Genomic DNA, 48,095 nt, shown 5'->3' with positions numbered 1-48,095 from the left:
GCAGCTGTCTCCAGTAGAGTATGAGAAACGCTATTTCCTGAGCTTGGAGAGTGTCTAGAAAACCAGGGGCGATTCAAAGCGCCAGCGCAAGTCTGCTGATGCCGAACGGCTTCAGGGTATGCACGGCGTGTAACAGCCTTATCCAGGAGCGTGCGCGCGCAAGGCGGGCACGCTCAGTGCGTTAGCTCAAACGCTTCAGGAAGTGATGGCAGGCAATCTGATAGTGGCGCTGCATGTAGAGCCGATGAGCTGCGCCCCGGTCAGTTCCAACACCGGAGTCAAGGTGAACGGCTGAACAGCCCAGGCGTTCTGCTTCTGCCTCTACCCAGGCAAGCAGCGCTGAACCGAAACCGTTTCCGCGCCATTGCGGGAGTGTTGCAATGTCGACGACGTAAAGCGACTTTCCTAACCAGAGGGAGTGTTGGATGCGATAACCCAATGCACAGACTGCATTGGGTGATTCATCTGTCCAAAGGCCGATCAGGTTGTAGCCATTCGGACGAAGAAACTCATCAACCTGAGTAACAATTTCAGTCGCAGAGTATCGCGGCCATAACTCGCATAGTGCCGCCGCAGCCATCGCTGTTTCACCGGCACTTACGGTTTTGATTGTGAAGGACATGAGTGTCTCCGTGGCTGTCCATGCAATTTGACGGTTATTTCCCAATCGGCCTGATTGCTAACATTTGTAGTTTGCTTCAATCAGTCTCCCCTTGGCGGCGTGAACATGCTTGATCAGCAACTTCTCCAGTTGCTCCCACAGTGCCGGTTCAGTACTGAATGCTACGTTGAAGCGCATCCAGCCCGTGGCTTGTGAGTCGACCATGAACAACTGCCCGGGGCCGAGCATGATGCCGTGTTTGAGGGCTTCGTCAACCAGCGCGGCACTGTCGGGGATGGCCGGGTGACGGGTCCAGATGTACATGCCTTCATCTGAATCGACAAACAACTCGAAGCCCAGCCGGGTGAGCTGGCGGCTGACTTCCTGTTGCGCTTCCGACAGGCGTTGGCGCATGCGCTTGAGGTGTTTGCGCCATCGGCCATCGGTGATAGCCGCATACACCACGCGTTCCATGACCTGCGAGGTGGTCAGGCCCGAGCGCATCTTCAGGTGCAGCAATTGCTGCATCAGCGAGGGGTTGGCCAGCATGTAGCCGACGCGCACGTTGGGGGAGATGCTTTTGGAATAGCTGCCGACGTACACCACCTGTTGCAGGTGATCGAGGCTGGTCAGGCAGGGCAGGGGCTCGGCGATCATGTCGGCGTAGAGGTTGTTTTCCACAATGCGAAAGCCGTGCTGCGAGGCGAGTTGCAGCAGGCGGTGCAATTGCACGAGGGGCGTGCGCGAGCAGGTCGGGCTGTGCAGGTGCGGCTGGGTGAAAAACACCGTTGGGCGGTGGTGCGCGAGCAGCCGTTCGAGGTGGTCCAGGTCGTAGCCGGCCGGGGTGCGCGGCACACCGATCAGGGTGGCCCCCTGGAAGCGCAGGATGCTCATCAGGTTGGGGTAGCCGGGGTCGTCCACCAGCACCACGTCGCCCGGTTGCACCAGCGTGCGCACAGCCAGGTCCAGCGCCTGGCTGCCGCCATGGGTGAGCATCAACTGGGTAGGCGGCACGACGATGCGCAGGTCCTGCTGCAAGTTCTGGGCGGTGAGCGTGCGCAACTCCAGCAGCCCCATGGGGTCGCCATAGCCACTGAGCTCCATCACGCTGCTGGCAACCTGACGCAAGCCGCGACGCAGTCCGTCTTCGAACATCCAGTCGTTTGGCAGCCAGCCGCAGCCAGGTTTGAAGGCCAGTTGTCGGCTTTCAAAAATCTGCTGCAAGTACCACTCGGAGTTGAACGTGGGTTTGACCGGGCGCGGTTTGCTGGTTTGTGCGTTGATCCGCTCGTTTGCCGAGCGGTTGACGAAGAAGCCTGCATTGCCCCGACTGATCAGCAAGCCTTGGGCGACCAGACGGTCGTAGGCTTCAACTACGGTAAACGTGCTGACCGAATAGGTGGCGGCGAAGGCGCGAATCGACGGTACTTTTGCGCCGGGTTTGAGGGTGTTGTTCTCGATCAACTCACGCAGCCCATTGATGATCTGGTTGACCAATGGGGGCGATGCGTCGGGTCGTAATTCAAACATGGGGAAGCTGTGCCTTCAAATGAGCGTACCACCAAGCACCTGCAGGAAAACGGAGTGTGCTGCATCGGCGACCTGTACAGTGCAGTGACGATTTGTGCGCGCTGTGCATGGCTCTTGGCGTCAGACATTTTTACATTAGGTGTCAGTTATCGCCAGACCAAAGCCGTTGAAGCTTCATGAACAATCACAATCTATCCGATGCTTTTCCGACGGAGAGTGCTCCGTTCACGTCTTTTCCGCTGATGTCGTCGCCTATTGGTGCCGTTCATCCGTCCCTTGCACCACATCTCAGGCCCACCGGACGAGCCTGAGCACGATAGAAACCCTGCCCAACGCGGCCGTTTGTCGGCTCGGGCACACCATCGTGCACACAATCAGACAGCTGATGCAGAGGTGAACGCGACGACCGTCGTGCTTTCACGAGTTTCCTTAGATAAAAAGAACACGAGGTAGACTACTGATGGACGCAACATCCACATCCACATCCACTTCCACAGCGAAGGCGGAGCATGAGAGCAAGCTCAGTGCTTCGCTCAAATCGCGCCACCTGACCATGATGTCGATTGCCGGGGTCATCGGCGGCGCATTGTTCGTCGGCTCTGGCAGTGTGATCCACAGCGCTGGCCCGGCTGCCGTACTCGCCTATCTGGCCGGTGGCATCCTGGTGGTGCTGATCATGCGCATGCTTGGCGAAATGGCCACGTCATCGCCTGATACGGGTTCGTTTTCCACCTATGCCGAACGCGCTATTGGCCGTTGGGCCGGTTTCACCATCGGTTGGCTGTATTGGTGGTTCTGGGTCATCTTGATGGCGTGGGAAGCCTACGTCGCAGGCAAGATTCTGCACGGCTGGTTCCCCTCGGTCAGCATCAACACCTTCACGTTGATCGCTACCCTGACGCTGATTGGCGTCAACTTCTTCAACGTCAAGCACTACGGTGAGTTCGAGTTCTGGTTCGCCCTGATCAAGGTGGTGGCCATTGTCTGCTTCCTTGTGGTCTGTGGCATGGCCGTGGTCAATTTGTGGCCGACCGGTGAAGTGCATGGCATCAGCAACCTGACGGCGGTGGAAGGCTTCATGCCCAATGGCATTGAGTCGGTCGTTGTAGCCATGCTTGGGGTGATGTTCGCGTTCCTCGGTGCTGAAATCGTTACCATCGCTGCGGCCGAATCGAAAAACCCTTCCGAGCAGATCGTCAAGGCGACCAACTCGGTGGTTTGGCGTGTATGCCTGTTCTACGTGGGTTCGATCTTCCTGATCGTAGCCCTGGTGCCGTGGAACGATCCGCTGCTGGGCCAGTCGGGCTATGGTTCTTACCGTCGTACGCTGGAGCTGTTGGGCATCCCTGGCGCTGAGATGGTGATGAACTTCGTGGTTCTGACCTCGGTGAGCAGCTGCATGATTTCGGCGCACTACACGGCCTCGCGCATGCTGTTCTCCCTGGCGACCCGTGGCGATGCGCCGGCGATCTTCAAGATGACCCGCGCCGGCAGCGGCGTACCGGTATTCTCGATTCTCGGTTCATGCTCGGTAGCGGTGTTTGTTGCCCTGATCAACTTCAGCGACACTCTGCGGCCCAAGGATGTACTGGACGTACTGATGAACACCACCGGCATGATTGCCATGCTGGTTTACCTGGTGATCGCATTCTCGCAACTGAAAATGCGTCGCAAGCTGGAAGCCGAAGGTAAGCAGATTCGTCTGAAGATGTGGCTGTTCCCTTGGCTGACCTACCTGGTGATTGCGTTCATCATCGCGTGCCTTGTGACCATGGCTTTCGTTGATGAGTACCAGGTGCTGGTGATCTCTACCGGTATCGCGTCCATCGTCGTGGCGCTCATGGGTGTAGTGGTTCACCGTCGTGCCCTGAAAAACAAGGCTGCCTGAAGCAGCCTCCCTTCCTGGGCGACTTCGGTTCGCCCGGATCCGCGCCTGGCGTCCTGCCAGGCGCTGCGCGTAACCGGTGCCTGTCAGCTATTCAGGCGCCGGTAAACGTCGATTTCGCGCTTTTCTCAAGGCCCTGCCGGTAAAGACGCCGGACACTGCCCCAGCCAACCGCCCAGTACGTGCTGACAGATGACGATCTGTACTGCTTGTTTGCAGTACGTTGGTCATGCTGAAAGGTCACTGCACTTTAACGTTAATGGTTGAACAGCTTGGTTGGTTAACAGGCATTGGCGAGATATTGATTTGAAATAGTCGTCTGTCTCGTTAATTTCAAGAACGTATACACCGCCTGTGGGTACTTGGGGGTATCAATTAATCTGTCAAGAATGTGACGACATGATGTTGCGCTTTATTGGATCCAATAAAGGTGGTTGATTATCAAGAAGAATGAGATTTATTGCCATCACGGTTGTCGCGGCGGCTGTATACCTCGGGCATAGACTAAGATGTGAGCTCGGCAGTTCATGGGTTGTGTTTAAACATCATGACAATGAGTTGCCGTTGGTCGGGTGCCGTTAAAAGAGAGACCTCCAGAAACTCAGCGCTACTATATTGATATCAGGCTTGGTGTTTCTTTTTACTGAGAAAATGCTTGGTATATAGGGGTTTCTATCCCTTGCGTTTGCAAGGGAGGGGGAATGAAGTGGAGCCGGTCACTCTAGCTATTCGACATCTGCGCGATGAGCAAATGCTGCTGCGGCAAGGGGGGCTTTACTGGCTGTCCATTGACCATGTGAGCGACGCCAAAATATTGGCATTTCAGTTTCTGGAAGGGCTAGGGCACATTCAAGCGGCCACTTTGGTGTGCTTCAACCAGGACCCCCAAGAGGTTGTTGCCCCGTTGGGACGGCACGCAGGCCCCGCCACGTTGAGGCTGTTTGAAGTGCCTGAGGCTTCAATCAGATCGGCGCTCGAATCGTTGAACCATGAATTGAGCCGAGCCGCGGTCAAAAAGGGCAGCCCAATCGTTTTGATGCTGCCTGCAGCCACTTGGCAGGGGTTCGGCAGCCAGAATTTGCAACGCTGGTGTGAGAGCCTGGCAACCTGGTTGGATAGGCACGGCTGCACATTGCTGGTGCTGTGTCATGGCCAGGCTCCGAAGCTTCATGCACATTTGATAAGCCTGAATGAGCGGCTGTCCGGGCTGGCGCGGCTCTATCGTCGTGACGGTGTTACCCGCTATCAACTGAGTTATTGGCACAGTCCGCTGGGCGTTTGCAGTGAGCAGGAGTTTGAGCTGGAGGCACATCCTGAGGGATTCGCGCTGGCTGTGTTCGAGCGTACCAATCCGCAACCCGCACAGAGCGAAGACCAACGGCTCTACCTGGCGCTACGCTCGGTGCTGGAAGGTATATCACCCTTGTCTCATCAGTGGAGGCAGTTCGATAACTATGACGACCTTTTTCTTCAGGCAAGCCGGGCAAAAGCTGCAAGCGTCATAGTGGGGGTAACGAACAATCTGCAAGTCGAGGAACTCGCCCAGCGATTGTATGAGTTGCGCGAGCGCTGCGGCATTTCGCTGAAAATCATCGTAAGGGAATTGGCCGCTTGCTTACGCTATCGGGATGAGCGTCTTTTGGTGTCCTGTGGGGCGAATATCATCGTGCCCTATGGGGTTTCGCCAGCCTGTTTTTTCAGTTTGGTTGACAGTGTTCAGGGGCAGGTTTGGCGGCATAGCCTGAATATCAAGTTAAACGAGTTGTTTGAGCGGCTTCGGCCACCGACGGTGTGTGGTGTGGTGTCGCCGCACCAATTCATCTCGATACTGGACCCGATCTATGAGCGTGACGCCGGGGAAGTCAGCCATCAATTGTTGAGGTTGCAGCCGCGCAATGACATGGCGGCTGAGCAATACCTCGACCAGATCGATCTACGTCGTCTTGGCGATATTGCATGCGTGCTCGACGGTGTGTTGTACCTGTTTCTGTTTGCGTGCAGGGCCGATGGCGTGGCCAATGCACTGGCGCGGATTTTCCGATTGCCTTGGTACGATCTGTTCAGTGAGTGCCAGTTTTTGTTTGGTATTGAAGGTTTACCACGCAAAGCCTTATTGGATACAGCGGTTCCCCAGGTGAGCGCCCGGCTGGCTTCGGTTGATGCCGATACAGGGGCGGTAGTGGATACGCAGCGCAGTAATACCTACACGCCGCGGCCTATGGTCTTGCCCGTCACGGAGTATCGCCCATGAGCACCTCCGATCTACTGCAGGTCATTGCGCTCAGCAGTGTACTGACATTGGCACTGGTTGTTTTTTTCAAGAGTTTCTGGCGTTTGCTTACGGCGTTGTTGCGAGGTTGCATGCGGCCTCGTTACCTGAAGTCAAAAGGCCTGCGTCGTCGCGTGGCGGCCACCACGGTAAAGGGTGAGTCCGATGAGCCAGCTTAAAGTCATTCCGTCTCAGCCTGTACGACGCAACACCGGTTTGGGGGTGTGGAACGTTTATTTTCTGATCAAGTTCGTCATGCTCTGGATGGGGTACCTCAACCTGCAGATACTGCCCAACCTGGTCTTTGCCGCCTTTTTGTTGGTGCCTCTGAACAGTCGAAAGCTGGAGATCCTGCGCGCTATGATCGCGCTGCCAGTGGGGGTGATGCTGTTCTATCAGGACACCTGGTTACCGCCTTTGGCTAACGTGTTAAATCACCCGGGGCTGATGTCCTTCTCCACAGCGTATTTTCTCGAACTGGCGGGACGCTTTATCAATTGGAGTCTCTGTGGCTGGTTGCTCCTGGTGATGGTGCTGTACCGTCTTGTGCATCAGTGGTTACGGGTAACAACGTTTACCCTGATCGGTTTGGCCTGGTTGGGTGCTACAAGCTTGCTGGCCTTGCAGGCCCCCTCTGAGCAAGCCGTTGCGATGGTTGCCTCGCCAGGGGTTGCTACCAAGAAAGTAATGGTTGCCGATCCCGACAATGAAACCCTTAACCGCTACTTGCAGGATTTCTATACCACCGAAGCAACACGTCGTGTCGAGTTCAAACCGCCGATTACAGACTCACCGCCGTTTGACCTGCTGTTGATTAACGTGTGCTCGTTGGCCTGGGACGATATCGACTCGGTGGGCCTGCGTGACAACCCGCTGTTCCAGCAGATGGATGTGGTATTCGACAACTTCAACTCTGTCACCTCTTACAGTGGGCCGGCAGCCATTCGCTTGTTGCGTGCCAGTTGCGGCCAAGCAAGCCATACCGCCTTGTACAAGACACCGCCAGAACAGTGCCTGTTGTTCGACGAGCTGAGCAAGCTGGGTTTTGCCAGTGAAGTGATGCTTAACCACTCCGGTGAATTCGAAGGGTTCATTGACAGGGTCCGCACTCAGGGTTCACTCCCGGCGCCTGCCGTTGATATCCATATGCTGAAGAACCCGATAATCAGTTTTGAGGGGCTGCCTATCTGGCGTGATGGTGAGGTCTTGGATAAGTGGTGGCAGCACCGTGAAAGCGAGAGCCAGTCGCGTGTGGCGCTTTTTTACAACACCATTACCTTGCATGACGGTAATCGCATGCTCGCCGCCGACGGAAGCTCAAAGAGCGCGGACTATAAAGTGCGTGCACAGATGCTGCTCAGTGACTTGAGCGGCTTCATCAAGCAACTGGAGCAAAGTGGCCGGCGCGTGGTGGTGGTGATTGTGCCGGAGCATGGTGCCGCCCTGCACGGTGACCGCATGCAGATTCCTGGCATGCGCGAAATTCCAAGCCCATCAATCACCCATGTACCCGTCGGTATCAAGCTGGTAGGGATGGGCGTCAGTCCACGCACCGGCCCCTTGCATATCAGTGAACCGAGCAGCTTTCTGGCCCTCTCGGAAATCATCAGCCGTCTCTATGTCGCGCAGGCCCAGCCGCAGGGCCTTGACCTGACTACCTTGCTGACTGGCCTTCCGCAAACACCGGTGGTTTCAGAGAACGCTGGGACCGTAGTGCTTGAGTATGCCGGCCGACCTTATGTTCGAATCAAGGAGAATGGCGCATGGCTGCCTTACCCGCAGAAACTCAATTGAATTCGAAGGTGTTGTTGCGCTACGAGCACACTACCGACATTGCTCAGCTCAAGGTTTGCCTGCAATTACCTGATCTGGAGTATGTCGATGTTTCCGCTCAGCTTGAACTCAAGGGTGCATTGCAACGTTGGCCGTTGCTGGCGGCTGTCAGCGAGGTAGCGCAGCACGAGGAACGGGTGTTGCCGCTCGAACGCCAGGAGGCGAAATGATTTCCCTGAGCGTACGCGGCGTACGCGGCGGGGTTGGCAACAGCTCGCTGCTGGCTGCCCTTGGCCATGCATTGCACCACCTCGGCCAGTCCGTCTTGTTGGTGGACATGTGTCCTGAGAATCTCCTGGGCTTGCATTTCAACCTGTCAGTTGGCGAGCGCGGTGGTTGGGCGCGTGCGCTGCTCGATGAGCAGAACTGGGAGGATCAGGCCTGGACGCTGCAACCGCAATTGTGCCTGCTGCCTTATGGACAGTTGGATCATCCAGAGCAACAGCAGGTTGAGCATCGTTTGTCTAAGGACCCTGACGTTTGGGCACGACGCCAGGCGGCCTTGGCCAAACATTTTGACTGGATGCTGTTCGACTTGCCTCAGCGTTTGCCCGGGCATGCGGAGGTCGGTAGTTGTGCATTACAGATTCAGGTCGCCGAAGCTGACGCGGCGTGCCACGTGCTGTTGCATCGCGCTGAAGCACTGGATGGCTATTTGTTGGTTAATCGATTCGAGCCCGCCAGTTTGCTTCAACGCGACATGCTACTGATTTGGCGAAGGCTTTTTGGCGCACGAATGCTGCCATTGGCGGTCCACAATGATGAAGCCATGCGCGAGGCATTGGCGCTCCAGAAGCCGCTTGGGCAACATTCGCCTGCCAGCCTTGCGGCTCAGGATGTGCTCAGCCTTGCCACCTGGTGCCTGGCTCAACGCCAGGAACGACCATGATCACCCGTTGGTTTCCCTACGCTCATCTGCGCCAACGGCATGGTTGCAACCCGTTGGTGGCATTTCTGTTGGCGACAATGAACGCACTGGCCTGGCTGGTGCTGCCGCTTGAGTCGCCCGCCTGGCGAAGCGTGCTTGATCAGCCTATGCGCTGGTATCCGCACCTGGCCCGCAAGACGCCGAGCCTGGGTGACCCGATACGCTACACCATACAAAGCCTCTGGCTGCTACTGATTCGTCCGTTAGGGAGGGTGCCCCGTAAAGCCCGTGAGCCGGGGTTGCTGCAACGCCTGGCTGGGCTCTGCCGGCAGGTATGGGCGCGTGTCGTCGAGGTTCTGGAGCAGTTGCCCGAGCGTGTTGTACAGCGCACGCACCTACATCAGGGGACACATTGGTGGGGCGGGCTAGGGCGCCCTGTTCGATACCTGCTTGATGGTGTGATTGCCGTGATTGCGCTTGGCTTGGCGCTGCTGTGCATCACCGAACCGTTTGGCCTGCTCAATCAGACGATTTTCGTCATTCTGCTCTGGGGATTGGCCATGCTGATTCGGCGCATCCCGGGACGCCTCCCTACATTGATGCTGATCATGTTGTCGGTCATCGTCTCCTGTCGTTACCTGTGGTGGCGCTACACCGCGACGCTGAACTGGGATAAACCATTCGACCTGGGCTGTGGTGTACTGCTACTGATGGCTGAAACCTACTCGTGGGTAGTGTTGATCCTGGGCTATATCCAGACCAGTTGGCCGCTTGAGCGCAAGCCGGTACAACTGCCCAGCGATGTGCGCTTGTGGCCGACAGTTGACCTGCTGATTCCCACCTACAACGAAGACCTTGCCGTGGTTCGAGGCACCGTTTACGCAGCACTGGGCATCGACTGGCCACGTGACAAACTCAAGATCTATATCCTGGATGATGGTCGGCGCGAGGTGTTTCGACAGTTCGCCGAGGAAGTGGGTGTCGGTTACATCGTTCGTGACGATAATACCCATGCCAAGGCTGGTAATCTCAATAATGCGTTGGGTCATATAAACGGCGAGCTGGTAACGATCTTCGACTGCGATCATTTGCCGGTGCGCTCATTTTTGCAGCTGACCGTGGGGTGGTTCCTGCGTGACCCGAAGCTGGCGTTGGTACAAACCCCGCATCACTTTCTTTCGCCCGATCCATTTGAACGCAACCTGAACCTGTTCCGTCGCAGCCCTAATGAAGGCGAGCTGTTTTATGGGCTGGTCCAGGATGGCAATGACCTGTGGAATGCTGCATTTTTCTGCGGTTCGTGTGCCGTGCTACGGCGCTCTGCACTGGATGAAATTGGCGGTTTTGCCGTGGAGACGGTAACCGAAGATGCCCACACGTCGCTGCGTCTGCATCGACATGGCTGGAACTCCGCTTACATACGTGTACCGCAAGCGGCCGGCCTGGCCACGGAAAGCCTGTCGGCGCATATTGGCCAGCGTATTCGCTGGGCGAGGGGCATGGCGCAGATTTTCCGCACCGACAACCCGTTGCTCGGGAAAGGCCTGACGCTCCTTCAGCGTATCTGTTACGCCAACGCAATGCTGCACTTTCTGGCCGGTCTGCCACGGTTGATTTTCCTCACTGCGCCACTGGCGTTCCTGCTCCTGCATGCCTACATCATTTATGCGCCGGCGTTGATGATCCTGTTGTACGTATTGCCGCACATGGTTCACGCCAGCTTGACCACTTCCAGGATGCAGGGGGCCTATCGTCGGACATTCTGGGGCGAAGTCTACGAAACGGTGTTGTCGTGGTACATCGCCCGCCCGACCACCGTGGCACTGTTCAGCCCCAAGAAGGGCAAATTCAATGTCACGGCCAAGGGTGGCCTGATGGAAAACAATCAGTTTGACTGGCGCATTGCCAAACCGTACCTGATCCTTGCACTGCTCAACCTGGCAGGCCTGGTTTTCGCGGTCTGGCGTTTCATCTATGGCCCGGCAAACGAGTACAGCACGGTACTGATCAGTGGCACCTGGGTGGTCTATAACTTGCTCATTATTGGCGTGGCGGTCGCTGTGGCCGCCGAAGTGCGTCAGGTGCGCAGTACCCATCGGGTCCAGTCGAAACTGCCTGCGGCGGTGCGCCTGGACAGCGGTCATTGCTATCCGGGGATCCTGCATGACTACTCCGATGGCGGGGCATGCATCAACGTCAATGCCGACCTTTCCCTGTCGCCAGGCGCGCGTATCTCGGTGCTGATGCAGCGTGGTGTTCGAGAGTTCCTGTTTCCGGGCACCGTGACGCGTAGCCAGAAAGGCGCCATCAGTATCCGTTTTGCCGAGATGTCGGTGCAGCAGAAAATTGACTTCGTGCAGTGCACATTCGCCCGCGCCGATGCCTGGTTGGGCTGGCGCGAGGCGTTCAAACCCGAGCAACCGTTGTACAGCTTTATCGGGATTCTAAAAATGGGTGGGCGCGGCTACAGGCGGCTGTTCAGCTATTTGCCTTCGTGGGCCTCGCGCTTGATCAATCCGGTCTTGCGTGTGTTGCGCTGGCTGGCAAGCTATCTGCCGCGCGTGCCGACCCATTCCCCCAGCACTTCTAGCGAACCGGTGACCACGCAATGAGCCGAACTCTCAGGACATTCTGCTTTACCAGCTTTCTGCTCCCGGCCCTCGGCTTCTGCCTGGCGCAGGCTGAACCTCTGACGCCACAGGCCTCGACACCGAATGAGGTGAGGTCATCACTGAACGGGCTTCCAAGTTGGAGCAAAACGCTCAGCTTCGAAAAGTTGGGGCGAAGTTCCGACAGCTTGTTGCTGGGTATTCACAACAGCGATCAGATTGTGTTCAGCATGCGTCATGACCGGATCGCCAGTGATGTTCGCTTGCAATTGGAGTACACGCCTTCACCGGCGCTGCTACCACTGGTCTCACACCTTCGGGTTTACCTCAATGATGTCCTGATGAGTGTGGTCCCCATCGCGAAAGACCAGCTAGGGCACAAGACAACTCAAGAGCTCATCCTTGATCCTCGCCTGGTCAGCGACTTCAATCGGGTGCGCCTGGAGTTCGTCGGGCACTATTCAGAGCTTTGCGAAGATCCCGCAAACAGTGCGTTATGGCTGAACGTCAGCCGTACCAGTCACTTGCTCATCCAGGAGCAGGCGCTGTCGCTGCAGAACGATCTGGCCTATTTTCCGATGCCGTTCTTTGATACGCGAGGGCAGGACCAGGCGATGGTAAACATGGTGTTCGCTGAGTCACCCACGTTGGGTGAACAGCGTGCAGCGGGCATATTGGCGTCTTATTTCGGTAGTTTGGCCGGTTGGCGTGGCACACAGTTTCCGGTGTTGTTTGACCAGTTACCGGCGGTGGGCGAGCACAACAGGGCAATGCCCTCGATCGTCTTTGCCAGCAACGAACATCGGCCAAAAATGCTGGCAGACCTGCAAAAGTTCCCGCTGGTCCAGGCGCCATCCATTCAGATAATTGATAACCCCGCTGACGCTTACAGCAAGTTGCTGCTTGTGCTGGGGCGTAACGAAGACGACCTGGTCACTGCCGCGCAGACCCTCGCACTAGGGGGGGGATTGTTGAGTGGTTCGCAGATGACCTTGGACACGGTCCGGGACATACCGCGACGCCAGCCTTATGACGCGCCGAACTGGATGCGCACCGATCGCCCCGTGCGTTTCGCCGAACTGATCAAGTACCCCGAGCAACTGCAAGCCAGTGGCTTGCGGCCGCAGCCGATCAGCCTTGAAATGAAACTCCCGCCGGATCTTTTTTTCTGGCTCAATCGAGGCGTACCACTGGAAACGCGGTATCGCTACACCGTGCCATCAACCAATGATGCATCGCAGCTCAATATCAGCCTGAACAATCAGTTCATCAGCAGTTTGCCGCTGGGTAAGAACAGCGGGGATGTGATCAGAGGCTTGAGCGCGATGGTGCTGTCCAGCGACTCGATCGACGCCAGCCACAAACTGTTGGTGCCGTCGTTAAAAATCGAAGACCGCAACACCCTGCGTTTTGACTTTAACTTTGCCAGTACCTTGAGCAGTGCCCAGAAGGGCCATTGCCAGACGTCCTTGCCGTCGACCAATCAGGTGCTGATCGACCAAGAGTCGACGATTGATCTTTCCGGCTACCATCACTACCTCCGGATGCCGGACCTGGGTGCCTTCGCCCGCAGCGGTTTCCCATTCAGCCGAATGGCCGACCTCTCGGAAACTATGGTGATGGTGCCCGCTCGCAGCGATGCCACGCAGATCAGTACCTTGCTTGAAACCCTCGCATGGATTTCAGCGCAGTCTGGCCTGCCGGCTTTCGGGTTGCGATTGTCAGACGACTGGAAAGCGGTCGCCAACATCGACGCAGATCTGCTGGTGATGAGCCAGATGCCTCAGAACCTGCGCAAGAGCCAAGACCTTACTCAACTGCTCGACCATACGCGATCATCGATTCTGAATGCCTCACGCCAGCAGGTAGGTGGCGCGGGCATTGCGTATGCCGGTGAGTCTGCAGGTGAAGGCATCCCGGCATCTTCGATCGCCAATGCGCCGCTGGCTGCGGTTATCGGGTTGCAGTCGCCATTCAATGCCCAGCGCAGCATTGTTGCCTTCCTGGCCAACAGTGATGAGGACCACCAACTGTTGCGTGATGTGCTCAACGACACTGGAAAACTGGACGCGATGACCGGCTCTGTGGTGTTGGTTCGTAGCAGTGGCGTTAGCGGCCAGCAGGTGGGCGACCAATATTTCGTCGGGCATCTGCCATGGTGGATGTTGGTGTGGTACCGACTTTCCGATCAACCTGCCGTACTCGCAGCGGTAACGAGTATGAGCATGCTGTTGGGGGCTTTCCTGCTGTGGCGCGTCCTGCAGTGGGTCGCACGTCGGCGTCTGGCGAACAAACCGTGAGGTTGCTCAAGGACATGGGGGCTCTTGCACTGGCGTTGAGCGTTGTGGTGCCGGTCAGTGCCAGCGAATGCCTGTGGCCCGCCTGGGAGGGTTACAAGCACGCGCTGTTGAGTCAGGACGGGCGTGTCATTGATCGTTCCTCGAAGCAACAAATTACGACCTCAGAGGGGCAGGGGTATGGGATGTTCTTTGCCCTGCTGGCCAATGATCGGGACAGCTTTGCTCAGTTGTTGCGCTGGACCCAGAACAACCTTGCCGAGGGTGATCTGAGCCGACACTTGCCGGCCTGGAAATGGGGCAAGGATCAGCACGGTCATTGGTCGGTGCTCGATACCAACAATGCCAGTGATGCCGACCTGTGGATCGCTTACAGCCTGCTTGAGGCCGGGCGCCTGTGGGGGCGGGAGGACTATGTGACGCTGGGGCGCAATATGCTCTGGCGCAGCGCCGCGCAAAGCCTGCGTAAACTGCCAGGTCTGGGTTTGATGCTATTACCTGGCGACACAGGTTTCGAGACTGCAGAGGGCTGGCGCCTGAACCCCAGTTACTTGCCGTTGCCGTTGCTCGCCCGGTTTTCCCTGGAGTCGCCGATTTGGGCTGAGCTGGCAGACAACACACGACGGATGTTGCTTGAGGGAACGCCCAAGGGCTTTGCCCCTGACTGGCTTCTCTGGCGCGAGGGGCAGGGCTGGAAGGTGGATGCTGTTAAAGGCAGTGAGGGTAGTTACGATGCGATCCGGGTGTACTTGTGGCTCGGTATGCTGGCGCCGGATGCCCCCGGACGAACCGATTTGCTCAAGCACTTCCTGCCGATGGTCGAGGTAAGCACTCGTGACGGCTTCCCTCCAGCGTCTGTCGACAGTGCAACCGGAGCTCACACCGGTATTGGCCCTGTTGGCTTTTCGGCAGCGCTGTTACCCTTGCTGGCCAGTGATCCGACGTCCGTCGCGGCGTTGCAGGCGCAGCGTCAGCGCCTGCATCAGGAGCCGCCTCAGGCCAATGCTTATTACAACCAGTCGCTGACAATGTTTGGTCAGGGGTGGGATGACCGTCGTTATCGATTCAACAAGGAGGGCCGGCTTGTGCCGAGCTGGGTTGATTCATGCAAAGAATAAGAACGTGGGGACTGTTGTTTAGCTGTCTATCGGGTGCAGCGCTGGCCCAACCAATGAGTAGCAATGATCAGCAGCAGTGGTTATTGGAGCAAGTCCGTATTGGCGAGGCGTCTTACCGTGAAGACTTGGTGCGTGACTCCTTGGCACGTCTGGAGTTGATCGCGCCCAACGACCCTGAAGTGCTGCTGGCCAAGGTGCGTCAGGCGTTGCAGCAAAAAAATCCAGCGCTGGCAGAGGCGCGCGTGGCGCAGTTACGCAGCCAGGCGCCAGGTTCCCCGCAACTGCAGCATGCTGAGGACCTGCTGATGCTGCAAACGCCGGAAGGGCAGAAGCGCTTGCAGGAAGCACGCTTGCTGGCGGCGGCGGGGCGCGCTGAAGAGTCGGCCAAACTCTATGAGCAACTGTTCGACAAGGGGCCGCCCGATTTCATTACAACCATGGAATTCTGGAGTGTTCGCAGCAATATCCCAGCCCAGCGCGATATGGCTATTGAGCACTTGTATGAACTGGATCAGCAGTACCCAGGCAATGTCGAATTGCAAAAGCTGATGGGCAGGCTGCTGACTGCGCAAAAACGTGATGCGGAGCGCGAGTACAAAGCGCTGTTGGATATGCCGATGGGCAGTGAAAGTGCGCAGGCCTGGCAAGGCTTCATCGAGCACTACCGTCATTTGCCGATCAAGGAAGATGCCCGAAACCAACTGCAGCGCCAGCAGCAACTGCTGGGCGATCCTGCCTGGCGTGCTGGTATAACCGGCAAGAAGCTGGTTGATGAGGGGAAAAACGCCAATGCCGAAGCGGACTTGCGTCGTGCCTTGATCAAGTATCCCGAGGACCCCAGCCTGCATGGGGCCCTGGGTATTGCCCTGATGCGTCAGAAAAAGTACGAAGGCGCATATGACGCATTTTCCAGTGCGTTGAGCAAAGAGCAGGATTCCCGTTGGATCAGCAAGTGGGCCGATCTCAAGACAGCCAACTATCAATGGATGCTGTTACAGAAAGGGGATGCCGCATTAGAGCGAAAGGAGTACAGCGCCGCTCAGGGCTTTTACCAACGTGCCCATGATGCCAAGCCCGGCGATGCCGATGCCCTGGTCGGGCTGGCTGCTGTCGCCCGTGCGCAACAGCGTGATACGCAAGCTGAAACGCTGCTGCTCAAGGCACGTAAACTTGAGCCTGGCAATGGCAGTGTCGTGCGTGCACTGGTGAGGCTTTACCAATCACAATCGCCGGGCAAGGCAGAAGCCTTTCTCGACAGCCTGTCGCCGTCCGAACAGCGAGAGTTTGCCGCCTTGCGCGATAGCTTGGCGCTGGATCGGCTCAAGGAGCAGGCCGATGCGGCGGCACAGCGTGCCGACTGGGCACAGGTGGCTGCTTCATTGAGCAAGGCCAGGGTATTGGCGCCAGACGATCCGTGGTTGACCTATCGTTTGGCCAACAGTCAGCGTGAGTTGGGGCAACGCGCAGCTGCCGATGACAGTTTCCGTCAATTGTTGCAGCGCAAGGGGCAGGACAGCGAAACCCGCTACGCCCATGCCCTCTACCTGGCCAGTGATTCGCGCGATGCCGAGGCTCAGGATTCGCTCTCGAAAATACCCGTATCGGCATGGACCGATAACATGCACGAACTGGCCAACCGGTTGCGTCGTCGCCAGCTGCAAGCCCAGGTCTCGGCGCTGCGTGAGCGCGGTCAGGAAGATCAGGCTGAGGCTTTGTTGCTGCGTTCAGCCACGGTTGACGACTACGCGACGCTGGCTGACTGGTCATTGCAGCGGGGCGAGTATGCCAAGGCTCAACGTTACTATCGGACTGTTCTGGAGAAGGAACCACAGAACGCCGACGCCCAGTTGGGGATGATCGAAACCCTGATTGCCAGCGGCCAACAAGCATCGGCGCGTCAAGCGCTGCAATCACTCAAGCCTTCCCAGGACGCGGCGTATCAGCGTCGGCTGGCCAATGCCTGGGCTGCGGTGGGCGAGCGTGACAAGGCCAATGCGGTGTTCGCCCAGTTGATGAAGACACCACAGACCGACCCCGTGATATACCGCGATGCGGCTCGTTCGATAGCCAAGGATAACCCTCAGCAGGCGTTGGACTATTACGCACGGGGCATGGCGGCTGCTGGCATGCTGACACCCGAACAAGCCGTACCGCGGGATGATCGAGCCCTGACCCTGGCGAGCCGAGAGCAAGACGGCGATGATTGGTTGGCAAGCAGCTTGCGCAGTGATGTCGACAAGCTGTACCAACAGACGAGCCCGACGATCACCCTTTACCACGACTACCTCTGGCGTACCGACAACTCAGCGTCAGGTATCTCCGATCTGGTGACCCAGACCAGCATCGTGCGGGTTGATACGCCGCTGCTTGAAGGACACGGCTTCCTGCAGGCGGAAAACATTGACCTGAATGCCGACAGCTTCAAGACCAACGCCGATGGGCGTACCACGACGGACTTCGGCACCTGTTCGGTACAGTTGCGTAGACAGAGTACGGGAGCCGTGTTGCCCAAGGGGTGCGTGAACGAATCGCAAAGTGTCAGTGGCCCTGCCATGGCACTGGGCTGGAACAACGCTCAATGGTCTTTCGACCTTGGCCGTACGCCGGACACGTTTGAAATTCCCAATTGGCTGGGGGGCGTCAGCTACGGCAGTGATTGGCACACACTCGGCTGGCGGCTGACCGCCTCGCGGCGTCCCGTTTCCAACTCCGTGGTGTCGTATTCCGGCGCTGTCGACCCTAATACCGGGATTCGTTGGGGTGGCGTTACGTCCAATGGGTTGACCCTGAGCCTGAGCCACGACCAGGGAGGGGTTGACGGTATATGGGCCAGCCTTGGCAGCTACTGGCTGCGTGGTAAAAACGTCGAGAACAACCAGAAGCGTTCGGCGATGGCGGGTTACTATTACCGGCTGATCGATCGTGCCGATGAGCGCCTGCGTACCGGGTTGACCCTGATGTACTGGGGTTACGATAACAATCAGGACGAATACACCCTGGGTAACGGTGGGTACTACAGCCCGCAGAAGTATTACTCAGTGAGCGTTCCGCTGAACTATAACTGGCGCAACAGCGACTGGTCGGTGCGTCTTGAAAGCTCGGTTGGCTGGTCTCACGCCAATACTGATGCCATCTCCAGTTCCAAGCTTCAGAGCTTGATAAGAAACGCAGGTTATGAAGTGCTGGATGGCGGCAGCCTGACGTCGAGCTCGGGTAGCAGCAGCGGCGCCAGCATCCGCCTCCAGGGCTTGTTCGAGCGTCGACTCACGGATCACATGGTCCTCGGGTCGGGCATCACCTGGCAGCACAGCGACGCTTACGCACCCAGTACGGTCGTTCTCTACCTGCGGTACAGCTTCGATGTCTGGCAAGGCAACCTGCCGCTTCCGATAGAGCCGGTGACACCCTACGCTGACTTCCTTTAGTCCTTGCGCTAACAGCCTCCCTCCCTTGTGATCTGCGACGCTAGTCGCAGATCATTCATCTGCATTTTTAAACGCTTCTAGACTGCTGGTTTGCGCCAAGTCACCTGTTGCCACAGGTGATAAAGCGGTCGCGTCCCATAAGGAAAATTTGCTGGAGGCAGGTTAATATCGAGCTAAATCAAATTAATATCATCCGCTAATGCAACTTGCCATCATCTACAGGGAAGCCAAGTGAGTAAACGTCCTACCAGGACAGGATTGCGCCAATGGATATGGCGAGCATTTGTGCAAAGCGCGTTGATTCCGCTGGTGTTGGTGGAAACGATACTGATCGCTTGCTATATGTTCAGTAACCAAGCCGTTCGCGAATCCCAGCTCGAGTACCTGGAGCACAATGCAGTCGACAGCCTCAGCGCCACCGCTGAGCAAAATGCACGTATTGTTCAAGACCAGCTCGGGCACATTGCCGGCATCACGGGCATGTTCGCGCAAATGACAGCCAATGCATTGCGTACCCCTGTTCAGGGCGCAATGGAAAGCCTGGAACGCACATCGGGCGGGGCGCTTTTCAGCCCGCATGACCTCGGTGGAGCGGCGTCCTTCTACTCGTCTGTAACGCCCCCTTCGCGCCAGGACCTGAGCAAGGTCAGGCGACTGGCACAACTTGACCCGTTGATGCGCGAAATCAAGCGTCACGAGCCGCTGGTGGCGAGCGTCTACTTCAATAGTTGGGACAGCTACAACCGCATCTACCCCTGGATTCGCGCTGACCAGCAGTACCCACAGGATATGCAGATTCCTGGGTACAACTTTTACTACCTTGCCGACGCTACACATAATCCGCAGCGCGCTACACGCTGGACCGATGTCTACCTTGACCCGGCAGGGCATGGTTGGATGATGTCGGCGATTCAGCCGGTCTACACAGGAGACTTCCTCGAAGGCGTTGTGGGCCTGGATATTACGGTGGACGGCATCCTTGATGAAATCGGCAAGCTCAAGGTGCCGTGGGGCGGTTACCTGATGCTGGTCAGCGGCGACATGAAGATCATGGCGCTGCCGCCTGAGGCAGAGCATGAATTCGCGTTGCCTGAGGCCACCTCGCAGGACACGCTGAAAGCACTGCAAGGCGATCACTTGAGGTCTGACGATTTCAGCCTGACGCAGCGAGCGGATTTCAATGACCTTGTGGGGGCGCTCACCCGGCAGAGCAGCGGCAATACCGAGGTGACGCTGAGCGGCCGGCCGCACTTGGTCGCCTGGAGTGAAATACATCCAGCCGGCTGGCGTTTGCTGGCGATTGCCGACAAGCGGGAGGTCATGGCCGCGACCAACAACCTGGCCAGCCACTACCGCAACATCGGCTATTTGATGATTGTCGGGTTGGTGGTGTTCTATCTCGGGTTCTTCACGTTCATGTGGGTCCGTGCCCGCACGCTCAGCGAACGGCTGCGCCGTCCCATCGGTGACATTGGTGAGATGTTGCGGCAGATCGGTCGCGGCGTATGGCATCCACAACGTGCCGCGTCGGATATTCAAGAGTTGGACGACATGGCCGGTGATGTGCTGTCCATGGGCAAGCAACTTGCTGCCAGCGAGGCACAACGTAACACGGCCCAGCAGCACCTGAACCTGGTCGTGGAGAGCATAACCGCAGGTCTGTGGGAGTATCGTCTTGAGGACGACGTTCTGTTGCTGCACGGTGAGCTCTGCCAACGCTTCAACCTTGCGGGCTCAGCGCTGACGCGAGCGGCCTTCCATCGTCACGTCTATGCTGAGGATATCCCGGCTCTGGACAAGGCGTTGGATGCACTTAGCCAGGGGCACACGTCGCGAGTCGATCTGGAGCTGCGCCTGTTGCGGGCGGATGGAACGCCGCTCTGGTTACTTTGCCGGGGCCGTCTGATTGATGAGAGCGGCGCTGAGGCGCGTGTCGCAGCAGGAACCTTCGTCGACATCGATACCCTCAAACAGGTGGAAGAGGATCTGCGTCGCCGCACATTGGAGGCGCAGGCCGCAAGCCAGGCCAAGTCGCGCTTCATCTCCAGCATGAGCCATGAGCTGCGTACACCGCTCAATGCCATTTATGGTTTCGCCCAGTTACTCCGCATGCAGGCGGATGAGCAACAGGCCGAGGTGCAGCCACTGAACGAAATCCTTGGGGCCAGCGAGCACCTCACGCATCTGGTCAACGACTTGCTGGACTGGTCCAGCTTGCAGGCCGAGACACCGCGCCTGCAACTGCGGGCCGTTGAGGTGACTGGCCTGATGCGCGAGTGTGCCGAAATGGTCCGTTCCCAGGCCGAGGCTGCCGGGCTGCACCTGGTGCTACAGCCGGCGCAAGGTTTATTGAGTGTACTGGCTGATGCCCGGCGTTTGCGTCAGGTCCTGCTTAACCTGCTGTCCAACGCGATCAAGTACAACCGCCCTGAAGGGCGCCTGCTAATGGGAGTGGAGACCTGTGGTGATCGGGTTCGGTTGTTTGTCGAGGACGGTGGGTACGGCATTGCCCCGGAGTTGCAGCATGCGCTGTACGAGCCCTTCCAGCGGTTGGGAAAGGAAAACACGACCATTCAGGGCACCGGCATTGGCCTTGCGTTATGTCGCGAGCTTGCTGAACTGATGGGCGCACGTATGGGGCTGTGCAGTGAGCCAGGTGTTGGCAGCCGCTTCTGGATCGACTTGGCCCATGCCAATGCCCGCCCGGCACATGCCGTGTCGGCACCTGCGCCGCGGTTGTACTACGTGGGTGACGACGATGCGACCCGCCACTGCATTGACACTGCGCTTCAGGGAATGGTGACGCTGGATGCCGGGAGCATAGCCGAGTGCCTGTCACAGGTTCGAGCCCAAGGGGCTCCGGCAATACTGCTGGTCGATTGCGACCGGCAGGGCAGCGAGCTCGGCGATGCACTGCAACAACTGCGACGCTTGCCAGGTGGCGATGGGGTGCTTGTGATTCTGCTGGGTTCTTGCCCCAGGTCATTGGCAATGCTTGGGTGTGAGTTTCAGGCGGCACTCAAGCAACCACTCGTGTTGGATGAGTTGCGAACGTTGGTCAGCGCACTGCTGCAACAGGAACGTCTGGTCGTTCACTGATATTCCCACGGATACCCGCAGGGTCATTATCGACGACGTCGAGGTTAGCCTGCGCTTGCTTGAGTCGTGGGGCGCGAGCGGCACCCTTCAGTTGCAAAAGTTCTGCACTGTGCTCACTGACACCAATGCCGGGAACTCCTCGGGAGTCAGGGTTTCTTTCTCCAATAGCAGTCTTGCGCCGGTATCCAGATCGGTCCGGCGCTGTTCAAGCAACGCCTTGGCTCGACCGTAGGCATCCTCAAGCAGCCCTCTGATCGCCAGGTCGATCTCGCGCGCGGTATGTTCCGAATAGTCCTTGTCGCGTGCGGCCAGCAGGTTTTCTCCCAGGTAACTTGCGGTGTGCCGCTCCAGCACGGCCTGGCCGAGGGTTTCACTCATGCCAAAACGGGTAACCAACTGCCGGGCGATGTCGGTGGCCTTGGCGAGGTCGTCGGCGGCCCCGGTGGAGATTTGGCCATAGATGATGAATTCGGCAGCACGCCCGGCCATCAGCACGACCATACGATCTTTCAGCGTTTGGCAACTGACCAGGAAGTGATCGGCGTTTGGACGTTGCAGGGTGTAGCCCAGGGCGCCGACCGCACGGGGTACGATGGAGACCTTATGCACCGGATCCATGGCCGGCAGCGTTGCTGCGGCCAAGGCGTGGCCCATTTCGTGATAGGCGACCACCTGGCGCTCCTGCGGCAGCAGCAAGCTGCTTTTGCGCTCCACGCCGGCAACGATTCGTTCCACTGCGGCAGTGAAGTCATCTAGCGTGACGGTCTGGGCGCCGCGTCGGGTTGCGACGATCGCCGCTTCGTTGACCAGGTTCGCCAGGTCTGCACCGGTAAAGCCCGTGGTGATGTCGGCGATACGTTCGCTATTGATCGATGGGTCAACCGTGACGTTCTTCAGGTGGACCTTGAGAATCTCGCTACGGCCTTTGCGGTCAGGCCGGTCGATGATGATCTGCCGGTCGAAGCGACCGGCGCGCATCAGTGCCGGGTCGAGGATTTCGGGGCGGTTGGTTGCTGCCAGCAAGACCACCCCCTCGCGCGGATCGAAGCCATCCAGTTCGGCCAGCAACTGATTGAGTGTCTGCTCTTTTTCATCGTTGCCACCAAAGGCACCGACCCCGCGCATTTTCCCCAAGGCATCCAGTTCATCGATAAAGATGATGCAGGGCGCGGCTGCACGGGCCTGCTCGAAGAGGTCGCGCACCCTGGCCGCGCCCACGCCCACGAACATCTCGACGAACTCCGAGCCGGAAATGGAAAAGAACGGTACACCCGCTTCACCGGCCACGGCCTTGGCGACCAAGGTCTTGCCGGTGCCTGGAGGCCCGACCAACAGGATACCTTTGGGGATGTGGGCGCCCAGGCGAGCGTACTTGGCCTTGTCTTTAAGGAAGGAGACGATTTCGACCAGTTCGGCCTTGGCCTCGTCGATCCCCGCTACATCCGCGAAGGTCACGCCCGTCTCTTGCTGGACGAAGATTTTTGCCCTGGATTTTCCGACTCCCATCAGGCCGCCCATGCCTTGTTTCCCTGCCATCGAGCGCATGATCAGGTTCCAGACAAACATCAACAACACCAGTGGCATGAGCCAGCCCAGCAACTGGCTACCAAAGGAGTTTTCCGGTATGCCGGTAAAGCGGATATCGGCTCCGGACGCACTGAGCTCAGTGGCCAAGGCCGGGTCGACCCGTACCGTCGAAAACTGCTTATGGCCGTTGATCGGTTCTTCCAGTGTGCCGGAAATCTGCTCCCGCTCGATCTTCAGGTCCGTGACTTTATGGGCCTCCAACAGTTGGAGGAACTGGCTGTAAGGAATGGGTTCTACCGGATTCCGATTGGACTGCATGAACTGCAGCATGACCAGGGCGATAAAGGCGAACGCAAAGAATGCAAATTCCCAGCGAAAGTTCTTCATGGCTGCGGCTCGTCATGAACCGCGCAGCCGCGGACGGGTTCAAGTGATGGCATGGCCCACTTCCTTTAAGGTTTTGATGCTTCAACCATAGAACAAAGCGTAGCTGGCGGAGCAGTTTGGCTATGCAGGAACATCTCGCCTACGCTTGATCTGTTGCATCAACCCTTTTGGGCCGAATGCCCAACATTGATTGCCCCGGTTGAACAAGCGGGGCATGTCGCACTGGGGGCACCCTTGAAGTCGATTCAACGGTATGCGAGCGCCGACAGCTTCTGTCATCTGCGCCTGGCGTCGCTGAGCGACACGGCGCCGGTTCGTCCACGGTTGCAATTGTGACGTGACCACTGTGCCGTTCATGTCGCAATTGCCCTATCGGGCCCTGTTGATAGTGTCCGCTATCACGTTGTTGGCCGGCGGGTTGCTCTACCTGAACGCGCAAGTTGCACTGGCGCATGGGCTGTGGCTGGCGGGGGTGTTGCCGGTCCTGCTGGGGCTTGTCATTGATATCGTCAAAACCCTGCTGCGTCGTCAAGCCGGGGTTGATGTGCTGGCCTTGCTGTCGATCGGCCTGGCGCTGGGGCTGGACGAAGTCTTCACGGCAGCGGTCATTGGCCTGATGGTGGCCAGCGGGCGGGCCCTGGAAGATTACGCCCAAGCGCAGGCTCGCCGTGAAATGACGGCATTGTTGAACCGAGCCCCACGCTTGGCTAACCGTTATGAAGACGGTCAACTGCTGCAGGTCAGCCTTGATCAGGTGGTACCGGGCGACAGATTGTTGGTACGCAGCGGTGAAGTGGTGCCGGTTGACGGTACCTTGAGCGGCACGGCAGAGCTGGACGAGTCCACCTTGAGCGGGGAGTCCTTGCCCGCCCGGCGGCTGTCCGGCGACACCGTGCGCAGTGGGGCGATCAACGCCGGTGCGGCGTTTGACATGATGGCGAGCGCCAGCGCTGCCGATAGCACGTTTGCCGGGATCGTCCGGCTGGTTGCCTCGGCACAAGCAACGCGTAGCCCGGTCACCCGGCTGGCGGACCGTTATGCCCTGTTGTTCGTACCGCTGACGCTGGCCGTGGCAGGCGCGGCCTGGTTTTTTACCGGCGACCCGATTCGGCTGCTGGCGGTATTGGTCGTCGCAACGCCGTGCCCACTGATTCTGGCGGTGCCGGTGGCGATCGTTTCCGGCGTGTCCCGCTGCGCGCGCAGAGGGGTGCTGGTGAAAGGGGGCGGTGCGCTGGAGCGGCTCGCTCAGGCCAACATCCTGTTTTTCGACAAGACCGGCACCCTGACGGGAGGCAATGCGCGCCTCGTTGCCATTCAGTGTGAGCCAGGCACCGCTGCCGAGGAGGTCCTGCGCCTTGCGGCGTCCCTGGAGCAGGCCTCCAATCACGTGATTGCCGCCGCAGTAGTGGCTGCGGCACGTGAGCGCGGCCTTGTGCTTTCAGTTCCGACGCAAGTGGCCGAGGAACCGGGGGCAGGGGTGTCTGGACGGGTGGATGGCAAGACAGTAAGCGTCGGTAGCTTTGCCTATGTGATGCGCTCCACTGCGCCGGCAGCCTGGAGCCAGTTGTTTCTTCAAAGCCTGAGGTACGACGGCGCATGTGGGGTGTTTGTCGGGGTTGAGGGCGTGATGCTCGGGGCGCTGCACCTGACCGACGAGATTCGTCTGGAAACACCGAGAGCCCTGCGCCTGTTGCGCAGAGCGGGGATAGAGCGCTTCGTGATGCTGACCGGCGACCGGCAAAACGTTGCCGAGTCGATCGGCGCCGTACTCGGTGTGAGCGAAGTCCTTGCCGAGCAAACGCCTGGCGACAAGCTCGCCGCTATCCAGGCGGCACGCCGCGATGGTGTGGTCATCATGGTGGGCGACGGCGTGAACGATGCCCCGGCGCTGGCGGCGGCTGACATCGGTGTCGCCATGGGCGTACGCGGCGCAGATGCCTCGTCCGAGGCGGCGGATGTGGTCTTGCTGGTAGACCGTCTGGATCGCCTGGCGGAAGCTCTGGTCGTGGCACGTCGAACGCGCCGAATTGCGGTTCAGAGCGTTGGTGTCGGCATGGGTCTGACACTGGTGGCGATGATCGCTGCAGCGTTCGGCTATTTACCGCCTGTCGCAGGCGCCTTGTTGCAGGAGGTGATCGATTTGCTCGCGATCCTCAGTGCGTTGCGTGCTCGCCAGGTGGGGGCGGCACGCCCAGCGGGCGTGTTGTCGAGCGAGCAGTGGGCACAGTTGCAGGTTGAGCACCAACAGCTCAAGCCCGTGCTGGAGAGTGTCAGGTCCCTGGCCGATCGCCTTAACAGTTTGTCCGGCCCGGTCGCGGCAGCTGAACTTGCTGCGTTGAATGAGCGTTTACTGAATCAGCTAGTGCCTCACGAGCGTCAGGACGACAGTGAGCTGTACCCACGCATCGCCATCCTGACAGGAGGTGATGACCCGATGGCGGCGATGAACAATACACACCGCGAGATTTTTCGTATTACCCGGCGGCTTGCACACATTGCGCAGGATCTGCCGGCAGAGGGGCCCGACCCCGCCTACCTGCAGGAAATCCAGCGGCTCTTGTACGGCCTGGATGCAATCCTGCGTATGCACTTTGCTCAGGAAGAGGAGCTTTATCACGCGTTCAGGGACAGTGCCTGAGTTGCGCGCCACACATCCGGGAACGTCTGCAAATGTGGGCTTTTTTGATAAAAGTCAAGGCTGCCCGGGGGCATTCATGGAGGCTGTCAGTACAGGTCGGTGGCTGAACTACCCCGGAGTGCATGCTGATGGCTCACACAAAAATTCTCTTCCGTTCCGCTGCGCGCGAGAAGATTCTCTGCGGTGCGGCGCAACTGGCAGATGCGGTTCGCGTGACCCTCGGGCCCAAATCGAAATCGGTGCTGATCCAGAGCAAATGGGGCAACCCCATCGTCTGCAATGACGGTGTGACCATTGCCAAACGGGTCGATCTGCAGGACCCCGAGGAGAACCTCGGTGCGCAGATGCTGCGTCAGGCGGCCGAGCGTACGGGCGATGCAGTGGGGGATGGCACCAGCACCTCGACCTTGCTGGCCCATGCGATCCTCGCCGATGGCATACGCAACGTCGTCGCGGGTGCCAGTGCCATTGACCTCAAGCGCGGCCTGGACCGTGGGTTGGCGCTGGTGATGCAGTCGCTGCATGACCAGTCGCGTCCGGTGAGCTCCTTCAAAGAGAAGGCCCAGGTGGCCACACTTTCGGCTCATAACGATGCCAGCATCGGTCAATGGGTGGCGGATGCCCTGGAAAAAGTCGGTATTGAGGGCGTCGTCAGCGTCGAAGAGTCCAAGACCACCGAAACCATGGTCGAAGTCATGGAGGGCATGCGCTTCGACCGTGGTTATGTCTCGCCGTATTTTGTGACCGATACCGAGAAAATGCAGGTGGAGCTCGATGAGGTTTACCTGCTGCTCTGTGACCACAAGATCGGCCTTCTCAAAGACCTGCTGCCACTGCTTGAGAAGGTTGCTAAAAGTGGCCAGCCGCTGGTGCTGATTGCCGATGACATCGAGGGTGAAGCCCTGACCACGCTGGTCGTCAACCAGATTCGCGGCGTATTGCGCGCAGTGGCGATCAAGGCCCCGGGGTTTGGTGACCGACGCAAGGAGATGCTCCAGGACATTGCTGTCCTGACCGGTGGAACGGTGATTTCCAGCGAGCTGGGCATTGAATTGGAACAGGTCGAATTGAGCCAGTTGGGGCAAGCGCATCGTGTCGTTGTACAGAAGGACAGCACGGCACTGATTGGCGGCGCGGGTACGCGTGAGGCGATTGAGGCGCGGCTGCAACACCTGCGTCAGCAAATGGACAGCACCACCAGCGACTACGATCGAGAGAAACTTCAGGAACGCCTGGCCAGGCTGTCGGGCGGTGTTGCGGTGATCCGTGTAGGCGCACCTTCCGAAGCCGAGATGAAAGTCCGCAAGGATGCCCTGGATGATGCCATTTCAGCGACGCGTGCGGCCATTGCCGAGGGCATCGTCCCTGGCGGTGGGCTGGCGCTGCTCAAGGCCATTCCGGTGATTGCGGCCGAGGAAGCGACCAGTGAAGGGGACTTCAAGACGGGCCTGCAGATTCTGCGCCGGGCCTTGGAGGCACCGGCGAGGGTGATTGCGGAAAACTCTGCGGTAGATGCCGGGGTCGTCGTCGCGCGCATGCTCGCAGAGCCCGCCAACATTGGCTTTGATGCCTCCAGCAACCGCTACGTGGACATGTTTGAGGCCGGCATCATCGACCCGACAAAGGTGGTGCGCATCGCCTTGGAAAACGCGGTGTCAGTGGCCAGCATCCTGCTGTTGACCGAAGCCACCATGACCGATATCCCGGAAAAGGAACCATCACCGTCCATGCAGCTCCCTGAGTGACAGGCCCCTGCGCCTGTCGCTCAGGGGGGCTTTGCGCTAGCCGGGCAGGGCACTCAAGAGGTCAATCATGCACCCGACGCTTATTACCAAAACCATGGGCGAGTGCCCGGTGACACCGAATTGGCTCGATAGCAGGCAAGCCCGGGAGAGGTTTTCCTGGCAGGCGCAAGCAGCCGAGTTGGCCGGATTGCCGGGCGGAGGGTTGAACCTCGCCTATGAGGCCGTTGACCGGCATGCGCTGGGCGAGCGCCGGGAGCATACGGCATTGCGGTTGGTTGAACGTAACGGCGGTTGCCGAGACATCAGCTATGCCCAACTGAGCCTGCTGAGCAATCGTTTTGCCAGCCTGCTGAACCGCTTGGGTGTGCAGCCGGGCGAGCGCGTGTTCATGCTGTGTAACCGAGGGCTGGAGTTGTACCTCGGCGTGCTTGGCGGCTTGAAGCTTGGTTGCGTGGTGTCGCCACTGTTCTGCGCATTTGGTCCCGAGCCGATCGAAACGCGCCTGCGCCTTGGCGAGGGCCGCGTGCTGTTGACCACTGAAGCGCTTTATCGACGTAAGGTCGCGGCCATTCGTGAGCGCTTGCCCGCGCTCCGGCACGTGCTGCTCTATGACGAGCAGGGCGCCGAGATCGAGCCGTTGGCCGGCACACTCCGCTTGCAGCCGTTGTTGGACGAGGCTGATGAGCAGTTCCCGGTTGCCCAGACTACCCCTGACAGCCCTGCGCTTTTGCATTTCACCAGCGGCACGACGGGCACGCCCAAGGGGGTGCTGCATGTTCATGGCGCGGCGTTGACTCACCGGGTCACGGGCAAGTACGCGTTGGATCTGCACCCTGATGATATCTATTGGTGCAGCGCCGATCCTGGCTGGGTCACGGGTACCTCCTATGGCATCTTCGCGCCCCTGTTGCTGGGGGTGACCAGCGTGGTCGACAGCAACGAGTTCGACGCCGAGCGCTGGTACTGCATGCTTGAAGCCCAGCGGATTACGGTCTGGTACACGGCACCGACGGCGATCCGTTTACTGATGAAAGCCGGCGCAGCACTGGCGCACAACCATCATTTTGACTGTTTGCGGTTCATTGCCAGCGTTGGCGAGCCGCTTAACCCAGAGGCGGTCTGGTGGGGCAAGGAGGTGTTGGGCCTGCCGATCCATGACAATTGGTGGCAGACCGAAACGGGCGGCATCATGATTGCCAACACCGTGTCGATGGACATCAAGCCCGGCTCCATGGGCAAGCCGCTGCCGGGCGTGGACGCCGCGATTGTCTCGCTCAATGCAGATGGCACCTTGTGCTTCCTGGCAGATGAAGAGGTCGGCGAGTTGGCCCTGAAACAGCCGTGGCCGGCGATGTTTCGTGCCTATCTCGGACAGGAAACGCGTTACCGTCAGTGTTTTGTCGGTGACTGGTACCTGAGCGGTGACCTGGTGCGTCGGGATGCTGATGGCTATTACTGGTTCATTGGCCGTAGCGACGATGTGATCAAGTCGGCCGGACACCTGATCGGCCCGTTCGAGGTCGAGAGCTCGCTCATGGAGCACCCGGCCGTGGCGGAGGCGGCGGTGATCGGCAAGCCCGACCCTTTGTTGGGTGAAACCGTGAAGGCCTTTGTCTCCCTCAAAAGCGGCTTCACAGCCAGCCCGCAATTGCATGACGAGTTGCTTGGTCACGGGCGCAAGCGGCTGGGCGCGGTGGTCGCGCCCAAGGAGCTGGAGTTCGTCGCGCAACTGCCACACACCCGCAGCGGGAAGCTCATGCGGCGCCTGCTCAAGGCAAGGGAACTGGGCTTGCCCGAAGGTGACACCTCCAGCCTGGAGAACCCGTCATGAGCCCGCAGTCGTTGCCCTATGCAGACGATGTGCTGCTTGCCTTGCTCCGTGACATGCTGCGTATCCGCCGTTTCGAGGAGCGCGCCGCCGAACTCTATGGCGAAGGAAAAATTCGCGGTTTCCTGCACCTTTATATCGGTGAAGAGGCGGTGGCTGTTGGCGTCATGCATGCACTCGGCGCCCACGATGCGGTGGTCTCGACCTACCGTGAGCATGGTCACGCGTTGCTCAAAGGGGTGCCGATGCAGGCGATTTTCGCCGAGATGTATGGGCATCAGGAGGGATGCTCACGCGGCCGCGGCGGCTCGATGCACCTGTTCGATGCCAAGACCCGTTTCTACGGCGGCAACGCGATTGTCGCGGGTGGTTTGCCGCTGGCCGTCGGCCTGGCCCTGGCCGACCGCATGCAGGGAAAGACCGATGTCTCGGTGTGTTTCTTCGGTGAAGGGGCGATGGCAGAGGGTGCATTTCATGAGTCAATGAACCTGGCGGCACTCTGGCAACTGCCCGTGCTGTTTTGTTGCGAAAACAACCTCTATGCCATGGGGACCGCGTTGTCGCGCTCACAATCGCAAACCGACCTGTGCGCCAAGGCTGCGGCCTATAAGGTCGCGACTCAGTCGGTGGATGGCATGGACGTGATTGCCGTGCACCAAGCCACGAGCGCAGCCCTTGAGCATGTCCGGGCGGGGCGTGGCCCTTACTTCCTGGCGTTTCAGACCTATCGGTTTCGCGCACATTCCATGTTCGACCCGGAGTTGTACCGCGACAAGGCGGAAGTGGAGCAATGGAAGGCACGTGGGCCGATCCACACCTACAGCGCACGGCTCAAGGCGCAGGGCGTGGTTGACGAAGCCGGTTTTCTCGCGATCGCGGCCCAGGTGGAGGCGCAAGTGGAGGCCGCGATTGCCGATGCCGAGGCCGGCAGCCTGGAGCCGCTTGAGGATCTGTACCGCGATGTGCATACCCCGCAGGCTGCGCCATGAACCCGTCCATGACCTACCGTGAAGCCCTGCGCGAGGCCTTGCGCGACGCGTTGCAAAAGGATTCCCGGGTGTTCCTGATGGGTGAGGACGTAGGGCGTTACGGTGGCAGCTATGCCGTCTCCAAGGGGTTGCTTGAGGCGTTCGGCCCCGAACGCATTCGCGACACGCCCTTGTCCGAGCTGGGGTTCGTGGGCGCCGGTATCGGCGCGGCGCTGGGCGGCATGCGCCCGATCGTCGAGATCATGACGGTCAACTTCAGTTTGCTCGCCCTGGACCCGCTGATGAACACAGCGGCGGCCTTGAGGCATATGTCCGGTGGGCAGTTTTCCGTGCCGCTGGTGGTGCGTATGGCGACGGGGGCCGGGCGCCAACTGGCCGCACAGCATTCGCACAGCCTGGAAGGCTGGTACGCCCATATCCCAGGGTTGAAAATTCTTGCGCCAGCGACCGTCGAGGATGCTCGCGGCATGCTCTGGCCAGCGCTGCAGGACCCGGATCCGGTGCTGATCTTCGAGCATGCTCAACTCTACAACCTCGAAGGTGACCCAGGTGATTGGCAACACGTGGATATCGGCAGCGCGAAGGTCCGCCGAACAGGCAAGGACCTGACCCTGATTGCCTATGGCGGCACGCTCGGCAAAGCACTGAAGGCAGCCGAGCAACTGGCCGGCGAGGGCATTGATTGCGAGGTCATCGACCTGCGCGTGCTGCGTCCTCTGGATGATGCCACCCTCATGTCTTCCGTCGGCAAGACCCATCGCGCACTGGTTGTCGATGAGGGCTGGCGCAGTGGCAGCCTGGCAGCCGAAATCATTACACGGATCGTCGAACAGGCTTTTTTCGAGCTGGATGCGCCACCCTCAAGGGTGTGCAGTGCCGAGGTACCGATTCCCTATGCCCGGCACCTCGAAGAAGCCTCGCTGCCACAAGTCGCGACAATCGTCGCCGCCGCCCATGAACTGTGTCGAGGGACGTGAACATGCATAGCGCAACGTGTCGCGCGCGCAGGCAGAACTGGGGGCGCACACCATGATCGAGTTCAATCTGCCGTCACTCGGTGCCGACATGGATGAAGGCACCTTGTTGGAGTGGAAGGTCCAGCCGGGTGAAGTGGTCAAGCGAGGTCAGGTGATTGCTGTTGTCGACACGGCCAAGGCCGCCGTAGAGGTTGAGTGTTGGCATGACGCTACGGTCGCGCAATTGTTGATTGAGGTTGGCACCAAGGTACCGGTCGGCACACCGATCGCGCTGTTGCTGGCGCCAGGTGAACAGGCACAAAGCGCGCCACTCACCGCCACCGCCACCGCCACCGGCAGCGGCCATGGACGGGTTGAAACGCCCAAAGCCGTCGCCGGCCGACCACGGATTTCCCCGGTGGCCCGCAAGCGCGCGGCCGAGCTGGGCCTGGATGTCACGCTGCTTGGCGGTAGCGGACCACACGGTGTGATCACGCTGGACGATGTCGAAGCGGCCGCTCGTGCTGCAACGCCACCGGACCGGAACCAGGCCATGCGTCAAACCATCGCCATGGCCATGAGCCGTTCCAAGCGAGAGATTCCGCACTACTACCTGTGCGAGACCCTTGAGCTGGGCCACGCCATGACCTGGCTGCAGGCACACAATGCGCACTGTCCGTTGCAGGAGCGCTTGTTGCCCAGCGTACTGCTGTTAAAAGCCGTGGCCCTGGCACTGCGCACGTACCCCCGGCTCAATGGCTTCTGGCGCGACACAAATACCTTCGAGCCTGCAACCGGCAGTGATCTTGGGGTGGCGATCTCGCTGCGCCAGGGCGGCCTGCTTGCGCCGGTCTTGCATGATGTCGCTGACAAGTCATTGCCCCAGTTGATGAGTGAACTGGCCAGCCTGGTGGAGCGTACGCGCAGTGGCTCCTTGCGCAGCTCCGAGCTCAGCGGTGCGGGCCTGACGGTGACGCTGCTTGGCGATCAGGGGGTGGACACCGTCATTGGCGTGATCTACCCGCCCCAGGTGGCGCTGGTCGGCTTCGGGCGGATCAGTGAGCGGCCCTGGGTGCGTGAGGGGCAACTCTGCGTGATGCCCACCGCCGTCAGCAGCCTGTCTGCCGATCATCGGGCCAGCGACGGCCACTATGGCGCGCGGTTTCTCGTTGAGCTTGGTCATTTGCTACAACAACCCGAGAACCTTTGAGGCATGCACACATGGATCGACAATTGATCAGCAGTGAGGTTCTGAACGCCTTGAAAGGCATCGCGCCAGAGCTGGAGGTCGAGCACCTGCGCAGCGACCGGTCACTGCGCGAAGAGGTTGATCTGGACTCCATGGACTGGCTTCGCTTTATCGAAGCCTTGAACAAGCGCGTCGGCATCGCCATTCCCGAAGCCGATTACCAGCAGGTACAAACCCTGGATACGCTCGTCGACTATTTGTTGCAAAAGGGCACGACGAGCGCGGATCCGTCCTTGATAAGCCCTTAGGATGGTGTCAGATGAACCCTGGTCCTTCGTTGCAAATGACCTTGCGTGACAGAGCGGCTGCCGGCCAAAGCCTGGTGGAGCCGCTGCTGCAATTCGCACAACGGGATGATGTCATTGTTCTCGGCCTGCCACGCGGTGGTGTTCCGGTTGCCTACGAAATCGCCAGCGCTCTTGAGGTTCGCCTGGACGTGATGCTGGTCCGCAAGCTGGGCGTGCCCTCCCATGAGGAATACGCCATGGGCGCCATTGCCAGTGGCGGTATACAAATCGTCAATGAGGACGTGTTGCGAGCCAATCACATCGATCAGGTTACCCTCGACGCTGTGGTCGAACGGGAAACCCGTGAGTTATCACGCCGCGAGCACGCCTACCGGGCAGGGCGACAGCCCTTGAACCTCAAGGATCAGGTGGTGATTCTGGTCGATGACGGGCTGGCCACCGGGGCCACAATGATGGCTGCGGTACATGCCGTACGGCGACACAACCCGGCGCACATTGTCGTTGCAGTGCCTGTGGCGGCACTGGACTCTGCCGAGGCCTTGCGCAGTGAAGTGACCGAGCTGGTGTGCCCGCTCACGCCTGAGTGGCTAGTGTCGATCGGGCAATGGTACCTGGACTTTTCCCAGACATCGGACGACGAGGTCATCGACCTGCTGCAGCGTGCCTGGCAGCGTGAATCTGGCGTGTGAATGGCACCGTTTTATGGGAGCAAGCCGCTGTTGAAGCGGCTGCGTGACCCCTACACGCCAAACGGATAGGTCTCGTCTTCCGGTTCCAGCTTCTGGGACTTCGGCAGTGGCAACGCTGTGACCGGAAGCGTCTTTTCAAACCACACCATTGCGTCGAACTGGTCGGCCAGTACCGCCTGAAAATAGTGGCTTTCGCGTTCACTCTGCGGGCGGTAGATGACACCTATGGCCCGTTCCAGCAGCGACATGGACAGCGCGTCGCGCAGATCCTCTCGTTGCGGATCACGCCAGTCGGTCAATGAGCGGGCCACGCCGGCCTTGAGAAATTGCTGTTCCCAGCTATCGGCACGTGAGGGGCGCACATCCTTGATGTGCATGTCGCCATCCCAATCATCGGCCGCCGCTACCTGACCCTGATCGGTGCTCATGCCGATCAGCACCACGTCCCGACCATAGGCGCTGCGGCACAGTTGGCCAATGTTGAATTGTCCCATCCAGCCCATCTCCGTGGCACTTGCATTGCCGATATGGGAGTTGTGCGCCCACACCACGGCTTTGGCTTCAGCACCCCGATGTTCGAGCAGCGCCTGCAAGGTGTCGAACATATGCCGGTCGCGCAGGTTCCAGGAGGCGCTCGAACCACGATAGATGGCGCGGTAGTACTGTTCCGCCGCCCGGATGACTTGTGCATTCTGCCGGGCATCGAAAAAGGCTTCATCGTCCTTTACCAGCCCGGCCAACTGCTTGGCCAACATGACGTTCAGTTGCTCGACCACCGCTTGCTCACAGGGCATTACACCTGCACGTTCGACAAAGTGACCATACAGGGTCGGATCATCCTGCCAAGGGGTCAGACAGCCGTAGCGTTGCCGCGCTTCATGGGCCAGCAGCGGGTCGACACCCTCCAGATAGTGCAGCACCTCCCGAATGGAGTTGCGCAAGCTGTAGACATCCAGCCCACGGAACTCGACACGCCGCTCCGGGGCCATCGAGTGGTTGTACTGGTGTAGCCAGTGGGCAAAGGTTTTCACCTCGGTATTGCGCCACATCCAGGTAGGAAAGCGGCTGAAGATATGGCGCTTCCAGGCCGTTGGTGCCAGCCCGCGCACATAGCGGTCAACGTGGCTGGCATCTGGCCAGTCTGCTTCGACGGCAATGATGTTGAAGCCGTGCTGGGTTATCAGCCGTTGAGTAATCGCCGCACGGGCCCGATAGAAGTCCGAGGTGCCATGACTGGCTTCGCCGATCATGACCACCCGCGCATCGGCGTAGCGGTCAAACAGCGCGCCGAAGGCTTCTGTCTCCAGCGCTGGCAACGGTTCAGCGTAATGGCGTAGCAACGGCGTAATAGCGGCCTGGGCGCTGTTGGCGCGGTAGGCATAGGGTTTCTTCAACATGCTGTGGGTACTCCCGGACGTGGGCTTTCGTCATTCAGGTAGCCCTGTGCCTGACGCAGCAATTGCCGGGCTTTATCGGCTTTCAGTTGCTGCAAGGCACAGTCCTGCTGGCGCACTGAGCCGTTGGCGAGGGAAAAACTGCGAGTCGCGGCCCTTAATGAAAGAAAGAATGCCAAGGGGCGGCAGTCTTCGTTCATGTCACCGTGTTGCAGATAGCTGTTCAACAGGCACACCGCCAGAGGGTGCAGACCATGATGGTCCAGGTCCATTAACACGAATGCCACGTCGTAGAGCCTGTCGATACAGGCGATTCGCTCGCTGAACTCAATACCGTCGAATAACGTCGGATGCCCGTTGTACAAACAGATGTTGGCCAAGCGCAGGTCGCCATGACAACGCCGCACCCGTCCCTCGCGTCGGCGCTGTTCCAGGCATTGGGTCAAGCCGTCGAGTGTCGAACGGCTGGCACTGTAGAGGGCGTTGACCGCGTCCATCGCCAAGAGCTGCGGATAGCGGCACATTTCCCGATGGTTCTTTTCAACCTCCCAGGCCAGGTCATCCACGCGACCGAAGGCCGGGGTAACCTCGGCGCTGGCATGAAACCGTGCAATCTCCGCTCCCAGTTCAGTGATCAGCGGCTCACTCAGTCGACCCTCAACGGCCATGCGGTCGAACAGCGCTTCCTGAGGAAAGCGCCGCATGACCACCAGCCAGTCCACGACCTGGCCGTCACCGTCGAATGCCAGCTGGCCATCTGATTGGCGTGTGATCGGGCATAGGCGCAAATACAGGTCTGGGGCTGTCCGGCTGTTGAGTCGCAACTCAGCCCGGCAGGCCTGCTCGCGGCGTTCCAGGGTCAGGAAATCCAGCGCAGCATAAGCCACTGCGAGCTTGAGCTTGTAGGCTCGATCCGCGTGGAGAAACACTCTGGAACCGTGGCTCTCTATGCAGATGACCGGCTGCTCAGGCCCTGGGTAGTTGCCGGGGCATGAGAGAAAGGCGATGACCTCGTCCTGCGAGTTGCTCATGGTCGTCTCGATGGGTAGGTAGCCGTTGCAACTACTCTATCCAAGACAGGTCCGGGCCTTTTGACATTTGTCAGAAAGGTGGACTCGGTGCCGTCTACAGGACACCAGACGACAAAAAGCCCGCGTAAGGCGGGCTTTCTGCGACGGGTCGCTGATCCATCAGCTGAAGGCAGTGTGCGCTTGCGCTGCTGACACCACCATGGGCAAAAGGTCGTACTGTCAGAGCGTGCGCTGCAGCTGCCGCACTCGCGCAGGGCCTTCAGGGGGTGAGGGTGGTGGCGGGGTAGAACAGGATATTAAGGACGAAGAGCATTACCCAGAAGCCGATTTCCAGGGTTTCGGTGATCGGTTGGATACGCTTCAGTGCGCCATAGACATGCACGGCGAACATCAGGCCGAAGACCATGAACAGTAGGTCGAAGGCGTAGCTGTAACTAGTGCCGGTCATGACCGAACGCAGCATGGCGGCTTCAATGACCAGAATGAATGCGCCAAGGCAGCGTCCGAAGTAAATGGCCAGGTGCTGATGGTCCGGGATCGTCCAGCGCATGGCTTTGGCCCAGGCAATAGGCGCAATGAAGATCGGCAGCGCGAAGAAAAGCGTGGTCACGATCATCAGGGTGGCGATGTATTCCTTGCTGTATTGCGCATAGTAGCCAAGCATCGACGAACTCCTTGTTCCGATGGCGCAGTGAAGCGCCACTCAATCGCTGTTGTTGTTATGGAGGGCCTGTTCTGCGCGGCAAGAATTGCGATCGGCCTGTCGGGCTGTCAAGCACACGGGGGCTTTCCAGTACCAAAGAGGCAGGGGGTACGACTTAAGGTGTGGGCGGCAACAGGGTGACCAGATGCGCGATGGTCCTACCGACGGCAGAACCTACGGAAACGCTGCGCTGATGGTCACCCTGGTGGCCCTGAAGGCGCTTACTTCAAGGTTTTCAGGTAAGCGATCAGGTGTTGGCGGCTCTGCGCGTCTGCCTGGCCGGGGAACATCATCATGTTGCCCGGCAGCAGGGTGGCAGGGCTGCTCAGCCATTTGTCCAGGTTGGCTTCATTCCACTGCAGCTTGGCGCCTTGCAGTGCGGCAGAGTAGCTGAAGGCGGGTGCTTGGGCGCTGGCACGGCCGAACACGCCATGCAGGCTTGGGCCCATGAGATTCTTGCCCGCTTCGGGGCTGTGACAGAAGCCGCACTGGGCGGTGAACAGGGTTTTGCCCTGGGCGGCGTCGCCCTGAGCCAGGGCCAGAGGGGCAGCCAGCAGCAAGGCACTGGCAGCGAATAGTTGCGCGTAGTTCATGGTATTTCCTAGCGGTAAAAACCGCCCCGCCGAGAGGTGCCGGCGGGGCATCAAGAGCAATCAGAACGGGTTGGCGAGGTCGATGCCCGACTTGCCTGGCGCCAGAATGTTGTTCGGGTCCAGGGCACGCTTGAGTGCATGCTCAACCTTGCGCTTCACCGGGCCGTAGCTCTGCGCCACACGCTCCTGGAAGGCGGTGTTGACGCGGTACACGGCGTAGCCTTCGCTCTCGAACACATCCAGCAGTTCGGCGAAGCAGGCGTTGGCGCGCTTGGTCTCTTCCGGGTTGGTGCGGTCGTACAACACGTCGATGACGTGGTGCATGTCGCGCCAGCCGACGATGAACTCGCCGACATAGTCCAGGCCATGCTTGTTGAGGATCTTCTTGGCCAGCGCCTGCTGCTTGTTGCACTCGCTGCCACGGGCCTGGCTCACCGGGGCGAACCACATCGAACCACCGCCGCCACGCCAGTTGTACAGGCCGAATTCCTGCAGGTTTGGCACACCCGACATCAATTGCGCGCGGTACTTGAACGGCTGGGTGTCACCGGCTTCTTCCTGGGTGACGATGCGGCCTTTGCCCAGCTGTTTCAGGGCGCCGGTGACGATCTTCCAGTTCACATCGACCTGTTCCTGAGTGCCGTAGAGCGCGGCGTACACGTTCCAGGCACCGAGGTTCTTGTCTTTCTGGATCTGCTTGAGGATCGCGTCGGAGGTCGCACCCGGCTCAGTGGTGTAGTCGGCACGGCGGGTGTTGCAGGTGGAGGCTTCCCAGAGTACGCCGGCGATGACCACCGAGTTCGGGATGACCTGGGCAATACGCAGGGGGCGGATGAATTCGACGATCTCAGCGATGTCCGACTCGTTCTCGAACTTGATCTCGAACGGCTTGAACACCGGTGGTTTTGGCATCAGCCAGAAACCCATCTTGGTGCAGATACCATAGTTGGCCTGGGTGAACATGCCGTCCAGGGTTGGGCCGTAGCCCCATTTGAACACCTGCCAGGCCTTGTCGCCCTTAACGCCGCCCATGCCGGTACGGTAGACGTCACCATTGGCCAGTACCACTTCCATGCCGCATTGCATCAGGAAGTGCTCACCGTAGGGGGTGTAGCCCACGCCACGGTCCATGGTATTGCCCAGCGGGCCGGCGATGGCCGACGGCGCGGAGAACGACAGCATGAGCGGCAGGTTGTTTTCCTGCAGGTAGTCGTACAACTGCTGGTAGGTCACACCCGGTTCGACCAGTGCCGTACACAGCTCTGGGTCGACATGCAGGATCTTGTTCATCTTCTTCAGGTCGAGGATCACCTGGCCGCGTTGGCCTGGCGCCGCCGAACCGTAGCCGAAGTTACGGCCGGTGGAGATGGTCCATACCGGAATCTTGTGTTCGTTGCAGATCTTTACCACGCCTTGCACCTGCTCGACGGTGGTGGCGGTGACGGCGGCGGATGGCGTGTGTTCGGCGTTGTCCACGGCCATCATGATCTTGGTGTAGGGGATCAGTTGATCGTCCTTGACCAGAACATTGTCCTCGCCCAGCAGCTTACGGAACTTGGCGATGGCTTGTTGGAAGTTGGCAGCATCGACGCCGCGCGGGAGCAGGGTGTTGTTGGTTTGCTCAGTCATCTGTTAGCTCCTTCAAGCTTCGATCGAGAACGAAACGAAATTGCCGGTCAACGGCGATGGGCGGCTGGCCACCAGAGGTGCCTGTCCGCTGTCGGCGCTGCCCATTACTGCCAGGGCATAGCCGAGCGTGGCGGCCCATTGCTCGGAACCGGCGCGGTTACGGCTGGCGGCGCCCATCTGCAGGGGGGCTTTGTTGCCATGCAGGCGCTGCTCGCTGAGGCTGAACCCGGTGCCACAGGCGTTCAACTGCAGGCCCAGCTGCGGGGCGCAGCCGCTGGCCGCTTGGGCGCTGAGCAGGCGGTGCTGCGAGGCGGTGGCCGTTGCGTTGTGCTGGCCCAGCCATTGCACCCGGGCACCTGTGCTGCGTGCCAGGTCTACGATCAGCGCGGCGCTGGCATCGTCGACCAGGCCAATGATGCGTTGCGGCTGGCCACTGCGCAGGCGCTTTTCCAGGCCGAGGATGAAGTCCAGGCTGAGGTCGGTGCGCTGCACACTGACCTGCCTGGCGGCTGGGCTGGCGTTGATCCCCTGGAGGAAGGCCGACTCAGCGACATTGCCACTGACCAAGGCCAGGGTTGGCAGCGCCGGCCGGGCCTGGCCGCCGAGCATGGTGTTGGCCATGGCCAGGCTGGAACTGCCCATGGCAACACCGGCCAGGCCGCCCAGGGCCATACCCTTGAGCAGGAAACGACGTTCGACGTTCATGACGCGCTCCTTAAGGTTTGGCCGCTGGCGCAGACGCTTTGGAAATGTAGTCGGCGACCTGTTGCAGCGAGTTGTCGTCGATGAACGAAGCTGGGAAGGCCGGCATGGCGCGGAAGCCGTTGCGCACCACGGCGGTGATGTACGCCGGTGGCAGTTGGCGACCCTTGATCACCGGGCCGACCTTGTTTTCATGGCAGTGGCCGCAAACCTTGGCGTAGACGTTTTCTCCGCCTTTCCAGACGCCATCACCATCGGCGGCGGCATTACCGGCAAGCACGACAAAAGGCAGGGCGAAGCAAGCAGCGAAAGTCCGTTTCACAGCTGAGCTGTTGAGGAGTGATGACATTTCGTACTCCATTTTTTTATTGGTAGGTTGGTTCATGGGAGCCTTGGGCCGGATCAGAATGGATACGGACGAGGGGCGTGTTGCAGGGTGATCCAGTGATCAGTGGTGAACTCTTCAATGGCCCAGTCGCCATTGAAGCGGCCAAGGCCGGAATTCTTCTCACCACCGAACGGTGCGTTGGGTTCGTCATTGACCGGGATGTCGTTGACGTGGGTCATGCCGGCATGAATACGCTGGGCGAACTGCACGCCGCGCTCCAGGCTGGAGGTGAACACCGCGCTGGACAGGCCGTACTCGCTGCGGTTGGCCAGCTCCAGGGCATGCTCGGCATCACGGGCAGACTGAATGCCGACCAGTGGGCCAAAGATTTCTTCCCGGGCGATCTCCATGTCGGCGGTCACGTCGCCGAACACATGCGGTGGCATTACATTGCCCTGGGCTTGCGCGCCGACCAGCAGCGTGGCGCCCTCGGCGATTGCCGTGTTGATCTTCTCCTGCAGGCCGGCCAGTTGCTTGGCGTTGATCACCGGGCCGACCACGGTCTCAGCCTTGCTCGGGTCGCCGTAGGGCAGGGCTTTGACGCGCTCGACGAAGCGGCGGGTGAAGGCTTCCAGCAGTGGCTGTTCGACGATGATGCGGTTGATCGCCATGCAGATCTGCCCCTGGTGCAGGAACTTGCCCACCACGGCGGCATTGACGGCCTGCTCGACATCAGCGTCGGCCAGGACCACGAACGGGCTATTGCCGCCCAGCTCGAGGGCAACGTGCTTGAGGTGTTCGCCGCCGCTGGCAATGCGGCCGATGTTGCGCCCAACCTGAGTGGAGCCAGTGAACGAGATGAACGCCGGTACCGGGTGCTCGACAAAGGCATCGCCGATTTCCGCGCCGGAGCCCACGACCACGCTGAGTACGCCAGCTGGCAGGCCGGCTTCTTCGAAAATACGCGCCAGCAGCAGGCCGCCGGTGACCGGGGTATCGCTGGCCGGCTTGACCACCACGGCGTTGCCCAGGGCCAGGGCGGGTGCCAGTGAGCGGGCGGTCAGGTGCAGGGGGAAGTTCCACGGGCTGATGACACCGATCACGCCCAGTGGCATGCGGTAAACGCGGCTTTCCTTGCCCGGGATGTTCGATGCAATGATGCGCCCGTGTACGCGGCTCGGCAGGCTGGCCGACTCCAGGGTGATGGCACGGGCGGCGCCCCACTCGATCTGGGCCTTGATGCGGGTACTGCCGGACTCCCGGATGATCCAGTCGATGATTTCTTCGCGACGCTCGTCGAAAATCTTCACCGCATTAAGCAGCACCTGGGCGCGCGCGGCGGGCCCTTTGCTTGCCCACTCGGCCTGGGTTTCGCGTGCCTTGCGGTAGGCCGCGTCCAGGTCTTCGCGATTGGCCAGGGGAATGTCCAGCAAACGCTGTTGGGTGTAGGGGTCGAACACTTCCAGCGAGCGACCGGCGCTGCCGGCACGCCATTCTCCGGCGAGCGGCTGCAAGTCAAGGTTCTGATAGGCAGGGCGAGTAGCGGTCATGATGTTCTCTCTTATAGAACCGAAAGGTCATCCATCAGCGGCTTGAGCGCCGCTGGCCGAAGGCTTCCGGCTGGTCGTGGTACGCAGGGTTACGGTTCAGCCTTGCAGCTGATGGAGGGCACCGAGGGCACTGTCCGGGAGGTTGCACAAGGAGACTAGCCGCACCGGCAAGGTGCAGCGGGTGTCAAGCGCGAAGTGGGCAGTGGTCATGTCTGGGTCACCTGTATTTTTTTTATCGATGTGCACGTGACCTGTGACTAACAATTATCGTGCCACGCGGCTTGAAATTAATTTTTCCCTTTTAAAACAGTATCTTGCGAGAATTTTCAGGCGCGGCAGGATGTCGCGGGCAGGAGGGTTTGAAGCGGCAGGTGCGGAAATTTATGCAGAGAAGTCGCAAGCTGTCGAAAGCTCGGCAGTGCGCTGAATGAAGAGAAATTGTGCGGTTATCGGACGAAAGTGCCTGAAGGGGGGGCTAGTCGTCTGCCTGCCGATTGACCCGGCGGGGGGGCTGGGCATACTGAAAGGCTACTTATCTGCCTTCTGTTGATTGCCTATGACTCGTACAACAACAACCAGCAAGACCGGCCGTCCTGCGGATGAGGATTTTCTCAAGCAGTTACTCGGTCGACAGAAGCGCCTGATCGTTGATCGGGCCAGCCAGTTCGGCGCCAGTGGCTTGCCTTCCGCTGAACAACTGGCTGAAACCGTGGCATTCGCCCCACAGGATGGCAGCATATGGCTGTGCGGCCAGCGCATGATGCTGCTGCAGGGCTCGGCGTTCGGGGCTATTCGCCGTGAACTGATTGACGCGTTGGGGTTTGACAAGGCGCGTGGCTTGCTCACGCGTATCGGTTGGCAAGCCGGTGCACGCGATGCTGCGCAGGTCAGCGAGCAATGGCCCGAGGGTGATCACGCCAGCCTCTACAGCGCCGGGCCGCGCCTGCATATGCTTGAGGGCATGGTCAATGTCGAGGTCGTGCGTTTCGAGATCGATTCCAGCGCCGGGCACTTCTACTCCGAATTCCTCTGGCACAACTCCCTGGAGGACGACGAACACATTGCGGTCTACGGCTTGGGTGGCGAACCGGCCTGTTGGATGGAGATCGGCTATGCCAGCGGCTATGCCTCGTCGCTGCTCGGGCGTCTGGTGGTATTTCGCGAGGAGGAGTGCCGCGCCATGGGCCACCAGGCCTGCCGCATCGTCGGCAAGCCGGCCGAGCAGTGGGAGGATATCGACGTCGACCTGGCGTATCTGGACGCGGGTGACTTCCTGAGCCGCAGTGCCTACAGCTCAGGTACCGAGACGACCCTTGCCGAGCTCGACGTACCGCCTGAGGGTAAACAGCTGGTGGGGATTTCCGCTGCCTTTGTCGCGGCCAGTCAGCTGTTGCAACGCGTAGCACCGACCCAGGCCACGGTCCTGCTGACCGGCGAGTCTGGCGTGGGCAAGGAGTTGTTTGCACGTACCCTGCATCAGGCCAGTTCGCGGCACCACACGCAACTGGTGGCCTTGAACTGCGCAACCCTGCCAGAGAATCTGGTGGAGGCCGAGCTGTTTGGTGTCGAGCGCGGGGCCTTCACCGGGGCTGACCGTTCGCGGCCCGGGCGTTTCGAGCGGGCTGATGGCGGTACCTTGTTCCTTGATGAAATTGCCACGCTCAGCCTCAGTGCGCAGAGCAAGATTCTGCGTGCCTTGCAGGAAGGCGAGATCGAGCGGGTAGGGGGTACGGCGCCGATTGCGGTAGACGTACGGGTGATCGCCGCCACCAACCTGGACTTGCGCCGTGAAGTCGAAGCCGGACGTTTCCGTGAAGACCTGTTCTATCGACTGAACGTCTTCCCGATTCACTTGCCGCCGCTGCGTGAACGTCGCGAAGATATTCCGCTGTTGATGAGCTACTTCCTGCGTATCTTCAGCCAGCGTCATGGTCGTCAGTTGGCCGGTTTCAGCACGCGCCTGGTCAATGCACTGCTGACCTATCGTTTCCCGGGCAATATCCGCGAGCTGCAGAACCTCATCGAACGCGGTGTGATTGCTGCTGGTGACGGCGAGGTGATGGACGTTGTGCACCTGACCGAAGCCGGGGCGCCGCTGATGGCGACGGCGATAGGCCTGACTGCCGAGGGGCGTCTGTCGGCGGCGCGAGCCGCTGAGGAGGCTGTACCGCCCGCATCGGAGCCTGCCGTTGAGCCTGTGGCCGATGGTGCGGCCGAGGAGCCGGCGTTGGCGAGCCTGCAGGACTTCGTCTCGGGACGCCAACGGGTCTTGAGCACCTCGCTGGAAGAGATCGAACTGCGCCTGGTGCGCCTGGCGCTGGAACGCTCCGGTGGCAATGTGACTGCGGCCGCACAGATGCTCGGCATGAGCCGAGCTCAGGTCAGTTACCGCCTCAAGGGTGGTTGAAGGCCTGTAATGCGATTAAAAACGCCCCGCAACCTGTACGGTTCGGGGCGTTTTCATTACGGCCTGCGGGGGCGGCTCACAGCGCGGTGGTGAACTTCAGCCAGTATGTCTGGCCTTCGGCGCGGTTGCGCACGCTCGATTCGTCCTGCCACTTGGCACTCAGCGACCAGCCGCTCTTGCTGGTGTACTGCACTGCAGGGCCAATGGAGAAGGAGCGGCCACGGTTGCCGTCGTTGGCGTCAACCAGGGCTGCGGCGGCGCAGTTCGAGGCGCTGCATTTGTCATCGCTGATCTGCTGATAGGCGTGGCCGCCGACACCGAGTACCCAGCCGTTACCCAGGCCCCAGCCGAGGGTGTAGTCCGCATGCAGTTCACGGCCAGACTGGTAGTGGGTGTCCTTGTTCTCGAAGTTGTAGTCGTGCATCAGCCGCACGTCGGCATTGAAGCCGTTGGGGTCCATGTAGGTCATGGCATACACCGCCTGTACGGTGTAGTAGTTGTTGCCCAGGTTGACCAGGTCGTTCTTGTCGTACTCGCTACCGGTAGGCAGCACGAAGTCGACGCCCACGGCAGTGTGGAACTTGTCACTGTGGTGGAAGCCGATCACCGGGCCGAGGTGCGCGTCACCGATGCCGCGCTTGTGGTCGTGCGGACCATTCTTGACGTTCAGGCGGATGTCGTTCAGTGGCAGCAACGCATGAAAGCCGAGGTTGCCACCCAGGACCTTCTGCTCGGTAACCCAGACAAAACGTGGAACGATGGTGGTCACGCGCAGGTCGATGTCAGCCGCTTTGTCGCCGGCGTTGTCGCGCAGGGTGTCGGCCAGGTAGTTGCCGACGAACACCTGACCGTACGTGCCAGGCGGCGGCAGGATACCCATGCCGTAGTTTTCGATGCCCATCGGCCAGGATGAGATACCGCCTTCAGTGGCCTGAACCTGTGAAGCCGTGCTGGCCAGCAGAAGGGCAGCAGTGAGCGCAAGGGGTGTGGCGAGGGTGAATTTCTGATGCATGAGAGGGTCAGCCTTATTGTTATGAGTCATGCGCAGAGGGTTTTATGCCGCTGCGCAAGGGGGACGCCTCTCAACTACCGTGCCAGTTTTTAATTTTATTTTTTAGCCTTTAAAATCAATAAGTTATGTTTTTAAGGCCTAACGTTTCTGCGCCTTGCATGCCTGAAAGTGGCGGTATTTATTAAGAAAATTCGGCTGACTGCGAAAAACTCGCGGGTGTTCAGGCGCCGCTTTCGTGGTGCCCGGCCGCTTGGCGGAATGCGTTAGGGGTCTGGCCACTGAGGCGGCGGAAGAAGCGTGAGAAGTAGGTCGGGTCGCTGAAGCCCAGGCTGTCGGACAACTGGCTGATGCTCATGGTGGTGTAGATCAGGCTGCGCTTGGCTTCCAGTAGCAGGCGTTGGTGAATGATCTGCAGCGCTGTCTGCCCGGCCAGTTCTCGGCACAGGGTATTGAGGTGCACGCTGGAAAGGCCGACACGGTGGGCGAAGTGCTCCACTGAGAGATGCTCCCGGTAATGCTGTTCCACCAGCTTGATAAAGCTGCTGAGCAATTGTTGGTTGCGTTCTCCACGGCTACTTGGTTGCCTGTTCTGCAGGCCTTGGCGGCTGATCCAGACCATCAGCACATTGACCAGTGAGTGCAGCAGCAGGTCGCGTGCTGGCGCGCTGCCTTCATACTCCTGATGCAGGGCTGTGAACAGGGTATTGAGGGTACGGCGATCACGCCCGACCGGGTAGCAGCCGGACGATGCCAGGACAGTCAGTGGCGCGCCCAATTGTGCCTCCAACTGCGCGACCAATGGCGCGCCGAGGGTGAGTACGTAGCCCTCGATATTTTCTGAAAACTGAAAGCCATGCACGGTCAGCGGCGGCGTGACCTGGATCGACGCTTCCAACACCTTTGTACGCCGTCCCTCGACCTCGACCATCGCTTGACCACGTTGTACGTAGAGCAACTGGAACAGGTCGGCGTGACGGTGTGGCTTGATCTCCCAATGGTGCAGGCTACTGCGTTTGGGGATCGACTCGCAGTGCAGCAGGTCCGGGGTTGGCCATGCCTGGTTTTCACCGTACAGCTTGAATACGGGGATGCTGGGAAGGCTGGTTTTCATCGTGCGAAGCGACCTGGCGGGTGAGGGTAGAGGGGTGGATTGGTTCGTTCGATAATCGAACCGTATTTTCAAAAGTGCAATTCATGGGCGAAATATCACCTTTTTTTCCGGTTTTTGTAAGTAAAAATGCAGGGGCCAAATAAAACAATAACCTCCAGTCGTTGCCCGAAACCGGCTGGAGTGCCCATGTGAGATCACAGTAATGAAAACTCAGGTTGCGATTATCGGTGCCGGTCCTTCTGGACTTCTGCTGGGTCAACTGCTGCACAAGGCTGGCATCGACAACATCATTCTTGAACGTCAGACACCGGACTATGTGCTCAGTCGCATTCGTGCCGGTGTACTGGAGCAAGGCACGGTGGACATGCTCCGTGAAGCCGGTGTTTCCGAGCGTATGGACGCCGAGGGCCTGGTTCACGACGGCGTCGAGTTGCTGGTTGCCGGTAAGCGCATTCGCGTTGACCTCAAAGCGCTGACCGGTGGCAAGACCGTGATGGTCTATGGCCAGACGGAAGTCACCCGTGACCTGATGGACGCTCGCACTGCCAGCGGTGCGCCGATCATCTACTCGGCCGAGAATGTGCAGCCGCACGAGATGAAGGGCGAAAATCCTTACGTCACCTTTGAAAAAGGCGGCGAAACCTACCGCATCGATTGTGACTACATCGCCGGTTGCGACGGCTTCCACGGTGTTGCCCGCAAGAGCATCCCGGACGAGATCCTCACCCATTACGAGCGCGTGTATCCATTCGGCTGGCTGGGCCTGCTGTCAGACACCCCACCGGTCAACCATGAACTGATCTATGCCCACCATGACCGTGGTTTCGTCCTGTGCAGCCAGCGCTCGCTGACCCGCAGCCGTTACTACCTGCAAGTACCGCTGACCGACAAGGTCGAAGCGTGGTCCGATGAACGCTTCTGGGATGAGCTCAAGGCACGTCTGCCGCAGGAAGTGGCCGACAAGCTGGTGACCGGTCCATCGCTGGAGAAGAGCATCGCCCCGTTGCGCAGCTACGTGGTTGAGCCGATGCAGTATGGCAAGTTGTTCCTGGTGGGCGACGCGGCTCACATCGTGCCACCGACCGGCGCAAAAGGCCTGAACCTGGCCGCCTCCGACGTGTGCTACCTGTACCGCATCCTGGTCAAGGTCTACAAGGAAGGCCGCACCGACCTGCTGGAGAAGTATTCGGAGCTGGCGCTGCGCCGTATCTGGAAAGGCGAACGTTTCAGCTGGTTCATGACCAACCTGTTGCATGATTTCGGCGACCACAAAGACGCCTGGGACCAGAAGATGCAGCAAGCCGACCGTGAGTACTTCCTCAACTCCCATGCCGGCCTGGTCAATATCGCCGAAAACTACGTCGGCCTGCCTTACGAAGACGTCGAGTAATCAGCGTGTTGGGCGCCCGCAACCTGGGTGCGGGCGTTGCACTGTGCAAACGGAGACTGAATCATGGGTGTGTTTGACTGGAAACACTGGCTGGTAGTGTTGGTCGTGGCGGTGCTGCTGTTTGGTAGCAAGCGCCTGAAGAACTTGGGTGCTGACCTGGGTGAATCGATCAAAGGTTTTCGCCGTTCGGTGAACAGCGAGGATGATGTACCGGCGCCGGCAGTCGCGTCGGCGCGGGTTGAAGGTGAGGCCCGTGAGGCTCAGCACGCCGCACGCGAGGAACACCCTGGCAACCACTGACTGACGCCTCGCTGAAACCATCGCAAGCTGTAGGAGCCGGGCTTGCCCGCGATGCAGGCGCCGCGCACTCGCGGGCATCCCACCGACGCCATCGCAGGCAAGCCAGCTCCAACAGAGCCCGCGCAGCCTGTAGGAGCCGGGCTTGCCCGCGATGC

Annotated in this window: 35 protein-coding genes; 22 read left to right on the top strand and 13 right to left on the bottom strand. The window is 59.7% G+C overall.

Annotated elements, in window-relative coordinates:
• Positions 1–181 precede the first annotated feature (181 nt).
• Both CYD26_RS20350 and CYD26_RS20345 read right to left on the bottom strand, forming a co-directional pair.
• The gene (locus CYD26_RS20350; protein ID WP_102053472.1) at positions 182–622 is read right to left on the bottom strand and encodes a GNAT family N-acetyltransferase; all 441 of its coding nucleotides are present in this window, start codon (positions 620–622) and stop codon (positions 182–184) included.
• A 57-nt stretch (positions 623–679) separates the two neighbouring features.
• The gene (locus CYD26_RS20345; RefSeq protein ID WP_102053471.1) at positions 680–2,131 is read right to left on the bottom strand and encodes a PLP-dependent aminotransferase family protein; all 1,452 of its coding nucleotides are present in this window, start codon (positions 2,129–2,131) and stop codon (positions 680–682) included.
• A gap of 460 nt (positions 2,132–2,591) precedes the next feature.
• Between CYD26_RS20345 and CYD26_RS20340 the strand changes: the two genes are divergently transcribed.
• The 11 genes from CYD26_RS20340 to CYD26_RS20290 all read left to right on the top strand — a co-directional run bounded on the left by CYD26_RS20340 (position 2,592) and on the right by CYD26_RS20290 (position 21,534).
• Positions 2,592–4,019 carry an amino acid permease gene (locus CYD26_RS20340; protein WP_102053470.1) on the top strand — a complete coding sequence of 476 codons (1,428 nt, stop codon included), beginning with the start codon at positions 2,592–2,594 and terminating at the stop codon, positions 4,017–4,019.
• 703 nt (positions 4,020–4,722) lie between these two features.
• Positions 4,723–6,267: a BcsE family c-di-GMP-binding protein gene (locus CYD26_RS20335; RefSeq protein ID WP_102053469.1), complete on the top strand. Its 1,545-nt coding sequence runs from the start codon at positions 4,723–4,725 to the stop codon at positions 6,265–6,267.
• A complete protein-coding gene (bcsF, locus tag CYD26_RS20330; RefSeq protein ID WP_102053468.1) occupies positions 6,264–6,464 on the top strand; it encodes a cellulose biosynthesis protein BcsF in 201 nt (66 codons plus the stop codon). The genes CYD26_RS20335 and bcsF overlap by 4 nt, the downstream gene beginning before the upstream one ends.
• Positions 6,451–8,079 carry a cellulose biosynthesis protein BcsG gene (bcsG, locus tag CYD26_RS20325; RefSeq protein WP_102053467.1) on the top strand — a complete coding sequence of 543 codons (1,629 nt, stop codon included), beginning with the start codon at positions 6,451–6,453 and terminating at the stop codon, positions 8,077–8,079. The genes bcsF and bcsG overlap by 14 nt, the downstream gene beginning before the upstream one ends.
• Positions 8,049–8,288, top strand: coding sequence for a cellulose biosynthesis protein BcsR (bcsR, locus tag CYD26_RS20320; RefSeq protein ID WP_099774209.1), 240 nt, complete (start codon positions 8,049–8,051; stop codon positions 8,286–8,288). Before bcsG ends, bcsR begins: the two co-directional genes overlap by 31 nt.
• Positions 8,285–9,007 (top strand): cellulose biosynthesis protein BcsQ, encoded by a 723-nt coding sequence (gene bcsQ, locus CYD26_RS20315; protein ID WP_102053466.1) that lies wholly within the window; start codon positions 8,285–8,287, stop codon positions 9,005–9,007. Before bcsR ends, bcsQ begins: the two co-directional genes overlap by 4 nt.
• Positions 9,004–11,598, top strand: a complete 2,595-nt coding sequence (bcsA, locus tag CYD26_RS20310; RefSeq protein ID WP_102053465.1) for a UDP-forming cellulose synthase catalytic subunit — start codon at positions 9,004–9,006, stop codon at positions 11,596–11,598. The genes bcsQ and bcsA overlap by 4 nt, the downstream gene beginning before the upstream one ends.
• Positions 11,595–13,895 (top strand): cellulose biosynthesis cyclic di-GMP-binding regulatory protein BcsB, encoded by a 2,301-nt coding sequence (bcsB, locus tag CYD26_RS20305; protein WP_102053464.1) that lies wholly within the window; start codon positions 11,595–11,597, stop codon positions 13,893–13,895. The genes bcsA and bcsB overlap by 4 nt, the downstream gene beginning before the upstream one ends.
• A 14-nt stretch (positions 13,896–13,909) precedes the next feature.
• Positions 13,910–15,010: a cellulose synthase complex periplasmic endoglucanase BcsZ gene (bcsZ, locus tag CYD26_RS20300; RefSeq protein WP_102053463.1), complete on the top strand. Its 1,101-nt coding sequence runs from the start codon at positions 13,910–13,912 to the stop codon at positions 15,008–15,010.
• Entirely contained in the window at positions 14,998–18,435 is a 3,438-nt protein-coding gene (gene bcsC / locus CYD26_RS20295; protein WP_102053462.1) for a cellulose synthase complex outer membrane protein BcsC, read from the top strand. Before bcsZ ends, bcsC begins: the two co-directional genes overlap by 13 nt.
• Positions 18,436–18,720: 285 nt before the next feature.
• Complete coding sequence (locus CYD26_RS20290) at positions 18,721–21,534, top strand: ATP-binding protein (protein ID WP_102053461.1); 2,814 nt, start codon at positions 18,721–18,723, stop codon at positions 21,532–21,534.
• Positions 21,535–21,621: 87 nt separating this feature from the next.
• Here CYD26_RS20290 and ftsH read toward each other — a convergent pair whose 3' ends face one another.
• Positions 21,622–23,448 carry an ATP-dependent zinc metalloprotease FtsH gene (ftsH, locus tag CYD26_RS20285; RefSeq protein WP_102053460.1) on the bottom strand — a complete coding sequence of 609 codons (1,827 nt, stop codon included), beginning with the start codon at positions 23,446–23,448 and terminating at the stop codon, positions 21,622–21,624.
• A 355-nt stretch (positions 23,449–23,803) separates the two neighbouring features.
• Between ftsH and CYD26_RS20280 the strand changes: the two genes are divergently transcribed.
• The 8 genes from CYD26_RS20280 to CYD26_RS20245 all read left to right on the top strand — a co-directional run bounded on the left by CYD26_RS20280 (position 23,804) and on the right by CYD26_RS20245 (position 33,790).
• Complete coding sequence (locus CYD26_RS20280) at positions 23,804–26,086, top strand: heavy metal translocating P-type ATPase (RefSeq protein WP_102053459.1); 2,283 nt, start codon at positions 23,804–23,806, stop codon at positions 26,084–26,086.
• 128 nt (positions 26,087–26,214) lie between these two features.
• Positions 26,215–27,831, top strand: a complete 1,617-nt coding sequence (gene groL, locus CYD26_RS20275; RefSeq protein WP_102053474.1) for a chaperonin GroEL — start codon at positions 26,215–26,217, stop codon at positions 27,829–27,831.
• Between the two features lie 67 nt (positions 27,832–27,898).
• Positions 27,899–29,662 carry an acetate--CoA ligase gene (gene acsA / locus CYD26_RS20270; protein WP_102053458.1) on the top strand — a complete coding sequence of 588 codons (1,764 nt, stop codon included), beginning with the start codon at positions 27,899–27,901 and terminating at the stop codon, positions 29,660–29,662.
• Positions 29,659–30,648 carry a pyruvate dehydrogenase (acetyl-transferring) E1 component subunit alpha gene (gene pdhA / locus CYD26_RS20265; RefSeq protein ID WP_102053457.1) on the top strand — a complete coding sequence of 330 codons (990 nt, stop codon included), beginning with the start codon at positions 29,659–29,661 and terminating at the stop codon, positions 30,646–30,648. Before acsA ends, pdhA begins: the two co-directional genes overlap by 4 nt.
• Positions 30,645–31,625, top strand: coding sequence for an alpha-ketoacid dehydrogenase subunit beta (locus CYD26_RS20260; protein ID WP_256588054.1), 981 nt, complete (start codon positions 30,645–30,647; stop codon positions 31,623–31,625). The genes pdhA and CYD26_RS20260 overlap by 4 nt, the downstream gene beginning before the upstream one ends.
• Positions 31,626–31,677: 52 nt before the next feature.
• Complete coding sequence (locus CYD26_RS20255; protein ID WP_102053473.1) at positions 31,678–32,814, top strand: dihydrolipoamide acetyltransferase family protein; 1,137 nt, start codon at positions 31,678–31,680, stop codon at positions 32,812–32,814.
• Between the two features lie 11 nt (positions 32,815–32,825).
• Positions 32,826–33,101: an acyl carrier protein gene (locus CYD26_RS20250; RefSeq protein ID WP_102053455.1), complete on the top strand. Its 276-nt coding sequence runs from the start codon at positions 32,826–32,828 to the stop codon at positions 33,099–33,101.
• An 11-nt stretch (positions 33,102–33,112) separates the two neighbouring features.
• The gene (locus CYD26_RS20245) at positions 33,113–33,790 is read left to right on the top strand and encodes a phosphoribosyltransferase (RefSeq protein ID WP_102053454.1); all 678 of its coding nucleotides are present in this window, start codon (positions 33,113–33,115) and stop codon (positions 33,788–33,790) included.
• A gap of 50 nt (positions 33,791–33,840) precedes the next feature.
• Here the strand turns inward: CYD26_RS20245 and CYD26_RS20240 are convergent, their stop codons facing one another.
• The 8 genes from CYD26_RS20240 to pchA form a co-directional block, all read right to left on the bottom strand.
• Positions 33,841–35,187: an erythromycin esterase family protein gene (locus CYD26_RS20240; protein WP_102053453.1), complete on the bottom strand. Its 1,347-nt coding sequence runs from the start codon at positions 35,185–35,187 to the stop codon at positions 33,841–33,843.
• Positions 35,181–36,215, bottom strand: coding sequence for a phosphotransferase (locus CYD26_RS20235; protein WP_102053452.1), 1,035 nt, complete (start codon positions 36,213–36,215; stop codon positions 35,181–35,183). The genes CYD26_RS20240 and CYD26_RS20235 overlap by 7 nt, the downstream gene beginning before the upstream one ends.
• 259 nt (positions 36,216–36,474) lie before the next feature.
• Positions 36,475–36,879: a hypothetical protein gene (locus CYD26_RS20230; RefSeq protein ID WP_102053451.1), complete on the bottom strand. Its 405-nt coding sequence runs from the start codon at positions 36,877–36,879 to the stop codon at positions 36,475–36,477.
• Between the two features lie 260 nt (positions 36,880–37,139).
• Positions 37,140–37,511 carry a cytochrome c family protein gene (locus tag CYD26_RS20225; protein WP_065760038.1) on the bottom strand — a complete coding sequence of 124 codons (372 nt, stop codon included), beginning with the start codon at positions 37,509–37,511 and terminating at the stop codon, positions 37,140–37,142.
• Between the two features lie 60 nt (positions 37,512–37,571).
• The gene (locus CYD26_RS20220) at positions 37,572–39,140 is read right to left on the bottom strand and encodes an FAD-binding oxidoreductase (protein WP_065760039.1); all 1,569 of its coding nucleotides are present in this window, start codon (positions 39,138–39,140) and stop codon (positions 37,572–37,574) included.
• A 12-nt stretch (positions 39,141–39,152) separates the two neighbouring features.
• Complete coding sequence (locus CYD26_RS20215) at positions 39,153–39,845, bottom strand: hypothetical protein (protein ID WP_065760040.1); 693 nt, start codon at positions 39,843–39,845, stop codon at positions 39,153–39,155.
• Positions 39,846–39,855: 10 nt separating this feature from the next.
• Positions 39,856–40,191, bottom strand: coding sequence for a cytochrome c (locus tag CYD26_RS20210; protein ID WP_065760041.1), 336 nt, complete (start codon positions 40,189–40,191; stop codon positions 39,856–39,858).
• 53 nt (positions 40,192–40,244) lie between these two features.
• Entirely contained in the window at positions 40,245–41,720 is a 1,476-nt protein-coding gene (gene pchA / locus CYD26_RS20205; protein WP_102053450.1) for a 4-hydroxybenzaldehyde dehydrogenase, read from the bottom strand.
• Between the two features lie 556 nt (positions 41,721–42,276).
• Here pchA and CYD26_RS20200 point away from each other — a divergent pair.
• Positions 42,277–44,127 carry a sigma-54-dependent Fis family transcriptional regulator gene (locus CYD26_RS20200; RefSeq protein ID WP_102053449.1) on the top strand — a complete coding sequence of 617 codons (1,851 nt, stop codon included), beginning with the start codon at positions 42,277–42,279 and terminating at the stop codon, positions 44,125–44,127.
• Between the two features lie 76 nt (positions 44,128–44,203).
• Here the strand turns inward: CYD26_RS20200 and CYD26_RS20195 are convergent, their stop codons facing one another.
• Together CYD26_RS20195 and CYD26_RS20190 are read right to left on the bottom strand one after the other, a co-directional pair.
• Positions 44,204–45,139: a transporter gene (locus CYD26_RS20195; RefSeq protein WP_102053448.1), complete on the bottom strand. Its 936-nt coding sequence runs from the start codon at positions 45,137–45,139 to the stop codon at positions 44,204–44,206.
• A 220-nt stretch (positions 45,140–45,359) separates the two neighbouring features.
• Positions 45,360–46,250, bottom strand: a complete 891-nt coding sequence (locus CYD26_RS20190; RefSeq protein ID WP_065761945.1) for a helix-turn-helix domain-containing protein — start codon at positions 46,248–46,250, stop codon at positions 45,360–45,362.
• Positions 46,251–46,452: 202 nt separating this feature from the next.
• On the opposite strand from CYD26_RS20190, the gene pobA reads away from it, so the two are divergent.
• Complete coding sequence (gene pobA, locus CYD26_RS20185; RefSeq protein WP_065761944.1) at positions 46,453–47,640, top strand: 4-hydroxybenzoate 3-monooxygenase; 1,188 nt, start codon at positions 46,453–46,455, stop codon at positions 47,638–47,640.
• 63 nt (positions 47,641–47,703) lie between these two features.
• Positions 47,704–47,940, top strand: coding sequence for a twin-arginine translocase TatA/TatE family subunit (gene tatA, locus CYD26_RS20180; protein WP_102053447.1), 237 nt, complete (start codon positions 47,704–47,706; stop codon positions 47,938–47,940).
• Positions 47,941–48,095: the final 155 nt, after the last annotated feature.

This window comes from Pseudomonas sp. FFUP_PS_473 (assembly GCF_002858665.1).
In the GTDB taxonomy this organism is placed as follows: domain Bacteria; phylum Pseudomonadota; class Gammaproteobacteria; order Pseudomonadales; family Pseudomonadaceae; genus Aquipseudomonas; species Aquipseudomonas defluvii.
Note: the sequence above shows the minus strand (reverse complement) of the source record. Positions and strands in the feature narration are given on the sequence as shown.

Bases quoted from the DNA above. Each gene is read 5' to 3' on its own strand.
- CYD26_RS20350 (WP_102053472.1), bottom strand. From the start codon at position 622: ATGTCCTTCACAATCAAAACCGTAAGTGCCGGTGAAACAGCGATGGCT.
- tatA (WP_102053447.1), top strand. From the start codon at position 47,704: ATGGGTGTGTTTGACTGGAAACACTGGCTGGTAGTGTTGGTCGTGGCG.
- CYD26_RS20345 (WP_102053471.1), bottom strand. From the start codon at position 2,131: ATGTTTGAATTACGACCCGACGCATCGCCCCCATTGGTCAACCAGATC.
- CYD26_RS20235 (WP_102053452.1), bottom strand. From the start codon at position 36,215: ATGAGCAACTCGCAGGACGAGGTCATCGCCTTTCTCTCATGCCCCGGC.
- CYD26_RS20200 (WP_102053449.1), top strand. From the start codon at position 42,277: ATGACTCGTACAACAACAACCAGCAAGACCGGCCGTCCTGCGGATGAG.
- bcsA (WP_102053465.1), top strand. From the start codon at position 9,004: ATGATCACCCGTTGGTTTCCCTACGCTCATCTGCGCCAACGGCATGGT.
- CYD26_RS20260 (WP_256588054.1), top strand. From the start codon at position 30,645: ATGAACCCGTCCATGACCTACCGTGAAGCCCTGCGCGAGGCCTTGCGC.
- pchA (WP_102053450.1), bottom strand. From the start codon at position 41,720: ATGACCGCTACTCGCCCTGCCTATCAGAACCTTGACTTGCAGCCGCTC.
- bcsF (WP_102053468.1), top strand. From the start codon at position 6,264: ATGAGCACCTCCGATCTACTGCAGGTCATTGCGCTCAGCAGTGTACTG.
- groL (WP_102053474.1), top strand. From the start codon at position 26,215: ATGGCTCACACAAAAATTCTCTTCCGTTCCGCTGCGCGCGAGAAGATT.
- CYD26_RS20220 (WP_065760039.1), bottom strand. From the start codon at position 39,140: ATGACTGAGCAAACCAACAACACCCTGCTCCCGCGCGGCGTCGATGCT.
- CYD26_RS20280 (WP_102053459.1), top strand. From the start codon at position 23,804: ATGTCGCAATTGCCCTATCGGGCCCTGTTGATAGTGTCCGCTATCACG.
- pdhA (WP_102053457.1), top strand. From the start codon at position 29,659: ATGAGCCCGCAGTCGTTGCCCTATGCAGACGATGTGCTGCTTGCCTTG.
- CYD26_RS20190 (WP_065761945.1), bottom strand. From the start codon at position 46,250: ATGAAAACCAGCCTTCCCAGCATCCCCGTATTCAAGCTGTACGGTGAA.
- CYD26_RS20195 (WP_102053448.1), bottom strand. From the start codon at position 45,139: ATGCATCAGAAATTCACCCTCGCCACACCCCTTGCGCTCACTGCTGCC.
- bcsG (WP_102053467.1), top strand. From the start codon at position 6,451: ATGAGCCAGCTTAAAGTCATTCCGTCTCAGCCTGTACGACGCAACACC.
- CYD26_RS20225 (WP_065760038.1), bottom strand. From the start codon at position 37,511: ATGAACTACGCGCAACTATTCGCTGCCAGTGCCTTGCTGCTGGCTGCC.
- CYD26_RS20250 (WP_102053455.1), top strand. From the start codon at position 32,826: ATGGATCGACAATTGATCAGCAGTGAGGTTCTGAACGCCTTGAAAGGC.
- CYD26_RS20255 (WP_102053473.1), top strand. From the start codon at position 31,678: ATGATCGAGTTCAATCTGCCGTCACTCGGTGCCGACATGGATGAAGGC.
- bcsZ (WP_102053463.1), top strand. From the start codon at position 13,910: ATGGGGGCTCTTGCACTGGCGTTGAGCGTTGTGGTGCCGGTCAGTGCC.
- acsA (WP_102053458.1), top strand. From the start codon at position 27,899: ATGCACCCGACGCTTATTACCAAAACCATGGGCGAGTGCCCGGTGACA.
- CYD26_RS20210 (WP_065760041.1), bottom strand. From the start codon at position 40,191: ATGTCATCACTCCTCAACAGCTCAGCTGTGAAACGGACTTTCGCTGCT.
- ftsH (WP_102053460.1), bottom strand. From the start codon at position 23,448: ATGAAGAACTTTCGCTGGGAATTTGCATTCTTTGCGTTCGCCTTTATC.
- bcsB (WP_102053464.1), top strand. From the start codon at position 11,595: ATGAGCCGAACTCTCAGGACATTCTGCTTTACCAGCTTTCTGCTCCCG.
- pobA (WP_065761944.1), top strand. From the start codon at position 46,453: ATGAAAACTCAGGTTGCGATTATCGGTGCCGGTCCTTCTGGACTTCTG.
- bcsC (WP_102053462.1), top strand. From the start codon at position 14,998: ATGCAAAGAATAAGAACGTGGGGACTGTTGTTTAGCTGTCTATCGGGT.
- CYD26_RS20215 (WP_065760040.1), bottom strand. From the start codon at position 39,845: ATGAACGTCGAACGTCGTTTCCTGCTCAAGGGTATGGCCCTGGGCGGC.
- CYD26_RS20230 (WP_102053451.1), bottom strand. From the start codon at position 36,879: ATGCTTGGCTACTATGCGCAATACAGCAAGGAATACATCGCCACCCTG.
- CYD26_RS20245 (WP_102053454.1), top strand. From the start codon at position 33,113: ATGAACCCTGGTCCTTCGTTGCAAATGACCTTGCGTGACAGAGCGGCT.
- bcsR (WP_099774209.1), top strand. From the start codon at position 8,049: ATGGCTGCCTTACCCGCAGAAACTCAATTGAATTCGAAGGTGTTGTTG.
- bcsQ (WP_102053466.1), top strand. From the start codon at position 8,285: ATGATTTCCCTGAGCGTACGCGGCGTACGCGGCGGGGTTGGCAACAGC.
- CYD26_RS20340 (WP_102053470.1), top strand. From the start codon at position 2,592: ATGGACGCAACATCCACATCCACATCCACTTCCACAGCGAAGGCGGAG.
- CYD26_RS20240 (WP_102053453.1), bottom strand. From the start codon at position 35,187: ATGTTGAAGAAACCCTATGCCTACCGCGCCAACAGCGCCCAGGCCGCT.